Genomic DNA, 56879 nt, shown 5'->3' with positions numbered 1-56879 from the left:
CGTTACCTTCGCGGGCCAGCTCGGTAAAGCTCGGGCAGCCCCACAGATCGGACTCGACACCCCAATCCTTCTTGAGCAGTTCAGCGGCAGCGATCACCTCACGGAAGATCGTGCCCGAGCCCAGCAGTTGCACGCGCGGTGCGTTGCTGTTCTCGACGCCCTTCTTGAACTGGTACATCCCCTTGATGATGTCGCCCTCGACACCCGCCGGCATTTCCGGGTGCTCGTAGTTCTCGTTCATCACCGTCAGATAGTAGTAGACGTCTTCCTGCTCGACATACATGCGGCGCAGGCCGTCTTGCATCACCACCGCCAGTTCGTACTGGAAGGTCGGGTCATACGAGATGCAGTTCGGGATGGCAGCGTGGTACACGTGCGAGTGGCCGTCTTCGTGCTGCAGGCCTTCGCCGTTCAGCGTGGTACGACCAGCGGTGCCGCCCAGCAGGAAGCCACGCGAGCGCATGTCGCCAGCGGCCCAGCAGAGGTCGCCGATACGCTGGATGCCGAACATCGAGTAGTAGATGTAGAACGGGATCATCGCCACGCCATGCGTCGAATACGACGTGGCGGCCGCGATCCAGTCGCACATGGCGCCGGCTTCGTTGATGCCCTCTTGCAGCACCTGACCCGTCTGCGATTCCTTGTAGAACATCAGCTGGTCGTGATCCTGCGGCACGTACTTCTGGCCTTCCTGGTTCCAGATACCGACCTGGCGGAACAGACCTTCCATACCGAACGTGCGCGATTCATCCGGCACGATGGGCACGACGTGCTTACCGACGTTCTTGTCCTTGAGCAGGATGTTCAGGATACGGACGAAGGCCATCGTGGTGGACACTTCGCGGCCTTCACCGGTAGCCTTCAACAGCGCGTCGAACGCTGACAGTGCCGGCACTTGCAGCGGGTCGGCCTTCTGGCGACGGGCCGGCAGGTAGCCGCCCAGGTCCAGGCGCGCCTTGCGCATGTATTCGAGTTCCTTCGAGCCTTCCTCGAACTTGACGTACGGAACCTTCTCGAGCTGGTCGTCAGCCACCGGAATGTTGAAGCGATCGCGCAGCTTGCGGATGGCGTCCACCGGCATCTTCTTCTGCTGGTGGGCGATGTTCATCGCTTCACCGGCTTCGCCCATGCCATAGCCCTTGATGGTCTTGGCGAGGATGACGGTCGGCTGGCCCTTATGGTTGCTCGCCGATTGGAATGCCGCGTAAATCTTGTGCGGATCATGGCCGCCGCGGTTCAGCGCCCAGATGTCGTCGTCGGACCAGTCGGCCACCATGGCCTTGAGTTCCGGCGTGTTGAAGAAGTGCTCGCGCACGTAGGCGCCGCTCTTCGACTTGAAGGTCTGGTACTCGCCGTTGACGCATTCCATCATGCGGCTCATCAGCAGGCCCTTGGTGTCGCGGGCGAGCAGTTGGTCCCAGCGGCTGCCCCAGATGACCTTGATGACGTTCCAGCCGGCACCGCGGAATTCGCTCTCCAGCTCTTGAATGATCTTGCCGTTGCCGCGCACCGGGCCATCCAGGCGCTGCAGGTTGCAGTTGATCACGAAGACGAGGTTGTCCAGCTTTTCACGGCCGGCCATGCCGATCGCACCCAGCGATTCCGGCTCGTCGGTTTCACCGTCGCCCAGGAAGGCCCAGACCTTGCGGTTTTCCCAGTTCTGGATCAGGCCGCGGCTGGCCAGGTACTTGGTGAAGCGCGCCTGGTAGATCGCCATGATCGGCCCCAGGCCCATCGACACGGTCGGGAACTGCCAGAAATCCGGCATCAGCCACGGGTGCGGATACGACGAAATGCCCTTGCCGTCTACTTCCTGGCGGAAGTTGTCGAGTTGGTCTTCGGTCAGGCGGCCCAGCAGGAACGCGCGCGAGTACACGCCCGGCGCCGAGTGGCCTTGCACGAAGACCATGTCGCCGCCGTGCTTGTCCGACGGGGCGTGCCAGAAGTGGTTGTAGCCGACGTCATACAGCGTGGCTGCGGAGGCGAACGACGAGATGTGGCCGCCGACGTTGGTGTCCTTGTTCGCACGCAGCACCATCGCCATGGCGTTCCAGCGCGTGTACGAACGGATGCGGTGCTCGATTTCCTGGTCGCCGGGAATGCGGTCCTGGTTTTCGACCGGAATCGTATTGATATAGGGGGTTTCTGCGTGCAGTGGCGAGGTTACGCCGTTGATACGTGCGTATTCGATCTGCTTGTCGAGGAGGAACGCCGCGCGCTGCGGGCCTTCCGCGCCGATGACGCCTTGCAGCGCCTCCAGCCATTCCTTGGTTTCCTGGGGATCGACGTCGCTGGCGCGCGTGGCGCCCAGGACTTGCTCTGGTACGGCCGACATGGCGGTCTCCTTGGGTAGCAGTAACGTTTGATGCGTCTCTTGAGAGGCGCCCCGCCGGCACGTACGTTCACACGTACAGACAGGCCGCCCCGACTTTTGCGCTGATTCTATGGGCACCCCCAAACACAGCACAAGCGGAATTTTCAAATTGCGATATGGTTTTTTATAATGCGGAATATTGCCGCAATGCAAAACAAATCACTTTTGACGCTGCATTGCAGCAATTCTGGTCTTAACGAAAACCCTTCACCAAGCGGTTTCCCCAAGCGACGCGCAAGTTCATTGCCGTTACACTTGGTTTTGCGCAGTTGCACAGATGTCCACGCCGCTACTTCCACCCGCCCTTCCGCAGAATTCAGGCGTTCGTCCGCCCATCATGCTTTCCCCCTCCCACGCCTCACAGGATTCGGCTGCACCCGAGCCGGCGAAACCTGCCTCGTCCCCTGCGATCTCGGTTTCAGTGCCTGCGCCCGAATTGCCGCCCGAAAACGGTGGGCGCCCCAACATGCCGCGTCGCCTGTGGCTGACGCGGCTGGGCCGACTGTGGACGACCAACTGGTTCATGTTCATCCCGCTGGTGGCAATCGTTTTGTTTGCCGGCGCGATGATCTTCATCCTGTATCAGTTGCACGCCACCGAGGTACAGCAGCAGCGTGATGCGCTGTACCGGGACGCGGCCTGGGCCGAGCAGAAGGTGCGGCTGTCCTTGCAGAGCAATCAGGACCAGGTGGCCGCGCTGGCACGCGACATCGGCGCCGCGCAGCTGGACCCCAGCGCCTATCGAGACGCCGCCCGTCAGCTGCTGCGCGAAAACCCCGAACTGGTCTTCATCAACTGGCTCGATGCCACGCGACGGCCGCGCTGGGCGTTTCCGTCCAACTCCGAGTTCGTCACCCGGCTGCGTGAAACCCGCGACCACCCGCTCGAACCCGAAATCCAGGCCGCCTACGACGCCGCCCGCGAAACCCAGCGCGCCGTCTACTCGCGCCCCATCCAGAACGAGCGCGGCGAGAGCTTCATGCTCATGGAAGTGCCCATCGTGCGCGACAACGAGTTCCTGGGCACGGTGGGCGCCCTGTACTCCGTCACGGGCATCCTCACGCAATTGCTGCCCGGCGAACTGACGGATCGCTACCGCTTCTCGCTGGTCGACAAGAACAACGTGATCCGCGCGAGCACATCGCTGCGGCCCGTGCCCAAGGCGGCCGCGTCGTATGAAGTGCTGCTCGATCCGCCGGGGCATTCGCTGTCGTTGCGGGCGGAGGCCTATCCGGCGCCGACCAACCTGCCCAACAACATGCTGATGTGGCTGGTGGCTGGGCTCTCCTGCTTCGTGATCTGGAGCCTGTGGAGCGTGTGGCGCCACACCAGCCGGCGCTCCGAGGCACAGCGCGCGCTGCTGGCGGAAACCTCGTTCCGCCGCGCCATGGAGAACTCCATGGTGATCGGCATGCGCGCACTGGATCTCAACGGCCGCATCACCTATGTCAACCCCGCCTTCTGCCGCATGATCGGCTGGACGGAAGCCGAACTGGTCGGCCGCATGCCGCCGTTCCCGTACTGGCCTCCCAACGAGATCAGCGAGATGCAGAAGCACATCGAGCTGACCCTGCGCGGCAAGGCCCCGGCCAACGGCATGGAGCTGCGCATGATGCGCCGCGACGGCACGAGCTTCTACGCGCGGATGTACGTCTCTCCGCTGATCGACGCACGCGGCCGCCACACGGGGTGGATGAGCTCGATCACCGACATCACCGAACCCAAGCGCGCACGCGAAGACTTGGCCGCCGCGCACGATCGCTTCACCACCGTGCTGGAAAGCCTGGACGCCGCCGTCTCGGTGCTCTCCACCGACAAGGCCGAACTGCTGTTCGCCAACCGCTACTACCGCCAGCTCTTCGGCTGGGAAGCGTTCGGGCATCTGCAGCTGTCAGGCCAGGACGTCGACACGGAAGATGTGTCCAGCGATGCACTCGACCTGGTGGATGCCTACGCCGGCCTGCCCGCCTCCGAGCTGACGCCGCACGCGGCGGATGCGCGTGAAATCTACGTGCCGTCGATGCAGAAATGGTTTGAAGTGCGCCGCCGCTATATCCAGTGGGTCGACGGCCACCTTGCGCAGATGCAGATCGCCACCGACATCACCGTACGCAAGGCGGCTGAAGAAATGACGCGCCAGCACGAGGAGCGCCTGCAGTTCACCAGCCGCCTGACGACCATGGGCGAGATGGCCTCGTCGCTGGCGCATGAGTTGAATCAGCCGCTGGCCGCCATCAATAACTACTGCATGGGCGCCGTGGGCCGCCTCAAGAGCGGGCGCAGCACGGCGGAAGAACTGATTCCGGTGCTGGAAAAGACGTCCGCCCAGGCCGTGCGGGCCGGCACCATCATCCAGCGCATTCGCGGCTTCGTGAAACGCAGCCAGCCGCAGCGGCGCGAATCCGACCTGCGCGACATCGTGGCCGATGCCGTCGGCCTGGCCGAACTGGAAGCCACGCGGCGCGGCATCACCATCCTCACGCGCCTGCCGGCCGACCTGCCACATCTATATGTGGACCCGGTGCTGATCGAGCAGGTGCTCGTCAACCTGCTCAAGAACGCGGCCGAAGCCATGGCCGCCCACCCGCGCCTGCGCGCCGCCAGCGTCCTGCGCCTGCACGCCAACCTGATCGACGACCCGGAAAATTCCGTGCTGATCGAGGTCATCGACCAGGGCCCCGGCGTAGACGACAGCACCAAGGAACGACTGTTCGAGCCGTTCTTCAGTACCAAATCCGACGGCATGGGCATGGGGCTCAATATCTGCCGCTCCATCATAGAATCCCATCTCGGCCGGCTGTGGGTGGAAAACAATGCCGACGGGATCGGCTGTACGTTTAAAATCATCCTGCCGCTGAACCCGCTGTAATCGGTAACTGACTGGCAGTCAGAGCCGCTAACAAAATTGTCCTGGCTAGGCGTGCCGACGCAGACAGTACAAGTAGTACCGAATGGTCGTCACTGCGGGAGGCGCAACGACGCCAGGGCGGTTTTGTTAGCGGCTCTAAATCGTTTTTAAAACATAGAACGTAAACCGAGGACTCTCCATGAGCACAACGCCCGCAGTTGCGCCGCGTAACGAAACCGTGTTCGTTGTCGACGACGACGAAGCCATGCGTGACTCATTGACGTGGCTGCTCGAAGGCAACGGCTATACCGTGCGCACCTATCGCAGCGCCGAAGAATTCCTGGTGGACGACAAACGTGGCGAAGGCGTTGGCTGCCTGATCCTCGACGTGCGCATGCACGGCATGAGCGGCCCGGAACTGCAAGACCGCCTGCTGGCCGAAAACAGCCGCATGCCCATCGTCTTCGTCACCGGCCACGGTGATGTGCCGATGGCCGTGTCGACCATGAAAAAAGGCGCGGTGGATTTCATCGAGAAGCCGTTCGACGAAGCGGAACTGCGCGAGTTGGTCGAGCGCATGCTCAGCAAGGCGCGTTCGGAAGACTCCGTCGCCCGCGAGCAAAAGGCGGCCAAGGAACTGCTTGGCAAGCTCACCACGCGCGAGCAGCAGGTGCTGGAGCGCATCGTTGCCGGGCGGCTGAACAAGCAGATTGCCGATGATCTGGGCATTTCCATCAAGACGGTGGAAGCACACCGCGCCAACATCATGGAAAAGCTTAGCGTGAACACCGTGGCCGACCTGCTACGCCTGGCGCTGTCGCGCAACAGCTAAACAGCGTCGCAAAACGCCAAGCGGGCGGCTGAAGGGGGAAGCACCGATTTATAATCGCGGTTTGCTTTCCCTCTCCTCCGCCCAACCATGACCGCCCAACTCATCGACGGCAACGCGCTTGCCAAGCAACTCCGCGCCGAAGCCGCACAACGCGCGGCTGCCCTCACCGCCCGCGGCCACCAGCCCGGCCTCGCCGTCATCCTCGTCGGCGAAGACCCCGCCAGCCAGGTCTACGTACGCAACAAGATCAAGGCGTGCGAAGACAACGGCTTCCTCTCCGTTTTCGACCGCTACCCGGCAGACCTGACCGAAGCCGACCTGCTCGGCCGCATCGACGCCCTGAACCGCGATCCGCGCATCCACGGCATCCTGGTCCAATTGCCGCTGCCCAAGCACATCGACAGCCACAAGGTGCTCGAAGCCATCGCGCCCGAAAAGGACGTTGACGGCTTCCACATCGCCAACGCCGGCGCGCTGATGACTGGCGCCCCGCTGTTCCGTCCGTGCACGCCGTACGGCTGCATGAAGATGCTGGAATCGATCAACTACCCGGTGCGCGGCGCCAATGCCGTGGTGGTGGGCGCCTCCAACATCGTCGGCAAGCCGATGGCGATGCTGCTGCTGCAGGCCGGTGCCACCATCACCATCTGCAACAGCAAGACGCGCGACCTGGCCGCCCACACGCGTGAGGCCGACATCATCGTGGCCGCCGTGGGCCGCCGCAACATCATCACCGCCGACATGGTCAAACCCGGCGCCGTCGTCATCGACGTAGGCATGAACCGCGACGACGCCGGCAAGCTGTGCGGCGACGTCAACTTTGCCGGCGTGAAGGAAGTCGCCGGTTACGTCACGCCGGTGCCCGGCGGTGTCGGCCCGATGACGATCACCATGCTGCTGATCAACACCCTGGAAGCCGCTGAGCGCGCCGCTGAAGGAGCCGCACTGGCGGCTTGATATTGGTGAGCTAAGCTTCACCCAACCCAGTTGGAAACAGAAAAAGCGTCCCCACCTCCTGGATCGGACGCTTTTTTTGTCCCCCCGATTTTTCTACCGAGCCCGCCATGACCGACACTTCGCCCAATGTGGCCACCCCGGCAACCAACCCGCTGCTCGATTTCTCCGGTCTGCCCCGCTTCGCGGACATTCTCCCCGAACACGTCACGCCCGCGATTGACGTGCTGCTCGAACGCGCTGCCGCCACCGTCGCCAAGGTCAAGGACCCGGCCACGCCCGTCACTTGGAACACCGTCGTCACGGCGCTCGAAGACGCCACGGAGCCACTGGGCCGCGCCTGGGGCATCGTCGGCCACCTGAGCGCCGTCGCCGACACGCCCGCGCTGCGCGAAGCACACGCCGCCAACCTGCCGCGCGTGACGGAGTTCTGGTCGGGTCTGGGTCAGGATCTGGAGCTGTTCGAAAAGTACAAGGCGATCGCCGAAAGCGCGGAATTCGCCACGCTCTCGCCGGCACGCAAAAAGCTGCTCGATAACGAGCTGCGCGGCTTCCGGCTCGGTGGTGCCGAGTTGCCAGAAGATCAGAAGCCGCGTTTTGCTGCCATCCAGGAACAGCAGGCGCAGCTGACCAAGGCATTCAGCGACCACGTGCTGGACGCCACGAACGCCTACGCGCTCATCATCGACGACGAAGCCCGCCTCGCCGGCCTGCCGGACGACGCCAAGCAAGCCGCGCAGGAAGCGGCCAAACGCGATAACCCGAACGCCACCGGCTGGAAGTTCACGCTGCATTTCCCGTCGTACTTCCCGGTGCTGCAATACGCGGAAGATCGCTCCCTGCGTCGCACGCTGTACGAGGCCAATGTCACGCGTGCATCCGAACTCGGCGCGCAATACGGCGGTGGCAAGGCTGAGTGGGACAACACCGCGAACATGGCCGAGCAGCTCGCGCTGCGCACAGAAGAGGCGCACATGCTGGGCTATCGCAACTTCGGCGAGGTATCGCTGGTGCCGAAGATGGCCGATTCGCCTGAAGACGTATTGCGCTTCCTGAGCGAACTGGCCGACCGCGCCCGCCCCTTTGCCGAAAAGGACTGGGCCGAGTTGCAGGTCTTTGCTAAGACCACACTCGGCATCGACAAGCTGGAACCGTGGGACATGGCCTATGCGTCGGAGAAGCTGCGCGAGGCGCGCTACGCGTTTTCCGAGCAGGAGGTGAAGCAGTACTTCCCCGAGCCCGCCGTGCTGGATGGGCTGTTTGAAGTCGTGCAGACGCTGTTCTCGGTCAAGATCCGCCCGGAACAGGCCGAGGTGTGGCACCCGGACGTGCGCTTCTTCCGCGTGGAATCCGCACAGGGCGAGTTGCTCGCGCAGTTCTACATCGACCTGTACGCCCGCGAAGGCAAGCGCGGCGGCGCATGGATGGACGACGCGCGCGGTCGCAAGCTGCTGGATGACGCGCGCGTGCAAACCCCAGTGGCCTACCTGACCTGCAACTTCTCCGGCCCGGTCGGCAACAAGCCCGCGCTGTTCACGCACGACGAGGTCATCACCCTGTTCCATGAGTTCGGCCACGGCCTGCACCACATGCTCACGCAAGTCGATGAGCTGGGCGTGTCCGGCATCAACGGCGTGGAATGGGACGCGGTGGAGCTGCCCTCCCAGTTCATGGAGAACTTCTGCTGGGAGTGGGAAGTACTCTCCCGCATGACCCGTCACGCAGACACCGGCCAGTCGCTGCCGCGCGCGCTGTACGACCGGATGCTGGCCGCGAAGAACTTCCAGAACGGCATGATGACGCTGCGCCAGATCGTGTTCTCGACGTTCGACATGCACCTGCATACGGACTTCGACCCGAAGGGTGCAACGTCGGTGCTGGAGCTGTCGCGTCAGGTCAACAACCGCTTCCACGTGGTGCCGCAGGCGGAACTGTCGCGCTGGCCGAATACGTTCAGCCATATCTTCGCGGGCGGTTACGCAGCCGGGTACTACAGCTACAAGTGGGCCGAAGTGCTGTCGGCCGATGCGTATGCCGCATTTGAAGAAGCCGGCAAGCTGAGCGGTTCAGTGCTCGACGCGCAAACCGGCGAGCGCTATCGCCGTGAGGTGCTGGCCGTTGGCGGCAGCCGCCCGGCGATTGAGTCGTTCACGGCGTTCCGTGGCCGCGCACCGTCGATCGACGCGCTGCTGCGTCACGGCGGCATGATGGCTGAAGCCGCCTGACGCCGCACGGCATCACACGGCATCACCGCAACGCCGCTTCGCGCACCTGCCGAAGCGGCGTTTTTCATTGGGGCAACCGAAAGTCAACGTATGCCGGCCGGCCCGACAGCGAGAGCGTGGCATGCGGTGCGGGCGTACGCGCCACCACCTTGCCGCGTCGCATGACCAGCGTACGCGCGGCGCGCAGGCGGATCGCCTCGATCGGGTCACGAGCATCCAGCACGACCAGATCAGCATGACACCCGGGCGCAATGCCATAGCCCTCCAAGCCGAGAATGCGCGCGGGGGTTTCCGTCACGGCAGCAAAGCATTGGCGCATGGCATCTTGCCCCGTCATCTGTGCCACATGCAGGCCCATGTGCGCGACCTCCAGCATGTCGCCGGAGCCCAGGCTGTACCACGGGTCCATCACGCAATCGTGGCCGAAGGCGACATCGATGCCCGCAGCCAGCAACTCCGGCACGCGCGTCATGCCACGCCGCTTCGGATACGTGTCTGAGCGGCCCTGCAGCGTGATGTTGATGAGCGGATTGGCGATCGCCGCAACGCCGGCCTCGCGCATCAGCGGCAGCAGCTTGCTCACGTAGTAGTTGTCCATCGAGTGCATCGACGTCAAATGCGAACCCGCCACGCGCCCATGCAAACCCAAGCGATGCGTTTGCGCGGCAAGCATCTCGATATGGCGCGAGAGCGGATCGTCGGATTCATCGCAATGCATGTCGACGCGCAAGCCGCACTCGGCGGCAAACTCGCACAGGAGCCGAACGGACTCCGCGCCATCGGCCATCGTGCGCTCGAAATGCGGGATACCGCCGACCACGTCGACGCCCATGCCGATGGCGCGCTTGAGGTTGTCGAATGCGCCGGGGCTGCGCAGCACGCCGTCCTGTGGGAAAGCGACGAGTTGCAAGTCCAGATACGGCGCCACCTGACGCTTGACGTCGAGCAACGCCTCGACAGCCAGCAAGCGGGCGTCGCACACATCCACGTGCGAGCGGATCGCCAGCAGGCCGCGCGCGACCGCCCAATCGCAGTAACGCAGGGCACGCTCGATCAGCGCCTCCTGCGTCAACACGGGCTTGAGCTCACCCCAGAGCTCAATGCCTTCGAGCAGCGTGCCGGACTGGTTCACGCGCGGCAGGCCATACGAGAGGGTCGCATCCATATGGAAATGCGCATCGACAAACGGCGGCGACACCAGCGCGCCTGCCGCGTCGAACTCCTTCGCACCCCGCGTGGGCAGATTCGGCTGCACCGCGGCAATGCGGCCGGCGTCGATACCGATGTCGATGCCGACGCGCCCATCGGGCAGATTGGCGTTGCGGATCACGAAATCCATACGGGCTCCTCTGGGTGCATGGGACTCAATCTACCTCAAGCCAGTGATGGCGGCAGCATGGGGGCTTGATGGCACAATACCGCACACTCTGAACGGCGCTGCCGGTACGCGCCGTCGCCATTTGCAAGGATTGATGCCCCCATGCGTGTCGCAACTTGGAACGTTAACTCTTTGAAGGTCCGCCTGCCGCAGGTGCTGCAATGGCTGGCCGAACGCGAAGCCGATGCCTCGCCCATCGACCTGCTCTGCCTGCAGGAACTCAAGCTGCCCGATGATCGCTACCCGCTCGCCGAGCTGGATGCCGCGGGCTATGCATCGCTGTTCACCGGCCAGAAGACCTACAACGGTGTCGCCATTCTGGCGCGCAAGGCCGCGGTGCCCGAGGGCCGCGATGTAGTGAAGAACATCCCGGGCTTTGCCGACGAGCAGCAGCGCATCGTGGCCGCGACGTACGACATGCCCGGCGGGCCGGTGCGGGTGATCTCCGCCTACTTCCCGAACGGCCAGGCGCTCGACTCCGACAAGTTCGTCTATAAGCTGCGCTGGCTGGAAGCGCTGCAAGTGTGGTTGAAGGCCGAGATGGCCCAGTACCCGCGCCTGATGCTGCTGGGCGATTTCAACATCGCCCCGGATGATCGCGACGTGCACGATCCGAAAAAATGGGAAGGCCAAAACCTAGTGTCGCCAGAAGAGCGCGCTGCGTTTCGTGCGCTGGAGGGTGCGGGCCTAGTGGATGCTTTCCGTATGTTTGACCAGGAAGACAAGCTGTTCTCCTGGTGGGATTACCGGCTGTTCGCGTTCAAGCGCAATGCGGGGCTGCGCATCGACCACATCATGCTGTCGCCTGAACTGGCCAAGCTGTGCGAGTCGTGCCATATCGACCGCGTGCCGCGCACATGGGAGCAGCCGTCGGACCACACCCCTGTCGTCGCCGCCTTGCGCGACGCGTAAGACCACCGCTCAGGCATGGCCTCTACCTTCAAGCACCGTAACCTACCGCATCTCCTCCTGCGCGCGCGTGAGACGTTCATGGCGGGCTTCCGGCCGCTTCTGCGCGAGCATGGCCTCTCCGAACAGCAATGGCGCGTGCTGCGCACACTCAACGACATGGGCGACATGGAGCCCAACCAGCTCGCCGATGCGTGCCTGATCCTCAGCCCGAGCCTGACGCGCATGCTGGCAGCCATGGCGGAGTCCGAAATGATCGTCCGCACGCGTTCGGCGGTGGATCAGCGCCGCCAAGTCATTTCGCTGACACCCAAGAGCCGCGAATTTATCGCCAAGGTCGAACCGCAAGTCGATGCGGAATACGCGCGCATCGAGGCCCTGCTGGGGCGCGCACGGCTGGATGAGCTTTACGCCATCCTGGACGAATCGATCATGGCCATGGAAACCCATTCGCCAATGGAGCGCCTGGCTGACGACGAAGAATAACGCCGACCCGGCCACGTCCTACCCATCAACCGAAGAACACACGCCTATGAAAAAGCCGGTCACGCAGACCGGCTTTTTCTCAAGGCAGCGGACACTGATGTCCACCTTGTCTGCACCGGTCACGCCGATGCCAATGTCGCCACACGATTCACTCAGGTCACGTTGACATGCGCGCGCTTGACCACGACCGGTTGCGGCAACTCGTTTAATCCGTTGGACCGCTGCACGCCGTCTGCAATCAGCACACGGGCGGCATCCTGGATCCGCTCCTGACCGGCCTCGAAGGCCGCTTGAAGGGACAACACCTGATCACCTTCCAGGCCTTCCCAAAGCGCCTCGCGCGTTGCCACGCAAGTCACCTTTTCACCGTTGACAAGCGCGTCGAACAGCAGGCCTTCGTTGTTGATGTCGTACGCTTCTTTCTTTTCGAACTTGATTTCCATCGTCAAAGCCCTCCGATTGCAATGGACAACAACGCACACGCTGTTGGCGTGGAAACCATGCGGGGGGGCCGGCACGGTTCCGTCAAACTTCGTGTCTGACTGCAAGGATCATTTTAACCACAGGTTGCGAGGCGCGTGCGAATGACATGGGGCGTACCAAGAAGCCGCACCGGGGCGATCGCCAGCCATCCTAGGCGGCATCAGGCCTGGCGCGCCATCCGGCACGGGTATGCTTTTTTGTCAGGGTCGAGCGCCTCGTCCGACTAAGCAAAGCGAGGGCCACACGCAAGGCCCGTGCCGGCACCCAATCGGAGGCGACAATGGCAATACAACCACACCGTTTGCGACACGCCTATGTCAGCGTCGCGTTGATGCTGCTGGCTTCGCGCCCGGCGCACTCGGCCGATTGCGGCGCACTGCATGTCCTAAGCCCACCGCACACGGTTGCGGTCGTTGAACTCTATACATCCGAGGGTTGTAATAGTTGCCCACCGGCGGATCGCTGGCTCAGTCGCGCACCGCTCGACACGCAACGCTGGATACCGCTGGCCCTGCACGTGGATTACTGGGACAGCCTCGGCTGGAAAGACACCTTCGGCCGCGCCGCCTTTGCCGAACGGCAGCGCGCGCTTGGCGATGCGGGGCATGCGCCGACGATTTACACACCGGAAGTGTTCGTCTCCGGCCGTGAACTGCGGCATTGGGCGAATGCAACGGAGTTCTCACGCGCCGTCGCCACGCGCAATGCGCAGCCTGCGATGGTGGACATTTCGCTGGATGCCACCCGCGTCAATGCGCCGCGTGCGGTGTTGCAAACCCGCGCACGCTTTACGCTACGGCCAAGCGCGGCTTCCGCCGCAAGCCCAGCGGTCGCATGGATCGCCTTGACGCAAAACGGCTTGGTCAGCCACCCGAGCGGCGGCGAAAACGGAGGCGTGGAACTGCGCCACGACCATGTCGTAAGGGAATGGATCGGCCCGATCCGGTTGACTGGCGCCAGCACGCAATGGCAGGGCGAGATCCCCTTGCCCGCCAATGCGCGCCCTACCGATGTGAGCCTGGCCGCCTTCGTTGAGCGGCCGCGCGACGCAGAGATCCTGCAGGCGATCTCCGCGCCGCTGTGTCGTTAGACGTCTGCTGATCGGGCGATCAGCGCGCCGTTTCCGACACTTGCACGGCGCCATGCTCCGGCGTGTGCAACAGCGAGCGGCGACGCGCGTAGCCGAAGTAGACCACCAGCCCGATCACCACCCACACCAAAAAGGCGATCCACGTGACCGCCTGCAGGTGGCTCATCAGGAACAGGCACATGGCGATCGCCAGCAGCGGCACCACCGGCACGCCCGGGCAGCGGAAACCACGATGCAGATCCGGGCGCGTACGGCGCAGTACCAGCACGGCCACGGCGATCAACGAGAATGCGGCCAGCGTGCCGATGTTGATCAGCTCAGCCAGCACGTTCAGCGGCACGAACGCGGCAATGACCGCAAACACGATGCCGACCACCCACGTATTGAGGAACGGCGTTGCATAGCGCGGATGGATATGCGACAGGCTCTTGGGCAGCAGACCATCGCGTGACATGGCGAAGATGATGCGGGTCTGGCCATAGGCCATCACCAGGATCACGGTCGTCATGCCGATGATGGCGCCCAGATCGACAAAGCCGGCCACCCAGCCTTCACCCGCCATCTGCAACGCCAGCGATACCGGGTGGTCCACACCCGCAAACTTCGCGAACGGCACGATGCCGGTCATGATCGCCGCCACCATCACGTACAGGATCGTGCAGACCGCCAGCGAGCCGATGATGCCGATCGGCAGGTCACGCTTGGGGTTGCGCACTTCTTCTGCTGCCGAGGTGACCGCGTCGAAGCCGATGAAGGCAAAGAACACAATGGCGGCCGCGCCGAACACGCCGTTCATGCCGAACGGCATGAAGGGTTGCCAGTTGGCCGGCTGCACGTGGCGCACGCCCACGAAGATGAACAGCAGCACCACCGTCACCTTGATCACCACCATGATGTTGTTGGCGCGCGCCGATTCCCGCACGCCAAACGACAGCACCGTGGTAACGAGCAACATGATCACGAGCGCTGGCAGATTGAACAGCGTCTGCACGCCGGGAATGGCGCCCGGCGCAGCCGTCAGCGCTTGCGGCAGATGCATGCCGAAACCCGCCAGCAGCGATTGGAAATAACCCGACCAGCCCACCGATACAGCGGAGGTCGCCAGGCCATACTCGAGCATCAAGTCCCAGCCGATGATCCACGCCACCAATTCGCCCATCGTGGCGTAGGCATAGGTATAGATGGAGCCCGAGACGGGGATGGTCGAGGCAAATTCGGCGTAGCACAGCGCAGCAAACCCACACGCCAATGCGGCCACGATGAAGGACAGCGTAAGCGCCGGCCCGGCGGTCAGCGCACCCGTGCCCGTCAGCACGAAAATGCCGGTGCCGATGATGGCGCCGACGCCAAGGAAAGTCAGGTCCACGGGGCCAAGCACTTTCTTCAGGCCCGTATTGCTATGGCCAGTGCGGATCATGTGATCCACGTTTTTGGTACGGAACAAGCTCATTGACTGCGTCTCCTATCTGCATGCCTGTCCAGATGTAATGGAAGGCACTGTCGCGCACGTTTGGCGCGCGGCGGCGGATTTTTGCAAAAAGCGGGCATTCTACCCGCTGGCGACACTCCGCCCTTCTATCGCCGAGCTACAGACAGGAAAATAGGTCAATTCACGCCCGGTTGACGGCGCATCCGGCTCACGTGCCGGCGCTCAAGTCGTCGGCAAACAGCGGTTGCTGGCGCGCATGTGCGTCGGACTCGTACAACCGCACGCCCACCCCAAGCAAGCGCACGGGAATCTGCCGGCGCTCAAACCCCTGGGCCAACAGCTTGGAAAACACCGGCAGCGACACCTGCGGCGAAATGCACTCCACCGTCGTGCCGCGAAAATCGGCAAACCGCAGCTTCACGTAGGTCTTGTGGATCATGCTGCCGGCGCGGGCGCGCTCAACGCGGGCGGCAAGCTGTTCCACGAGAATGGTCAATTCGCGCTGGCAGTCCGCGAGCGTGCGCAGATCGGTGGCGTAGGTTTCCTCCACGCTGACCGACTTGCGGATCTGCGAGGGTTGCACCTGCCGATGATCAATGCCGCGGCAAAGGTCATGCAGCCGAAAACCGAACACGCCGAAATGCTGCTGCAAGCGGTCCGTGCCCCAGGCGCGCAGGTCACCACAGGTTTCCGCGCCCAGGCGGCGCAGCTTGGCGGCGGTCACCTTACCCACACCAAATAGCCGCTCCACGGGCAACTCGGCGACGAAGGCATCCACCTGCTCCGGCCGCACCACGAACAAACCATCGGGCTTGCGCCAATCGCTGGCGATCTTGGCAATGAACTTGTTGGGCGCAACGCCCGCCGACACGGTAATGCCGATCTCTTCGCGCACGCGGCGGCGGATGTCTTCAGCGATGCGCGTGCCGCTGCCGGCATGCATGGGGCTGTCGCTCACATCGAGGTACGCCTCATCCAGCGAAAGCGGCTCCACCAGCGGCGTATAGCTGTGATAGATGGCGAAAATCTGGCGCGCGACCTGGCGGTACTTGTCCATGGCCGGCGGCACGATCAGCAGGTCAGGACAGCGCTTGACGGCTTGCGCCATGGGCATCGCCGAATGAATGCCGAACTTGCGCGCTTCGTAATTGCAGGTCGCCACGACCCCGCGACGCTCCGGCCGGCCGCCCACGGCCAGCGGCTTGCCGACCAGGCGCGGATCGTCGCGCATCTCGATGGCAGCGTAGAAACAATCGCAGTCGCAGTGGATGATCTTTCGCACGGCAGCCGGCCGCGTGAGACTTGGCGTTCAGAAGAGGAACGCAAGCGTACCAGCTTCCGCCCGGCGCGCACCGAATGCGCGCGTTTGGCCGCGCAACACTGCATTTCGCCGATACCGCAATGCAGCATCGGCGAATACCGGATTGGGAAACCAACGATTAGCGGCCGATGTCGTGCGACACAGCGCCGAGTTCCTCGTTCAGCGCACGTTGTTCGTCACCAGACAGGCCACCGCGATGCTGGCTGGCCATGTCGTTGGCTTCCTGGCGGATGCGGCGCAGGCGGTCACGCAGGCCATCGGCACGGTACGGATCGATATAGCCTTGCGACTGGCGCACGTCGATGCGATGGAATTCTTCTGCGAGGCGGCCCTGCACTTCGTCAAAGCGGGCGCGCGGGTCCACCGGTGCCGGCGCGGGTTCGTGTACGACCACGGTGCGCGTCTGCACCGGAGGCGCCACCACACAACCGGCCATGGAGGCCACCAGCACAGCGCACAAGGTCAGACGCGGAAGAATCGACATGATTTGGCTCGTAGTGTCGTTATAGAAACGCGCAAGTCGCGCGGGACTGGCGCTATCTTACGAACCGATTTACGCAAAGCTGTGACGATTGGTAACCATGCATTACACCGCTGACGCCTCCGGCGGCTCGACCGGTGGAGGTGGTTCATCGGGCGACGGCAAATCCGGTGGGATGCCAGGCGGCGCTGGCTCGTCAGGCGGGGGCACGGTGTGTGCGGGCAGCGCGCAATCGACAGACATGGTTTCCCTCCGGACAAAACGCATTGACAATCTAGTACGCGATTCCCATGCCAACAAGTCACCGCACCGCTAAACCCATGCACGATCTGCCGACCACCCGCTTTCAGGACCAAACGCTCGTCCGCATTGGCGACGCCCATGTCGAGGGCTCCATGCTGCTGCTCGCGCCGCATGCCGGCGGGCGGCTGGTGCGCTGGCGCCATCGCGGTGAAGACATCCTTTTCTGGCCCGAGCCCGCCGACTGGTCCAACCCGGCCAAGGTGCGTGGCGGCAATCCGTTGCTGTTCCCCTTCATCGGCCGGCATTTTGTTGACGGAGACATCGGCCACTGGCGCGACGCGCGCGGCCAGGTTCATACCCTTCCGCAACACGGCTTTGCGCGCGACCGCCCGTTCAGCGTGGAAGAGGCCAGCGACTCGCACATCGTCATGCTGCTGCGCGACAGCCCGCAAACATGTCCGGGCTATCCCTTCGCGTTTGAGTTTCGCGTGACATACCGGCTGATTCACGATGGGCTGGAGGCAACGTTCTCCGCCACGCATCTCGACGAAGGCGCCGGACAAGCGCCGATGCCGTTCTACGCCGGCCACCATTTCTATCTGGCGCTGCCGCATACGTTGCGTGGCGCGACGGAACTCTCGATGCCACCGTCGCGGCTGTCGCGACAACTCCCCGACGGCAGCCTGGATGTTCCGGAACCCGGGCGTAGCACGTACCAAGCCGATGATCCGGCGCTGCAAGACCGCTATCACCTGCTCGATGCCGCCGGCGCAGCCACGCTGGCTATTCCGCCCTATGCGGACGCACCACTGGGCCGCCGCATCCGCATCGAAGTGGACGGCGCGCCGGTGCCCTGGCACGCCATCACCACCTGGACAGAAAACGCGACATCCGACTTCTATTGTGTCGAACCGTGGATGGGGCTGCCCAATGCGATCCACCACGGCGAAGGCTTGCATCTGCTTGCCCCCGGCGAGTCGCGGCAAGCTACCTGCCGCCTACGCATCGGGCGCTAGTGAACGCGCTCTGGTCCGATCAACTCTTCTCGTAGGCGTGCACGGCGTCCATCACGCGTGCCGAGTACACCAGCGCTGCGCCAGCATTGAGCGAAATCGCCACGCTCAATGCATCGGCAATCTCTTCGTGCGTCGCGCCATGCTTGATCGCCTCGGCGGTGTGCACGGTGATGCAGCCATCGCAGCGCGTGGTCACCGCCACGGCCAGGGCAATGAGCTCACGCGTCTTCGGGTCCAGACTGCCGGTCGACGCACCTGATAGCGTCTGATAGCCCTTGACCGTATCCGGCGTGATCTTGCCAATCTCGCCAATGCGTCCCAGCAGTTCCTTCCGATACTCAACCCAGTTCAGCATGATGTGCTCCCGGTGGGATGGCGCTGGCCCAGTACCTGCGCCGTTGAGAAGAGTATTGTCTTTTCGATCGATCCGCTGAATACTCAATTTCTTCAATATTTAGCGAAATCGTCTCAATGGACGCGCTCAGTCAGTTCATCCAGCTCACGCGACCTCGGGCGAGCCTTGATGTGCGATGCCTGTTCCAGGGACCATTTTCTGTTCCGCATGCGGAAGAGCCTGACGGGCAGGTGCTGTTCCATCTCGTGCTGGCTGGTACCTGCCTGGTGGACACTGGGGGCCGCACCCTCACGTTGCATGAGGGCGATTTCATTCTCTTCCCGCGCGGCGCGGCACACACGCTCCACGACCCAGCCAACACGGCCAAGCCTCGCAAACCGCGCCTGACCCACGACGGCATGCTCCCCCTGCGCCAGACCGGCCGCGGTGCCGCTGACGTCGATTTGCTGTGCGGTCGCTTCGTACATGAACCCGGCTCCACCACGTTGCTGGTGCGTACCCTGCCTGATCCGCTACACGTGTCGTTGATCGACAGCGCATCGTTCCCAGCGTTGCGAGCGCTCATCGAGTTGATGCGCAATGAATCCGAAACGCGTGCCCCCGGTGCGCTCGCCATCGTCACCGCACTGAGCCAGGCTCTGTTGACGCTTGCGCTGCGCGTCTTCGGTCAACGTGAGAACGCGGCACCCGGCACATTGACGCTGCTCTCGGACGCGCGCCTCGGCCCCTCCATCCAGGCCATGCTAAGCGCGCCCGAACACCCGTGGACCATCGACGCCCTCGCGGATCTGGCCGCCATGTCGCGTGCCACCTACGCGCGGCACTTCAAGACGTGCGCCGACATGACGGTGTGGGAATTCCTCACACGCGTGCGCATGACACTCGCCTGCGACGCGTTGATCCACACGCGGCTCAGCGCGGGCGAAATCGGTACGCGCGTCGGTTATCAATCCGAAGCGGCATTCGGCAAGGCGTTCAAACAGCAACTGGGGATGACGCCGGCGCGCTATCGGCGGGCCGCCAACACCGTCGAATGATATTGCACCAGACACGCATCGCGTTACCGTGCGAACCACTAGTCATCGGCACCAGGCCTCTGTTATACTTTTGTGCTTCGGGGCGTAGCGCAGCCTGGTAGCGTACCTGCATGGGGTGCAGGTGGTCGGAGGTTCAAATCCTCTCGCCCCGACCAAAATAAAAGCCCGCGTAACGGATCGCGTTACGCGGGCTTTTTCACGTCTGTTTGCAGCGCGAGCGTGGCTTAGGTTTTACGGCTTATCAGTGCGCAGAATGTCCAGCACAGCCGTCAGCGCACGTCGCAGGCTCAGCACATCAACTGAGCCACTAACACCTGCTGCGCTGACCGGCGCAGGCGCGACAACCTCGACCTCTGTCGCCTCCACTTCCGGCTCCATGGACTGTGCGACGGCCGAGCCATGTCGCAGCTCATCCAGTCGATTGCGCGCACCGTTGATCGTAAAGCCCTGCTCATACAGCAGCTCGCGAATCCGCCGGATCAGCAGCACTTCGTGATGCTGGTAGTAGCGACGATTGCCGCGCCGCTTGACCGGCTTGAGTTGCGTGAACTCCTGCTCCCAATAGCGCAGCACGTGCGGCTTGACCGCACACAGGTCACTCACCTCACCGATGGTGAAGTAGCGCTTGGCAGGAATCGGTGGCAGGTTGACCCGCTCCGTGTGTTTATCGGCGGCCATGAAGGGCTGGCGAAAGAAACGGAATGATGGAAACAGCTGGAATTACACAGCGCCCACAGCATCGGCCGGCAAGGGCTCGACACGCTCTTCCACGAGCGCCTTGAGCTTCTGGCTGGCGTGGAATGTGACGACGCGCCGCGCGGTGATCGGGATGATCTCCCCCGTCTTCGGATTGCGGCCCGGGCGCTGCGGCTTGTCGCGCAACTGGAAGTTGCCGAAGCCGGACAGTTTGACGCTATCACCTTGCTCGAGCGCTTCGCGAATCACGTCAAAGAACGCCTCGACCATGTCCTTCGATTCACGCTTGTTCAGGCCGACCTGCTCGAACAGCATCTCGGCGAGTTCGGCCTTGGTGAGCGTCGGCACTTCCTGACCGCGCGCATCACGCACGTCGGCCAGTGCTGACGAAGAAGAACCGAGCGAGTCGCCCAAGGAGGATGCCGCCAACGCGGGCGCGTGTTGATCGTTCATAGGATTCGCTTAGGCGTTGATCGATCCGAATGCGGAGGTTCGTTCGAGCTGTCTCTCGCGAGGCGCGGACGTCAGGCGCGCAGGCGCGCGCCGAATGCATCGCCGGCCGCTCGAATCAGTTGCTGTGTGGCGGCCTCGACAATGTCGTCCTGGAGGGTGCTGTCAGTATCTTGCAACGTAATTCTGAAGGCAAGGCTTTTCTCCTGCGCTCCAATGGCAGCCGTGGCGGCCTTCGGACGGAACTCGTCGAACAACACCACGCCTTGCAGATAACGCTGCCAAGGGGTGCCAACGGCCGTTTTCTCGAACGTATCAACGAGGTCCTGCACCGCCACATCCTGGCGCACGACCAATGCAATGTCGCGCGTCACAGCCGGCACGCGCGGTACTTCGCGATATTTCGGCAGGCCAACTGCAGTGATGGCGTCGAGCTCTAGCTCCCACACCACCGGCGCGGTCGGCAGATCGTACTTCTGCAGCCAGCGCGGATGCAGCTCACCGATCCAGCCGATGGCGCGGCCATTCAGCACCACACGTGCGGAGCGCCCCGGATGCAGCGCGGGATGCTCGGCGCGCTCGAAGCGAGCTTGCAGCGGCCACAGCAGCGATTCCACATCGCCCTTCACGTCGAAGAAATCGACCGGGCGCGTCTGCACGCCCCACTGCTCTTCCTTGGACGGGCCATACGCAATACCGCCCGCCATCATCGGCTGCGCGTAACCCGCGACCGACAAGCCACCATCCGCAACGCTCGCATCACGGTGGAACACACGGCCCACCTCGAACATGCGTACGCGCGAGGCCTTGCGGTTCAGGTTGTAGCGCACCTTGTCGAGCAGGCCGCCGATAAGCGTGCTGCGCATCACCGAGTACTGGCTGGCGATCGGGTTCAGCAGCGGGATCGGGTTGGTGTTGCCGGCAAAATCGGCTTCCCATTCGGTCTCGACGAAAGCGAAATTGACGACTTCGTGATAGTCGCGCGCAGCCACGGCGTGACGCACGTCGTGCATCGTGCGGCGTGCTTCGTTGGTCGGGCGCATCGCGTTTTCGGCAACCGGTGGCTTGGCCGGAATCTGCTCGAAACCGTAGATGCGAGCGACCTCTTCGATCAGGTCTTCTTCGATTTCAATGTCAAAGCGGTATGACGGCGGCTCGACGATGAACACATCGCCATCCACGCTGAACGTAAGGCCGAGGCGCTTGAACACATCCGCCACAACTTCGTGCGACAGCGGAATGCCGAGCACACGCGCCGCACGTGCCACACGCATGCGCACCGGCTCGCGCTTGGGCAGATTGACGATCTGATCGTCGATCGGGCCGGCCTGACCGCCGCAGATCTCGAGGATCAGCGCACTGATGCGCTCAATGTGTTCAACGGTGGTCGCGTAATCGACACCGCGCTCGAAGCGGTGACCAGCATCGGTCGAGAAGTTATAGCGGCGCCCGCGGCCCTGAATGGCCTCCGGCCACCAGAATGCGGCTTCGACATAGATGTTCTGCGTATCGAGCGTGACGGCGGTCTTGTCGCCACCCATGATGCCGGCCAGGCTTTCGATAGCCTGCTCGTCCGAGATCACGCCGACCTTTTCATCGACGGTAATTGTGTCGCCGTTGAGGAGCTTGAGTTCTTCGCCGGCCTTGCCCCAGCGCACCGTCAAGCCACCGTGGATCTTGTCCAGATCGAACACGTGCGACGGACGGCCCAGCTCCAGCATCACGTAGTTGGAGATATCGACCAATGCCGACACGCTGCGCATGCCCGCGCGCTCGATGCGCGAGACCATCCAGCCCGGGGTCTTCGCATGTGCGTTCACGCCGCGGATGATGCGGCCCGAGAAACGGCCGCACAGGTCCGGCGCTTCGACCTTGACCGGCAACTTGTCAGCCAGCGTCACCGCCACCGGCGCCATCGACGGCACGGTGATCGGTGCGCCCGTCAGTGCGGACACTTCGCGCGCCACACCGTGAATCGACAGGCAGTCCGCCTTGTTGGGCGTGAGTTTGATGACGAAGATCTGGTCGTCCAGATCGAGCACCTTGCGGATGTCTTCACCCACCGGCGTGTCTTCCGGCAGGATCAGCAGGCCGCCGTGGTCTTCCGACAGCTTCAGCTCGCGCGCCGAGCACAGCATGCCGTAGCTCTCTACGCCACGCAGCTTGCCGATCTTGATCTTGAACGGCTTGCCGTCTTCCCCCGGCGGCAGCTCAGCACCCACCATCGCGCACGGCACCTTGATGCCCACCGACACGTTCGGCGCGCCGCAGACGATCTGCAGCAGTTCGCCCGTACCGGCGTTGACCTTGCAGACGTTCAGGCGATCGGCGTCCGGGTGCTTGTTCACCTCGACCACATGGCCGACGACGATATTCGTGAACGGCGGCGCAACAGGGTCGACCTCTTCCACTTCGAGGCCCGCCATCGTCAGACGGTGGGAAAGCTCGTCGGTGGTGATCGGCGGATTGACGAAACTGCGAAGCCAGGATTCCGGAAATTGCATGGCGCGACAGGAAAAAGAATTCGATTAACGGGGCGACGGGTTGGTCAGTGCGAGCGCGGCGCTTAAGCGAACTGGCGCAGGAAACGCACATCGCCCTCGAAGAACAGGCGCAGATCGTTGATGCCATAGCGCAGCATCGTCAGGCGCTCAAGGCCGGAGCCGAACGCAAAGCCGATGTAACGCTCAGGGTCCAGGCCCATGTTGCGCACCACGGTCGGGTGCACCTGGCCGGAACCGGAAATCTCCAACCACTTGCCGTTGCCGAACGCCATGTCGATCTCGGCCGACGGCTCGGTGAACGGGAAGTACGACGGGCGGAAGCGCACGTTGATGTCGTCGCGCTCGAAGAAGTTGCGCAGGAAGTCGGTGTAGACGCCCTTCAGGTCGGCAAAGCTGATGTTGTCAGCAATCCAGAGGCCTTCGACCTGGTGGAACATCGGCGAGTGCGTGGCGTCGCTGTCGACGCGGTACGTGCGGCCCGGGGCGATGACCTTGATCGGGGGGATGCGGTCGAGGTGCTTGTACTTCTCGACGTGCATGCGGGCGTAGCGCACCTGCATCGGGCTGGTGTGCGTGCGCAGCAGCAGGAGCTTGTCGTCGCTGTCGCGGCCGTCGATGTAGAAGGTGTCCTGCATCGAGCGCGCCGGATGGTTGTCCGGGTTGTTCAACGCCGTGAAGTTCATCCAGTCGGATTCGATTTCGGGGCCGTCGGCCACATCGAAACCGATCGAACCGAAGATCTTGGCGACGCGCTCCCAGGTGTTCATCACCGGGTGCAGGCTGCCTTCGGCCACGTCGCGGCCGGGCAGCGTCACGTCGATCGCTTCGGCGGCCAGGCGCGCGTTCATGAGCGCATCGGCCAGCGCCTGGCGGCGGGCGTTCAACGCCTCTTCAACGCGGCTCTTGGCCTGGTTGATGCGCGCGCCTTCGGTCTTGCGTGTCTCCGGATCGAGCTTACCGAGGCCCTTGAGCAAGTCGGTCAGCACGCCGGACTTACCGAGAAAGCGCGCCTTCTCGTTTTCCAGCGAGGCGTTGTCCTCCACAGAGGCAAACGCGTTTTGGGCATCGACGACGACTTGGTCCAGATCCAGTGACATGGGAAGGCGAGCGAAAAAATTCGGGAGATTCGAAATAAAAAACGGGGCTCGGTGAGAGCCCCGTCAGGGTGATCAGCCGGCAAACTTACTGGGCAATTCCAGCAGCCTGCCCGGCCAATCCATCAGGCGACGTTGGCTTTCACCTGGTTCACGATGGCGGCAAAAGCCACCTTGTCGTGAATGGCCATGTCCGACAGCACCTTGCGGTCCAGTTCGATGGACGCCTTCTTCAGGCCGTTCATGAACTTGCTGTAGGTCAGGCCATGCTCGCGTGCGCCAGCGTTGATACGTGCAATCCAGAGTGCGCGGAACACGCGCTTCTTGTTGCGACGATCGCGGTAAGCGTACTGACCAGCACGCATGACCGCCTGCTTGGCGATGCGATAGACGTTATTGCGGCGGCCGCGGTAACCCTTGGCTGCGCTGATAACCTTCTTATGACGGGCCCGCGCTGTGACCCCACGTTTTACTCGAGGCATGAAATGCTCCTTTCGTAGTTAGTTAGGGTTAGGCGTACGGCATCATTGCGCGAACGGACTTCAGGTTCGTCTCATGGACGCCCTCGGTACCGCGCAGGTGACGCTTGTTCTTGGTGGTCTTCTTGGTCAGGATGTGACGCTTGAAGGCTTGGCCACGTTTGATCGTGCCACCAGGACGGGCAGTAAAGCGCTTGGAGGCGCTTTTCTTCGTCTTCATCTTCGGCATGGAACAACTCCGCTTTTGACATGAAGCCAGGTGGACGGCTGGCGCCGACACTTTTAAGACCCGGACCCACTTGTTGTATCGCGATGGGTGATGAAGCCCATCGCGTTTTCCGACGTTTCCGTCTGAAACCTGCTCAGCGCAGCCGGAATCGTCCGGCCGCCACTGCATTACTTTTTCTTCTTGGGTGCCAACATCATCACTGCCTGGCGACCTTCCATCTTCGGCATCTGCTCAACCTGCCCGAATTCCTCCAGGTCAGACTTGATACGCTCCAGCACGCGCATGCCGAGCTCCTGGTGAGCCATTTCGCGGCCCCGGAAACGCAAGGTAACCTTTACCCGGTCACCATCTTCCAGGAAGCGCGTCGCGTTGCGCAGCTTGACGCCGTAGTCGTTGTCGTCAGTACCAGGGCGGAACTTGACTTCCTTCACCTGGATGACCTTCTGCTTCAGCTTGGCTTCGTGAGCCTTCTTCTGCTCCGAATACTTGAACTTGCCATAGTCCATCAGGCGGCAAACGGGCGGCTGCGCAGTCGGCGCGATCTCGACTAGGTCGACGTCTTTCTCTTCTGCCAGACGCAGTGCGTCGAACAGCTTGACGATGCCGAGCGCTTCTCCCTCAACCCCGGTCAGGCGGACTTCCGGTGCGCTGATCTCGCGGTTGATGCGGTGAGATTTCTCAGTAGCGATGTTGATGTCCTCGAAGAATCAAAAAAACAGGCCGTGTCCAGCTCATGACTTGTTGGCGAGATCGTTCTGCAGTCGCTCAACGAACGCCGACAGCGGCATGGAGCCTAGATCGACGTTGCCACGGGCACGCACGGCCACCTGATTTTCATCCCGCTCTTTGTCGCCCACCACAACCTGATAGGGAACCTTCTGAACGGAATGCTCGCGGATTTTATACCCAATCTTCTCATTCCGCAAATCGACAACCGCCCTAAATCCTTGTTTTTGCAGGGATTGCGCAACGGATTGTGCGTATTCAGCGTGCGAATCGGTGATGCTGAGCACCGCGACCTGTACCGGCGAAAGCCACGTCGGCAGCGCTCCGGCGTATTGCTCGATCAAGATACCGATAAAGCGCTCCAGGCTGCCGACGATGGCCCGGTGCAGCATGATGGGGCGGTGGCGCGCCCCATCTTCGCCGACAAACTCCGCATCCAAGCGCTCCGGCAGGTTCGGGTCGACCTGGATCGTGCCGCACTGCCACTGGCGACCAAGTGCATCTTTCAGCACGTATTCGATCTTCGGGCCGTAGAACGCGCCTTCGCCTGGCAGGTATTCGAACTCGCAGCCGGAGGCACGCAAGCCGTCTGCCAAGGCAGCCTCGGCGCGATCCCAGCTCTCCTCGGAGCCAATGCGTTTTTCTGGACGCGTTCGACAGCTTGTACAGAATTTCGGAAAAGCCGAAATCCTTGTAGACCTTCTGCAGCAGCGTCGTAAACGCCGTCACTTCGGCCTGGATCATGTCTTCGGTACAGAAGATATGACCGTCATCCTGCGTGAAGCCCCGCACGCGCATGATGCCGTGCAGACCGCCCGAGGGCTCGTTGCGATGGCAAGCGCCGAATTCACCGAAGCGCAGCGGCAGGTCACGGTAGCTCTTGATGCCCTGCTTGTAGATGAGGATATGGCCGGGGCAGTTCATCGGCTTGAGCGCGTACTCGCGCTTTTCCGATTCCGTGATGAACATGTTCTCGCGGTACTTGTCCCAGTGGCCGGTCTTTTCCCACAGCGACTTGTCTAGAATCTGCGGCCCCTTGACTTCCTGGTAGCCGTTTTCACGGTACACGCGGCGCATGTACTGCTCGACCTCTTGCCACAGCGTCCAGCCCTTGGGGTGCCAGAACACCATGCCCGGAGCGGTTTCGTCGATATGGAACAGGTCGAGTTCGCGGCCGAGCTTGCGATGGTCGCGCTTCTCAGCCTCTTCCAGCATGCGCAGGTAGGCTTCCTGGTCTTCCTTCTTGGCCCACGCCGTGCCGTAAATGCGCTGGAGCATCTCGTTGTTGTGATCGCCGCGCCAGTAGGCGCCTGCGACCTTCATCAGTTTGAAGACCTTGAGCTTGCCCGTGGATGGCACATGCGGGCCACGACACAGATCGACAAAATTGCCTTCGCGGTACAGGCCGATCTCCTGGTCCTCCGGAATGGAGGCGATGATCTCAGCCTTGTACTTCTCACCCATACCCTCGAACAGCTTGACGGCCTCGTCACGGTTCCAGACCTCGCGCGTGACCTTCTCGTCTTTCTTGGCGAGCTCAGTCATTTTCTTTTCGATGGCGACGAGGTCTTCCGGCGTGAAGGGGCGCTTGTAGGCGAAGTCGTAGTAGAAGCCGTTGTCGATGACCGGGCCGATCGTGACCTGCGCCTCCGGATACAGCTCTTTGACGGCATAGGCGAGCAAGTGGGCCGTCGAGTGGCGGATCACGTCAACGCCGTCGGCGTCCTTGTCGGTGATGATGGCGAGCTTGGCATCGCGGTCGATCGAGTAGCTCGTATCGACCATCTGGCCGTCCACGCGACCAGCCAGTGCAGCTTTGGCCAAACCAGCACCGATGCTTTGCGCCACTTCAGCCACCGTCACCGGGCCGGGAAACTCGCGCCGGGAACCGTCCGGCAACGTGATTGCGATCATGCTTGCTCCTGTGGAGTCACCGTCGCGCTTGTGGTCCGCGCGAAGGCTGTCATTCTGTCGTGCGCCACACCAAGCTGGTGCGGCAGGTTGTCGAATCGATGCTTCGAAGCGCTTTCAGCCTGATCGCCACGTATGACATGAAAACGCGGACGAAAAAAAACGCGGCCAAGGCCGCGTTTTCTTTTGCGCTGACTACCGCTTGGGCAGAGCACAAAGGGCGAAAACCGCACCTTGACTACTGTCGCTCCGAAGCGGTTGTAGTTCGCGGTGCTTGAATCATGTTTTGCCCTTCACTTCAGTTGTACGGGACAAACCCGAGGGATGACGGCTTGGACATCCTACCCGACGCGTCCTGCTAAATGCGTTGGTAGGCTCGATTGGACTCGAACCAACGACCCCCACCATGTCAAGGTGGTGCTCTAACCAGCTGAGCTACGAGCCTGCCGAAGAACAAGACTATACCGTCACTTGCGCCTGGCTGTCAACACCCCTTGCACTTCTTCGATCAAAGTCAGCGCGCGCTGCAGTTGTGTCGCCTCCGCCACCTCGGCCGTGAACTGCATTTTGGCGACGCCCTTGCTCGATAGCGTGCGCACGCCGGTCACGTTGATCTTCTCGCGCGAGAGGATTTCCGAGATGTCGCGCAACAAACCCTGGCGGTCCAGCGCCTCGACCTGGATATCGATCGGATACACCGAATCGCTACGCTGGCCCCACTCCGTCTGAATCACGCGGCCCGGCGCGCGGGCAGCCAGCTGCTGGAACGTCGCGCAGCTTTGCCGATGGATCGACACACCGCGCCCGCGCGTAACGAATCCGACGATCGGGTCCGGCGGCGCCGGCTTGCAGCAGCGCGACATCTGCGTCAGCAGCGAATCGACGCCCACCACCAGCACGCCACTCTTGGCGCCCCGGGCAACGCTGGTGGCCTTGCTCTTCTTGGTGATCGACGCCTCATCGTCCACAGGCGCAGGTGGCGGCGCACCGTCAGAGCGCAAGACAGCCTCGACCCGGCGCAGGCTGAGTTCGTCCTTGGCGACAACGGCGTACAAATCATCCGGCGACTTAAAGCCGAGCTTGGCGGCCAAGTCCTCCAGGTTGACGGCGGTTTTGCCTTCGCGCTGCAGGGTCTTGTCGATCAGGGCGCGCCCCTGGGCCAGCATTTCTTCCAGCTCAAGCGCATTGAACCAAGCACGCACCTTCGTCTTGGCGCGGCTGCTCGCCAGATAGTGCAACTCAGGATTGAGCCAATCGCGCGACGGCCCGCCCTGCTTCACGGTGACGATCTCGACGGTCTGGCCGTTCTTGAGCGGCGTGTTGAGCGGCACCATCGTCCCGTCGACGCGCGCACCACGGCAACGATGGCCGAGATCGCTGTGCAGGTAATAGGCGAAGTCGACCGGCGTCGCGCCTTGCGGCAAGGCGATGACGCGCGCCTGCGGCGTGAGTACGTAGATGTGGTCGTCCAGCTCGGTGTGCTTGAGCTGTTCCCAGGGCGAATCTTCGTGCGCGACGGTGTGTTCGGCGTCGTCCTTCCAAGCCAGCAGCTGACGCAGCCAGGCGATTTTTTCGTCGTAGCGCTCGCTGGCGGAGAACTGGCCGGCGTAGCCCTTGCTGCCGGCTTCCTTGTAACGCCAGTGCGCGGCCACGCCGTACTCGGCAAAGTGGTGCATCTCGCGCGTTCGGATCTGCACCTCCAGCGCGCGACCGTCGTCACCGATCACCACCGTGTGCAGCGACATATAGCCGTTGGCCTTGGGGCGCGAGATGTAGTCGTCGAACTCCTTGGGAATCGGCTGCCACATGTGGTGCACGAAACCGAGCACGGTGTAGCAATCCTTGATGTCGTCGACGATCACGCGGAAAGCGCGCACGTCGTACAGATCGGCAAAGTCGAGCTCCTTGCCGCGCATCTTTTTCCAGATGCTGTAGATATGCTTGGGGCGGCCCGACACCTCGGCCTGGATGCCCGCGTCATGCAGCGTCTTCTGCAGCTTGGCGATGGCCTCGCCGATGAACTTTTCGCGTTCGATGCGCTTTTCATCGAGCAGGCGGGCGATGCGCTTGTAGGTGTCGGGGTCTTCAAAGCGGAAACCAAGGTCTTCGAGCTCCCACTTGAGTTGCCAGATACCTAGGCGATTGGCCAGCGGCGCGTAGATGTCGAGCGTCTCGCGCGCCATACCGTCGGGAGCCGAGCGCTTGGTCTGCGCCAGCCAGCGCAGCGATTGCAACCGCGACGCCAGGCGGATCAGCACCACGCGAATGTCTTGCGCGAACGCAAGCAGCATCTTGCGCAGCGCCTCGACCTGGGCGCGGCGCGCTTCGGCTTCGTTCTTGCGCGTGATGCTGGCGTCCGTCGGGCTGACCAGGCCTGCAATGGCACCGATGCGCAGCAGTTGCCGCACGTCGTGCACGAGCTTGACAACCTCGGCGCCAAACACGGGCTCAAGCGCGCGCTCGTTGTCCATTGCCAGCGTGGGCAGCAGGAACAGCGCGGCCGCCTGCAGCGACGGCGTATCAACGCGCAGCCCCTCAAGAATGGCGATCGTGCCGCGGGCGTGCGACTCCAGCGTCTCGCCGGTCAGCGTGACTTTGTCTGCGGCGTTGGCGGCCAGATATTCGATCGCCTGTGCGACCTGCTCTGCCGGTGAGGTGGCCACCTGCCCAGCCCCTTCGGCCGGCCGGTCGGTCTTGTGCTCCATGATGCGTCCTGCTTGCGTCTCGCCTGTTGCGCGCCGGGCTCAGCTCTTCAGTGCGGCCGTCACGACGATTTCGATGCGGTACTTCGGGTTGGCCAGCGCGGCCTCCACCGTGGCGCGCGGCGGCGAGTTCTTGGACTCGGCGGCGACCCACTGGTCCCACACGGTGTTCATCTCGCCAATCTCGGTGATGTCCTTCAGGAAGATCTGACACATCAGGATGCGCGTCTTGTCGCTGCCGTTGGCGGCCAGCACGCGGTCGATGATGGCGAGCACTTCCGCCGTCTGCTCGGCAATGCCGGCGTCCAGCGTGGTCTCGGGCACCTGGCCAGCGACATAGACGACGCCGTTGTAAACAGCGGCATCGGAATAGCGATGTTCGACGTTGTAACGCTTCAGTTCAGTGCTCATGTTGCAAATCAAAATGGGGGCAAACAAAGGGTCATTGACCGAGGAAGAACTTACGGGCGATCGCCACCTGATCCGGCTGGATAAAGGTCGGCGCGTGGCCCACATCGGGAATCTCTACCGTATTCACATGTTGGCCGCGTTGCATCATGGCCTCGACGGTCTCGCGCGTGAGCAGGTCCGATTGCGCGCCGCGCACGATCAGCACCTCACCGGGAATCGCTTCGAACAGCTTCCACAGCATGGCTTCTCCGGCGGCGATCACTTCAGGCGTGGTGTTCTTGAAAGGCTCGGCCAGACGCGGATCATAGTGCAGGATCCACTCGCCACCCTGCGGCTTGAGGATCGCGGTATTCAACTCACGCCATTGTTCCGGCGTGTGCGGCCCGAACGAAGTGCTGATCGTCTTGAGGTACGCCAGCCCTTCGTCGAAGGTCTTGAAGCGGACGCCCAGGCCAAGATACGCACCAATGCGCGTCAACGACGACTCTGTCACGCGCGGCCCCACGTCGTTGAGCAGCAGCTTGCGGATCGGCGACTTCGGCAGGCCCGCCAGGCTCATGCCGATCAACCCGCCCATCGAGGTACCGAACCAATCGACCGATTCCACATTCAGCCGCGCCAACAACGTCACCATGTCGGACACGTACTGCGGAATGACATAGCCCTTCGGATCCACCAACCAGTCAGAGCGCCCACGGCCAACTACATCCGGGCAAATGACGCGGTAGTCATTGCACAGCGCTTGCGCCAGCACGTCGAAGTCGCGCCCGGTGCGCGAGAGACCATGCACGCAGACCAGCACACGCGGATTCTGCGAATCGCCCCACTCGTGATACGCCATCCGATGCAAGCCGGACGGGCTCAGGCACTGCACAAAGGCGAGGCGCGGCGAAACAGGCATGAACATCTCCTACACGTGAACAACGGCGAGAGAACAAAGCCTGATTGTACGCGGGCCTGCGAGCATGCGGCGGCGCAGCAGACCGGCACGCTCGCCGTAAACGAAAAAGCCCCGCTGCACTGAACTGCAGCGGGGCTTTTTCTGTGCAGGATGCGCTTACTGCGCGACCCAGCCGCCATCCATGTTCCAGGCCACGCCGCGCACCTGCTCGGCGGCGTGGCTGCACAGGAACACCGCCAGCGCGCCGAGCTGATCGGGCGTAACGAACTCGCCGGAAGGCTGCTTCTCCATCAGCAGTTCCTTCTTGGCCTGCAGCGCGGGAATGCCTTCCTTCTCGGCGCGCGCGTCGATCTGCTTCTGCACCAGCGGCGTCAGCACCCAGCCCGGACAGATCGCATTGGACGTGATGCCCGTCTGCGCCGTTTCCAGCGCCACCGACTTGGTCAAGCCGACGATGCCATGCTTGGCCGCCACATACGCCGACTTCTGCGCCGACGCCACCAGCCCATGCGCCGAAGCAATGTTGATGATTCGGCCCCAGTTTTTCTTCTTCATGCCGGGCACCGCGAGCCGAGTCGTGTGGAACGCCGAAGTCAGGTTGATGGCGATGATGGCGTCCCAACGCTCGGTCGGGAAATCTTCCACATTGGCCACGTACTGGATGCCGGCATTGTTGACGAGGATGTCCACGCCCCCGAATTCGGCATCGGCATAGGCGAACATCGCTTCGATCTCGGCGGGCTTGCTCATGTCGGCGCCGTGATAGCCGATGCGGACGGCGTTCTTGCCTGCCTCGGCAATCTGCGCCTTGGGCGCTTCCACATCGCCGAAGCCATTCATGATGATGTTGGCACCCTGCGCGGCCAGCGAACAGGCGATGCCCAGACCGATCCCGCTGGTCGAGCCCGTGACGAGGGCGGTTTTTCCTTGCAGCATCGTGGTCTCCGAATTACAGCAAATTCACGCCAGTCTTGGCCTGGATCTCTTCGCGCGACACGCCCGGCGCAGTTTCCACCAAGCGCAGACCCTGCTCCGTCACGTCGATCACGCCCAGGTCCGTAATGATGCGGTCGACCACACCCACACCCGTCAGCGGCAGCGTGCACTTGGGCAGAATCTTCAGGTCTTCGGTGCCATCCTTCTTCTTGGCAACGTGCTCCATCAACACAATCACGCGCTTGACGCCCGCCACGAGGTCCATCGCGCCGCCCATGCCCTTGACCATCTTCCCGGGGATCATCCAGTTGGCCAGATCGCCCGTCTCGCTCACCTGCATGGCGCCGAGAATCGACAGGTTGATCTTGCCGCCGCGGATCATCGCAAAGCTCTGGTCGCTGCCGAAGATGGCGCTGCCCGGCAGCGTGGTCACGGTTTGCTTGCCGGCGTTGATGAGATCGGCATCCACTTCATCTTCGGTCGGGAACGGGCCGATGCCGAGCATGCCGTTTTCGCTCTGCAGCCAGACTTCCTTGTCGCCCGTGTGGTTGGCGACCAGCGTCGGGATGCCGATACCGAGATTCACGTAGAAACCGTCTTGCAATTCTTGCGCGGCGCGCGCCGCCATTTGGTCTTGTGTCCAGGCCATGTCGGTCTCCTTAGTTGGCTGCGCGAATGGTGCGTTTTTCGATGCGCTTCTCGGGCGTGGCGTTCAGCACGATGCGATTCACGTAGATGCCCGGCAGATGGATGTCGTCCGGCGCCAGCTCGCCCACTTCAACGATCTTTTCCACTTCGACGATGCAGATCTTGCCGGCGGTCGCTGCAGCCGGGTTGAAGTTGCGTGCGGTCAGGTTGAAACGCAGGTTGCCGGATTTGTCCGCCACCGCCGCCTTGACCAGCGACACATCGGGCACCAGCGAGCGCTCCATGACGTACGTTTCGCCGTCGAACTCGCGTAGCTCCTTGCCCTCGGCCACGATCGTGCCGACACCGGTCTTGGTGAAGAACGCGGGGATGCCTGCGCCGCCCGCACGCAGCTTTTCGGCCAAGGTGCCTTGCGGCGTGAATTCCAGCTCGAGTTCACCGGCTAGGTACTGGCGCTCGAACTCCTTGTTCTCGCCCACGTAGGACGAAATCATTTTCTTGATCTGGCGGGTTTCCAGCAGCAGGCCCAGGCCAAAACCATCGACGCCCGCGTTGTTGGAGATACAGGTGAGATTCTTGACACCCGAATCGCGCAGTGCGCCGATCAGCGCCTCGGGAATACCGCACAGACCGAAACCGCCCACGGCGATCGTCTGGCCGTCTTTAACGACGCCCGCGAGCGCCTCGCTGGCGCTGGCGAAGATTTTGTTCATGCGTGCTCCTTCCTTGGTGGTCCAACGGATCCGGCTGAGTTTTGACCGTGCGCACAGTTGGGGTTTGTGCGGTGCGGCGCCGGAAAATTGTAACGGTACAATTTGGCGAGAATACGCAAGCGTTACGCAACGCAGCAATACGTACGACTACATAAGGCCCACTCCTAGCCTTCCCTAGCCCTAGACACCCATGACAGCACTTGACTACCAGACCGCGTTCCAGCTTGCCCCGGTCGGCATGGTGATGTCACGTGAGCGCGTGATGGTCGACGTCAATGACGAGGCCGCGCGCATCTTCGGCCACGCCCGCACGACCATGATTGGCCAGTCGTTCGAACTGCTCTACCCCACGCATGACGAATACGAACGCACGGGCGCACGCATCGTGCCCATCATGGGCGCGCGCGGTAGCTATTCGGATGAGCGCATCATGAAGCGCGCCAACGGCGAGCTGTTCTGGTGCCACGTGACGGGTCGCGCGCTCGATCGCACCAAGCCGCTGGGTGAAGGCATCTGGACGTTCGAGGACCTTTCCGCGCACCGGCCGGTCACGGCGGCGCTCACACCGCGCGAGCGCGACATTGCGGCGCAACTGGTGGAGGGCAAGACGAGCAAGCAGATCGGCAAGCAACTGGAGATCAGCCCGCGCACGGTGGAAATCTATCGCGCGCGGCTGATGAAGAAGTATGCTGCCAACACCTCGCTTGAGCTTGTGCAGCGGCTGATGGGGCATTGAGCCCCAAAAGGCACGGGCGTTACACCATCCCGTCGTCGGCGTTGATGATGGCGCCGTTGATGAAATCCGATTGGTCCGACGCCAGCAGCAGGATCAACCCATCCAGATCTTCCGGCTTGCCGACGCGCTTGCGGGGCAGCATCTGTACGAGCTTCTGGCCGGCTTCCGTTTCCCAGTGATGGTGATTGATCTCGGTATCGATATAGCCCGGGCAGATGGCGTTCGTGTTGATGCCCAGACGCCCCCACTCCAGCGCCATGGCCTTGGTCATGTGCACCACAGCGGCCTTGCTCATGCAGTACACGCCGATTTGCGACAGCACCTTCAACCCCGCCACCGAAGCGATATTGATGATGCGCGATTGCGGCAGCGGCGAGCCGTTCTTTTCCGCACCCTTGGCCCGCGCAATCATGCGCTTGGCGGTTTCCTGCGCAACGAAAAAGGCGCCACGCGTGTTGGTATCGAAGATGAAATCGAAGTCGTCGGGCGTCACGTCCACCATGCGCTGCGTGGTCGAAACACCGGAGTTGTTGACGAGGATGTCGATCGTGCCGGCTTCCGTTTCCGCGTGGGCGATGGCGGAGCGGATGCTGTCCGGATCGGTCACATCCAGGCGGACAACGTGAGCGCTGCCGCCCTTCGATTCGATGTCGGCGCGCAATTCTTTCAGCCGCTCCACTCGACGCGAGGCCAGCACGACCTTGGCGCCAGCCGCCGCAAGGGTATGCGCGAACCGCGCGCCCAGGCCGCTGGAAGCGCCCGTGATCAGCGCGACCTTGCCTTCCAGATTGATCGACAAGCCCATGATGCGTGTTCCCCGTGTGTTGGTTTGACAGGCACCGGATCGCTGACGAGCGGTCCCGGCACGTGATTTCGGCGCAGCTTAGCAAAAAATCGAACGATCGTTCAGAAAATTCTCTTGCCGCATCCGGGCGCCTCCCGGACAATGCGGAAAATTCTAATGCAGCAATCCGCCATACCAATAAGCAAACGCCCCTAACTGTCCCCAAAGCAGCGACGAGACATCTATGAACCAGCAGCAACTCCTCGAACAGTACGGTCCCCGAGAGTCCATGGAGTACGACGTCGTGATCGTCGGCGGCGGCCCCGCTGGCCTGGCGGCCGCGATCCGGATCAAGCAACGCGCCGCCGAGACCGGCAAGGATGTCTCGGTGGTGGTTTTGGAAAAAGGCTCCGAACCCGGCGCGCACATTCTCTCGGGCGCGGTAATGGACCCGCGTGCCATCACTGAGTTGCTGCCCAACTGGAAGGCCGACGGCGCCCCGCTCAACCAGGCGGTGACTGGCGACGACGTGCTCTTCTTGAGCGAAACCGGCTCGAAGCGTACACCCGACTGGCTGGTGCCGCGCAACTTCCATAACCACGGCTGCTACGTCATCTCGCTGTCGAACGTGGTCAAGTGGATGGCCACGCAGGCCGAAGCGCTGGGCGTGGAAATCTTCCCGGGTTTTGCCGCCGCTGAAGTGCTCTATGACGACAAGGGTGCCGTGCGTGGCGTTGCCACCGGCAACATGGGCATTGGCAAGGACGGCGAGCCGACCGAAAACTTCCAGCTCGGCATGGAGCTGCTCGGCAAGTACACGATCTTCGCCGAAGGCGCGCGTGGCCACCTGGGCCGCCAGCTGCTGGAAAAATTCAAGCTCAACGCCGGCAAAGACCCGCAGACCTTCGCCATCGGTATCAAGGAACTCTGGGAAATCGATCCGGCCAAGGCCAAGCCCGGCCTGGTGGTGCACACCGCCGGCTGGCCGATGGAAGACGACACCTTCGGCGGCGGCTTCCTGTATCACCTGGAAGACAACAAGGTCACGCTCGGCTTTGTGATCGGGCTGGACTACAAGAACCCGTGGATGAGCCCGTTCGAAGAAATGCAGCGCTGGAAGGCCCACCCGGCCATCCGCGCGCACATCGAAGGCGGCAAGCGCATCGGCTACGGCGCCCGCGCGATCAACAACGGCACGCCGCAAGCGCTGCCCAAGACGGTGTTCCCGGGCGGCGCGCTGGTGGGCTGCGACGCCGGCTACCTGAACGCGGCGCGTATCAAGGGTAGCCACGCGGCGATCAAGAGCGGCATGATGTGCGGCGAAGCGGTGTTCGACGCGGTGACGGCTGGCCGCTCGGCTGATGAGCTCTCCGCCTACCCGGCCGCCTTCGAAGAGAGCTGGCTGAAGGAAGAGCTGGACCAGTCGCGCAACTTCAAGCTGTGGTTCAAGAAGAGCCCGACGCTCGGCAAGATCATGACTGGCATCGAGCAGTGGCTGCTGCCCAAGATCGGCATCAGCAACCCGCCTTGGACGTTGCATGGCACGAAGTCGGATAACCAGTCGCTCAAGCCGGCAGCAGAGTGCCCGAAGATCGCGTATCCGAAGCCGGACGGCAAGATCACGTTTGACCGGCTCTCGTCGGTGTTCATCTCGAACACCAACCACGAAGAGAATCAGCCGGCCCATCTGACGCTGAAAGACCCGACCGTTCCGACGCGCATCAACCTGACCCAGTTTGCAGGCCCCGAGCAGCGCTATTGCCCGGCCGGCGTGTATGAGTTCGTCAAGAACGACGAAGGCACGGAGCGCCTGCAGATCAACGCGCAGAACTGCGTGCACTGCAAGACCTGCGACATCAAGGACCCGACGCAGAACATCGTGTGGGTGACGCCGGAAGGCGGCGGTGGTCCGAACTACGTGGGTATGTAACTCGGGCTGACGCCCAACAAAAAAGCGCGTTCAACGACGCGCTTTTTTGTTGCCTGAGCGAATCGACTCAGGAAGCCTTCGCTGCAATCGCCGGCGTCTCCACCGACACATCGCCGCATTGCGCGCGATGGCGCAGTGCGTGGTCGATCAGCACCAGCGCCAGCAGCGCCTCGGCAATCGGCGTGGCCCGAATGCCCACGCACGGGTCATGGCGACCGAACGTTTCCACCACTGCCGGATCGCCCGCCTTGTCGATCGAGCGACGCGGCGTGCGGATGCTCGACGTCGGCTTGATCGCCAGCGATACCGAAATGTCCTGCCCCGTCGAAATCCCGCCCAGGATGCCGCCCGCGTTATTGCCGACAAAGCCATCCGGCGTCAGCTCATCACCATGCTCGGAACCGCGCTGGGACACGGCGTGGAAGCCGGCGCCAATCTCGACGCCCTTCACCGCGTTCAGGCCCATCATGGCGTGGGCGATGTCAGCATCCAGGCGGTCGAACAGCGGCTCACCCCAGCCGACCGGCACGCCGGTGGCGACCACTTCAATGCGCGCGCCGACGGAATCGCCATCCTTGCGCAGTGCATCCATGTAGGTTTCCAGCTCGGGGATGATCTCGGCATTCGGCGCGAAGAACGGGTTGTTCGGCACTTCGCTCCAGTCGATGAACGGGATCTGGATATCGCCGAGTTGCGACATGAAGCCGTGGATTTCCACGCCAAACTTTTCGCGCAACCACTTCTTGGCGACGGCGCCGGCAGCCACCGTCGGTGCCGTCAACCGTGCCGACGAACGGCCACCCCCGCGCGGGTCGCGGATGCCGTACTTGTGCCAGTAGGTGTAATCAGCGTGCCCCGGGCGGAAGGTCTCGACGATGTTGCTGTAGTCCTTGCTGCGCTGGTCGGTGTTGCGGATCAGCAGGCAGATGGGGGTGCCGGTGGTCTTGCCCTCGTACACGCCGGACAGAATCTCGACGACGTCGTCTTCCTTGCGCTGCGTGACGTGGCGCGAGGTGCCGGGCTTGCGGCGGTCCAGATCGGGCTGGATGTCTTCTGCGGAAAGTGCCATGCCTGGCGGGCAACCGTCGATGACGGCGCCGATGGCCGGGCCATGCGACTCGCCGAAGGTGGTAACGGAAAACAGCAGGCCCAGGGTATTGCCAGACATGATCGTGCTCGCGAAAGCGCCGCCATGGCGGAGGCGGCGCGAAACATCAGGAAAGCGCTATTGTAAATCCGTTCAATCAGCCGCCAATGCCAAGCAACTCAACTTCGAAGTTCAGCGTGGAATTGGGCGGAATCGTGCCGGGCACGCCACGCTCGCCGTAAGCGGTGGCCGCCGGGCAGGTCAGCTTGGCCTTGCCACCGACTTGCATCTTCTGTACGCCTTCAGTCCAGCACGGAATCACGCGGTTCAGCGGGAACGAGATCGGCTGGCCGCGCTTGTAGGAGCTGTCGAACTCTTTGCCGTCCGTCAGCGTGCCGCGGTAGTGCACCTTGACCGTATCGCTGGCCTTGGGCGACGGGCCGGTGCCCTTGGTCAGCGTCTGGACGATGACGCCCGAGGGCAAGGTTTCGCTCGACGGGGTTGCAGCTTGCGCAGCAACGGCAGCCAGGGCAAACGACGAAGCACACAGCAGCAGGGAAAGGCGTTTCATAAGCGGATGCCAAAAGAGTTGAGGAGCCGGCAGTGTATCGAATTGCGCGGCGGTTAATGGTGATTAGAGACGCTCGCCGCGCAATGCCAGCACCGCGGCCTGCAAGCCTTCGGGCGATACGGCATGTGCGGGCACTGGCGTACCAATGCACAGCTCAAGCTTATTGAGGAAGCCGCGACGGAACGGCCGCGTCATCGCTGCGCCGCCATGGCGCGAGAAGAAACTGCCCCACAGGCCACGCAACGCCATCGGCACCACCGGCACCGGCGTGCGTTCAACGATGCGGCGCACACCCTCCTTGAACGGGTTCATTTCGCCCGTGGCCGTGATCTTGCCCTCGGGGAAGATGCAGACGACCTCGCCCTCCGCCAGCGCGGCGGCAATGCTGTCGTAAGCGCGCTTGAGCATCTCCGGGTCTTCGTGCGCCGGCGCAATCGGGATCGCCTTGACTGTGCGGAAGAACCACGACAGCACCGGCACCTTGAAGATGCGGTGATCCATCACAAAGCGCACCGGCCGGCGCACAAAGGCACCGACAACGACGGCGTCGACAAAGCTCACGTGGTTGCACACCAGCAGGCACGGGCCCTCATCCGGGATCTGCTCGGCGCCCTCCACTTTCACGCGGTAGACGGTATGGATCAGCAGCCACATTACAAAGCGGATCAGGAACTCCGGCACCAGCGTGTAGATGTAGATCGCCACCACAGCATTGAGGATGCCCGTGACGAGGAACAGCTGCGGAATCGTGAACCCGGCGCGCGTGAGCACCATCGCCAGCACCGCCGAGGCAATCATGAACAGCGCATTCAGGATGTTGTTGGCGGCAATGATGCGCGCGCGATGTGTCGGCTCGCAGCGGCTCTGGATCAGCGCGTACAGCGGCACGCTATAGAACCCACCAAACATCGCCAGCAGGAACAGATCGGCCAGCACGCGCCAGTGGCGATGGTTCTGCAGGAAGCCCGAAATGCCCGTCAGCACATCGTGCGCGACCAGTGCCTCGGCATGCGAGGCGAAATACAGATCTACCGCAAACACCGTCATGCCGATCGAGCCAAACGGCACGAGGCCAATTTCCACCGTGCGGCCCGAAAGCTTTTCACACAGCATCGACCCGAGCCCGATGCCGATGGAAAAGACCGCCAGCAGCAGCGTCACCACGTTTTGGTCGCCGGCGAGCACGTTGCGCGCAAAGGCAAAGAACGACGTGAGGAACGTCGCGCCAACGAACCACAGCCACGAGATGCCCATCAGGCTCAGGAACACCGCGCGCTGGTTACTGGCCAGCTTCAGGTTGCGCCAGGTCTCGGAGATCGGGTTCCAGTTGATGCGCAAATCCGGTTGCGAGGCCGGCGACACCGGCACGCCACGCGCCGTCAGCCAGCCACTCACCGCGATGATGATGCAGGCGATGCCAGTGAGCGTTGGCCCGATCAGATCGCCATTGCGCGTGAAGTTGGCCAACTCGCCGCCACCGATGGTACCGACCAGGATGGCGACAAACGTGCCCATCTCCACCAACCCGTTGCCGCCCACCAGTTCGGACGATTGCAGATGCTGCGGCAGATAGGCGTACTTGACGGGCCCAAACAGCGTCGAATGCACGCCCATCAGGAACGTGCAGAGGTACAGCAACTCAACGTGGCGCAGCGCAAAGCCCGCGCAGCCGATGACCATGATGGCGATTTCCAGCGTCTTGACCAGGCGGATCAGCCGGGCCTTGTCCATGCGGTCGGCAATCTGCCCGCTCGTGGCCGACAGCAGCACGAACGGCGCAATGAAAATGGCCGAGATGAGGAACGCCGCCGAGGCCGGATCCACATTACCGAACAGCGTGGCGTGGTACGTCACCAGCGAGGAAAACGCTACCTTGAAAACGTTGTCGTTCATCGCCCCGAGGAACTGGGTCCAGAAGAACGGGGCAAAACGACGTTGCTTCAGCAGGGAAAACTGGCTCGATTGGCTCATCGACAGAGGATTGAGGGTTCAACAAAAAACCCGCTCGCTGCGGCGGGCGGGTTTCAGGAATGCGGCAAGCAACCGGGCGGATCAGTCAGTCTTCGCTGGCTGCTCTTCTTCCGCCGGCCAATCGCGGATATAGGCTTTGAGCATCTTGTTCTCGAAGCCCTGCGCCTCCACCACAGCCTTGGCCACGTCGTAGAAAGAAATCACGCCCATCAGCGTGCGGTTGTCGAGCACGGGCAGGTAGCGGACGTGGTGCTCCAGCATCATGCGACGGACTTCGTCAACGTCGGTTGCCGGCGTGCAGGTCACGGGATGGTCGTCCATCACCTTGCGAATGGTCGTTCCATCGCCAACGGAACCATGATTCTTGGCAAGAACCACGATGATTTCCCGGAAGGTCAGCATGCCGACCAGTTGGCCATGCTCCATGACCACGAGCGAGCCGATATCTTTGTCGGCCATCGTCAGCACAGCTGCCTGGAGCTTAGTCTCCGGGGACACGGTGTAGAGCGTGTTGCCCTTCACTTGAAGAATATCGCTGACTTTCATAGTGCGTCTCCCAGGGTATCGGGGTGCCGGTCTGCCGGGGGGCGACCGCGCGCGGGTTGTGGTTATGGTTGTGTCTCGATCCTAGCCCAAACCGGATCGCTTCGACAAGCATGCGGCGCAGAAAAAGCCTGTCAAAAACCGCGCCCGCTCGGCGTTTGCCCGAGATGCACTGCAACAGGGAGCAGTGCTAGCATGCCCCGTCCAAACCTGCTCCCGCGCCCTGTCTGGGTGCTTGAATCCATGTCCAACGCCCGCTTTGATACGCTGGCCCTGCATGCCGGTGCCGCGCCTGACCCTGCCACAGGGGCGCGCGCCACGCCCATCCACCTGACCACGTCGTTCGTGTTCCGCGACAGCGAACATGCCGCGTCATTGTTCAACATGGAGCGCGCGGGCCACGTGTACTCGCGTATTTCCAACCCGACCGTCGCCGTGTTCGAAGAACGCATGGCCGCGCTGGAAAACGGCGTAGGCGCCATTGCCACGGCGTCCGGCCAGGCGGCGCTGCACCTGGCCATCGTCACGCTGATGGGCGCCGGCTCGCATATCGTGGCCTCGTCGGCGCTGTATGGTGGCTCGCACAATCTGCTGCATTACACGCTGCGCCGCTTCGGCATCGAGACGACCTTCGTCAAGCCCGGCGACATTGATGGCTGGCGCGCCGCCATCCGCCCGAACACGCGGCTGCTCTTTGGCGAGACGCTCGGCAACCCGGGGCTGGATGTGCTCGACATCCCGACCGTGGCATCGATTGCGCATGATGCGGGCGTGCCGCTGCTGGTCGATTCCACCTTCACCACGCCGTGGCTGCTGCAGCCGTTTGCGCATGGTGCGGACCTCGTCTACCACTCCGCCACCAAGTTCCTCGGTGGCCACGGTACGACCATCGGCGGCGTGCTGGTCGATGGTGGCACGTTCGACTACGTGGCCGCCGGCAAGCATCCGGAGCTGACCGAACCGTACGCGGGCTTCCACGACATGGTGTTCGCCGAGGAAAGCACCGTCGCGCCCTTCCTGCTGCGCGCGCGCCGTGAAGGCCTGCGCGACTTTGGCGCGTGCATGAACCCGATGGCAGCATGGCAACTGCTACAAGGCATCGAAACGCTGCCGCTACGCATGGCACGACACGTGGACAACGCCCGCCGCGTCGTCGCCTTCCTGGCGAGCCACCCGATGGTGGCCTCTGTCGCCTACCCCGAACTGGAGTCGCACGCCGACCACGCGCTGGCCAAGCGCCTGCTGCCGCGCGGCAGTGGTGCCGTCTTCAGCTTTGATATCAAGGGCGATCGGCGTGCCGGCCAGCAATTCATCGAATCGCTTGGCCTGTTCTCGCACTTGGCCAATGTGGGTGATGCACGGTCGCTGGTCATTCACCCCGCTTCGACCACGCACTTCCGCATGGATGCCGATGCGCTGGCCGCTGCCGGCATCAGCGAAGGCACGATCCGCCTGTCGATCGGCCTGGAAGACGCCGACGACCTGATCGATGATCTCAAACGCGGCCTGAAAGCCGCCGAGCGCGCAATGTCAGCTGCGCCCGGCAAAGCCACCGCCAACGCAACGGGAGCCCGCTGATGGAATGGACCGTACAAGGCGAACGCGCCTACGCCTACACCGGCGGCAAGCCATTCGACGCGGAACTCCCGTGCGTCGTGTTCGTGCATGGCGCGCAGAACGATCATTCGGTGTGGGGGCTGCAGACCCGCTGGTTTGCGCACCACGGTTTCAGCGTGCTGGCAGTGGATCTGCCCGGGCACGGCCGTAGCGCAGGTGCCCCGCTGCAGACGGTGGAAGCCATGGCCGACTGGGTGATGACGCTCGTGCAAGCGACCGGCGTGACGCAACCCGTGATGGTGGTCGGCCACAGCATGGGCTCGCTGATTGCGCTGGAGTGCGCCGCGCGTTACGCCGATCGCGTACGCCGCATCGCGCTGGTGGCCACGGCCTGGCCAATGAAGGTGTCGGATGCGCTGCTTGATGCCGCGCTCAACGACACGGCCAGCGCTATCAACATGGTGAACGTATGGTCGCATTCCAGCCTCGCCAACAAGCCCTCTTCCCCTGGGCCGGGCTTCTGGATGCACGGCGGTAGCCAGCGGCTGATGGAGCGCGTGGCACGTGGCACCGAAGCGCCCGTGTTCCACACGGATTTTGCTGCGTGCAATGCCTATGCGCGCGGCGCCGAAGCCATGGCCGCCGTGAAGTGCCCATCACTCGTGATCGTGGGAGAGAAAGACCAGATGACGCCCGCAAAAGCCGGCCGGCAGGTCGCGGCAGGGTTGGCCGGCAGCCGCGTGGTCGGCCTGCCCGGCGGACACGCCATCATGGGAGAATGCCCGGATGGCACGCTCGATGCGCTGATTGCCTTTGCACGCGAACGAGAGGCCGCCGCCGCGTAGCCGCCCCACTCCGCGCGCCGCAACAGGAGACGCACCATGGCCACCACTGACACCCGCCAGTTCGGCAGCTTCGCCGAGTTCTATCCGTACTACCTAAGCGAGCATCAGGACCGCACCTGCCGGCGCCTGCATTTCGTCGGCTCGACAGTGGCGCTGGTGTGCCTGACCACGCTGGTCTTGACGGGCAACCTGTGGTGGCTGCTGGGCGCGGCCGTCAGCGGATACGCCTTTGCATGGGTCGGCCACTTCGGCTTTGAGAAGAACCGGCCCGCCACCTTCCGCCACCCGTTCTATAGCCTGATGGGCGACTGGGTGATGTACCGCGACATCTGGGTGGGGAAGATTCCGTTCTGAGCCGTTAGGCGGTAGCTTCGGCAGAGGCCGGTGCGGTAGCGGCTTGCGCCGCTGAGGCCACACCGCGTTCACCGGAAGCGAAGACCGCTTCCAGCGTGGCGTCGAGCGCTGGGTTGTGCAATCGATCCACCAGCCCACGCGTGTCGCCCAAATGGCGCGCCAGGGCGGTGCGCGGCAAGCGCGGCAGATTCAGCACCAGCTTTTCGTAGAGTGGCCGCAGCGTAGTCACGTGGGCATCGCACAGCAGCGCCCAGTGCGTTTCACCGCGATCCTGCTGCAGTTTGCCCACCAGGTGCAGCGCCTTCAGCTTGGTCAGCAGATCGGTGAGGTAGTCCGCTTCCAGTTGCAGACGCCGGCCGATTTCCTGCTCGGCCACCGTGCGTGGGGCCTGTTCGCGTGCGCGGTACAACAGCAGCAGAATGCCCAGCGCATCAAAAAACTCACTGCCCGGAAACGTGCGCCGCTGCCAGTAGCCCTGGCGGATGATCGGCAGCGTCGAAGCAATCGTGGCGCCCAGCAGGGTGACCAGCCAGCTCACATAGATCCACGTCAGAAAGATCGGCAGCGTGGCAAAGGCCCCGTAGACGGCCGTGTATGTGGGAATGTGCGCAACGTACGAACCAAAGACCCGCTTGGCGATTTCAAATGCGCCAGCAGCAATGAGCCCCGCCACAAACGCATCACGCCGATCCACATTGGTGTTTGGCACAAACACGTAGAGCATCGCAAACGCAATCGCCGACAGCAGAATCGGCACCAGGCCGACAATCACGCCGAGCCCGAACGGCAGCTTGTGCACATAGCCTGCCGAAATCGACACCAGATATGAGCTGACGGACAGGCTCGCGCCAATCAGCACCGGACCAAAACTCACCAGCGCCCAGAACACCAGCACACGCTGCGCCAGCGGCCGGCGATGGCGCACGCGCCAGATGGCGTTGAGCGCGTTCTCCACCGTCAGCATCGTCATGACGGAGGTGACCACCAAGCCGATCAAGCCCGCCGCCGTCAGCCCCTTGGCGTTGGTAGAAAACTGGTTGAGATACGTCAGGATCGGCCGGCTGATATTGCCCGGCACGAGGTTGCTGAACATGTAGCCTTCGATGTCCGCACGTAAGCTCTTGAACATCGGGAACGCCGTGAACAGCGCAAACGCCACCGTCAAGATCGGCACCAGCGAGAGCACTGTCGTAAACGTCAGGCTGCTGGCCACCTGCGGCAGGCGATCCTCCCCCGCACGGCGCAGCGCATAACGCGCCAGCGCACGCACCTTGGCGGCATTCCATTGACGAAGCACTCGGGGGGGAAAAAGCATGAAGAATGAGGCGGCGCAAGGCCAACGAGGGGATCGGGGGGCGCAACTATAATACCGCGACGCTCTCAACGCTTTGTTATGAAAGATATTCTGGTCCTGTACTACAGCCGCCACGGCAGCACACGCGCGCTGGCCGAAGCCATTGCGCATGGCATTGAAACCGTGGAGGGCGCCCAGGCGCGCGTGCGCACGGTGCCAGCGGTCTCCACGGTGTGCGAAGCCACGCAGCCCGACGTGCCCGATAGCGGCCCGCCCTATGTGGAAGTGCGCGACCTGGAAGAATGTGCGGGCCTGGCTTTGGGCTCGCCCACGCGCTTCGGCAACATGGCCGCCCCGCTCAAATATTTTCTGGACGGCACCACGCCGCAATGGCTGGCTGGCGCACTGGCCGGCAAACCGGCGTGCGTGTTCACCTCCACCGGCAGCATGCATGGCGGGCAGGAGACTACCCTGCTCTCGATGATGCTGCCGCTGCTGCACCATGGGATGGTGATCCTCGGCCTGCCGTATCAGCAGAGTGAGCTCCTTTCCACCGAGGCCGGCGGCACGCCCTACGGGCCCTCGCACGTCGCGCACCGTGGCGATACAGCGCCGCTCACCGCGCACGAACGTACGCTTGCCACCGCCATGGGCCGACGGCTCGCACAGACCGCTCTCAAGCTCGCCGCATGACCACAGCCGACCACGCCGTCACCGAATCCCGGGCACTGTTTCTGCTGAGCGCAGCGAGCCTTGTCGCGCTGATCCTCCTGTGTGCGGCGTGGGAGCTGTGGCTCGCGCCCGTGCGCCTAGGCGGCTCGTGGCTGGCGCTCAAGGCGCTGCTGCTGGCGTGGCCGTTGCCCGGCGTGCTGCGCAAGAACCGTTACACCATGCAGTGGGCGTCGATGTTCATTCTGCTGTTCTTTACCGAAGGCATCGTGCGGGCGACCTCCGACGCTGGGCTGTCGCGCTCGCTCGCGTGGGGCGAGGTGATGCTCAGCGTGGTCTTCTTCTTCGCGACCATCTTCTATCTGCGCCCGTTCAAGCGTGCCGCCAAGGTGCGTGCCAGCCAGCACACCTGATCCGCCATGACCGACGATGCCTTCCTGCAAGCCTGCGTTGATGCCATCGGCGCCGCGCACGTTCTGACAGCCCCCGAAGATCAAGCGCCCTATCTGACCGACTGGCGCAAGCGTTATTCGGGCCGTGCACGCGCGGTGCTGCGCCCCGCCAACGCAGGGGAAGTGAGTGCGCTGGTGCAGCTGTGCAACGCGCACGGCGTACCGATCGTTCCACAAGGCGGCAACACAGGACTGTGTGGCGGCGCCACACCCGATATGGAGGGCAGCGCGGTCGTCATCTCTCTGCAGCGCATGCAGCGCGTACGCGCGGTCGACGCGATCAACAACACCATCACCGTTGACGCAGGCTGCATCCTGGCCAACGTGCAGCAGGCTGCAGCGGATGCTGATCGGCTCTTCCCGCTCAGCCTCGCGGCGGAAGGCAGTTGCACCATCGGCGGCAACCTGGCGACCAACGCCGGTGGCACTGCCGTCCTGCGTTACGGCAACGCGCGCGAGTTGTGCCTGGGTATCGAAGCCGTGCTGCCCAACGGCGAGCTGTGGAACGGCCTGCGCGGCCTGCGCAAAGACAACACCGGATACGACCTGCGTGACTTGTTGATTGGCGCGGAAGGCACGCTGGGCATCATCACCGGGGCCATGCTGAAGCTGTTTCCGCAACCGCGCGCCCAAGTGACGGCGCTGGCGGCGCTGCAATCTCCGCGTCAAGCGTTGGAGTTTCTTTCGCTGGCGCAAGGTCATGCCGGAACGCTGCTGACAGGCTTTGAGCTGATGTCGGCGTTTTGCCTCGACCTCGTGCGCAAGCACTACCCGCAGTTGCGCGTGCCGTTCACCCAGGCTTATCCGCAATACGTGCTGCTGGAATTGTCTGACCTCGAAAGCGAAGAGCACGCGCGCACGCTGTTCGAATCGCTCATGGAAGACGCGCTCGCACGCGGCGTAATCGATGACGCAGCCGTAGCGGAATCGGTGGCGCAGTCACGCGACTTCTGGAACCTGCGCGAGCACATCCCCCTGGCCCAGGCCGACGAAGGCAAGAACATCAAGCACGACATTGCCGTGCCGATCTCGCGCATTGCCGACTTCATCGACGTGACGGACCGCGCGCTGGCCGCGGCCTACCCGAACATCCGCATGGTCACGTTCGGGCACCTGGGCGACGGCAATCTGCACTACAACGTGTCGCCGCCGGAAGGGCATGCGCACGACGATTTTCTCGCCAACCAGGACGGCATCAATCGCATCGTGTACGACAGCGTGCATGCGCACGGCGGCTCGATCTCTGCCGAGCACGGCATCGGCCAGCTCAAGCGAGAAGACAACGCGCGCTACAAGAGCGCCGTGGAACTGGCCGCCATGCGCGCGATCAAGCAGGCACTGGACCCGCGCGGGCTGATGAATCCGGGGAAGGTGTTGTAGTAACGCTGGGCTTCAGCCGAAGAGCTTCAGCGTGTAGTTGGCCACCGCAAAGAGAATCGTCGCCCCTAGCAACCACAGCAGCATGCGCGGCACGCCGGTGGGCGGCAAGCGATGATCGGCTGCATTGGAACGATCGCCGATGCGCCCACTCTGGGCGTTACGGACGTAGGTGCCTCGAGACGCCCCCGTTGGGCGTCGTGCGTGACGCGTGCTCATTGATGTTTCCTCCCTGCCCCATGGCTGTCGCCTCGCCTGGCCCCCTGTTGCCGGCGAAACACAGCAGCACGGGCCGCCCAAAAAGGCTGCCCAAACAAGACTCCCCTGATTTCCCGTCTGGTCGGAACCCAAAAGGCATCCGTCACGCGCATTGGCGTGCGTAGGCACGGTGTTCCACGTCGTTGCGTGGAATTTCGAATGAAACTGTTGTTGTGTGTGGCACTACCCGACGCCACGAAATGTATCAAAAATCCCCCCATTTGGGGGGTACGTATTTTAGGTATCACCATTTGGATGATGCGCAGGAACGACGCTTGCGGGGTGAATCAGGGCAAACCCGAAGTCTTCGCACTGATACATACCCACGGAGTTGCCATGTATCCCGTTCTGCCTGACCTGCCCTGGTCCGCGCATATCACGCCGCCGATGCCGTCAGAGGCGCCCCCTCACCCGCCGCCAGAAATGCCACCGCCGGATGAGCCGGCGCATGATCCCGTCCACGACCCTGAACCGCAGACGCCCCCCATCGAACTGCCGCCCGGCGAGGTGCCGCCCGAAATCCCGCCCCAGCACTAGCAAACGGCGCCATGCCCATCTGTTAGAATCGCGGCCTCCCAGGTATCCGGAGGCCGCGCGCCAGTGGTTTGCCTGGGCAGCCTCACATCTGCCCATAGCTCAGTTGGATAGAGCATCGGCCTTCTAAGCCGACGGTCGGGGGTTCGAATCCCTCTGGGCAGGCCAATAAAAACAATGGGTTGCAGCGATTTTGGCTGCGACCCTTTTTTCAACACTCAATTCATGTAGGCATCATGTAGGCATTTACTGTCGTGATCGATCTATCTCGATCCATGCGACCCGCGCACAACGCAAAGAAAAGCCTACAGCGCGCGCCTTACCGCCACCAAGCGCTCCATCAGCCAAGTCCAATTGCTTGCACACGATTTCGCCTAGGAGCATGTACCCCCCTGGGCGGCCTCCTACCTTGTGACTACGCTGATCGAGCCAAGGCGGCCTGTACGCCCATCAGTCGCCGCAGAAGTTCATCACGAGGCCGGCACTGCTTGTATCCATCTGCCAACACCTTTTGAATGGTGCGGACAGCTGCAAGCTGTTGCGCAGGCGATTCGAACGGCACCGCACTTGCTCCGTAGTAAGCCGCATGGAACTGCTCCGCACTCATCTCGCTGCCCGGGTACTCCATTTGCAGCCAGTCATCAAGCAACGACTGCATCTTCGCGAGCGGCATAGTCACGCGATGATCAAGGCCAGAGACTGCAAGCGCTCGAAACAGAGGCCCAATTGCGAGGTGCGATTCCAGCGGCATCCGTGCAGCTGGCCGCCACATTGAACTACTGCCACCAAGGGGCCTGCCGTAGGGCAGCGCCCCGTTCCGCTCAATGTCATGGGGTGCCGGCATGGGACGCGCCCGCTGCGGCTTTCCCGAGGCAATCCGTGCAGGGCTTGAGAATTGCGAAGAATAGCGGTCCGAGATCCATTTCCAGCCGCTCTCGTCGCCCGCCCGCGGCAAAGTCGACAGCTTGGTCGACAACAACGCAGCAAAATTCCCGTCGACGCAGAACAGGAATGGAAGTGTCCCACCCGGGGAGTAGAGCCCTTCCCAAGAAGGCCGGATCATGTGCATACCGCGTTGCTGTGCCCAAGGCAGTCGTTCGCCCAGTTCAGCCTTCTCGTATGGCTCGTCCATATAGACCCAGAAGCGCCCACGCGCCGAAAGCCAGAGCGAGTAATGGTCGCCGCCCGGAAGCCTCTCGAATTTGCCCAGAGTCGGCCATCGTTCGCGCCGCGTAGTTGCTGGCCGTAAGCCGGTCGCCGCCATGAACTGCAGTGTTCGTGCAGCACGACGAAGCTCTGAACGAGCACTATCTTGGCTATCGACGTCCGTCTTCCGCTCGACATGGTCGATCGATTCCAGTCGGAATCCAGCCAAGTGCCGGGCGTGATCAAGTTGATGTCGGGAGACAACCTGCCCCAAAGGCAGCGCAAGCGGCACCGACAGCGTCTCCCGCCCGCGATCGGCAAAAGTTCCGCCGCGCTTGACCCAGTAGCACGTCAGATAGACCGTATGTTGATCATTGGCACCGGCCAGCGCTGATTGCGCATGCCTGATGTTCTCGTACCCAGCTTCGCGGGCCGATGCGTCAAGTGCCTGATGATGGGGAATGTTCCGCTCGCGCTTGATGGATTTGGCGCGCCGCTTGATACCGTCCAGCGTGGACGGAGGGATAGAAGGAATATGCATGACACTCTCCTGCCCCATTTGGAAGCGTTACCCGTCAACCGCCACGTGGGACAAAAGAAGCCACGTAAGTAGAAAGTTCTGAAAGCAGTGCCGTTTCCAGCTTCGCAATGACGGGTAGCGAGCGCCTGCCGAGCGCAAGCCAAGTATAGCTGAAACTTGCTCTAGAGCGTCGATAGTGCCAACGTTCGACGTGTCGCAGGAAAAGCCAGTGATCGACACAAAACGCGGCCTACACAATCCGATATAATGGTTCAGTGCGTTCGTCGACGCCAGCTGCTCACCATGGCCTACTCGGTTCGCCGGGACGACGTTAACACCTTTGTCTGAGCTTCCCATGTTTCGCGGAGCGCGGCAGTGAGCACCGAGTATGTCCGCGGCAGCATGAAGGAGCGCACCATGGAGTTCATCTCCACCACGGCGACCGCCGTTCAAAAACTCAAGCGTCTTGCCAAAGCACGCAGCAAAGCCAGCAACATCTCACTTACAGCGGCACGCGAGGCTGTTGCGAAAGAGCACGGCTACGCGCACTGGAAGCATGTCACCGTATGCCTCGAGCAAACGGCTCACCTCAACAGCAACAACCGCCTGCCCGAGCTGCTGAAAAACATCCTGAATCAAGCCGCTAAAGACAATCCTTCTTCACCCGCCTCACGGCGTGCTTTCGGTCAGGGATTTGTCTTTGCACTGGATGTCAAGGACGCGGAGCAGCTTTCCGCGACATCTGAGTATGTGGAATGTGAGGATGGGTGGTACCTCGCCGCGAAAGACATTTGCCAGGAACTGATTCATTGTCGTAACGACGAGACGGGCACCACCCTCTTCGAGACGCAATCGCCAGAAGATCTAGCCACCACAGTGCTGGACGATCTTGAGAACTACAAATTCTTCCGTTACCTCGGAGAGCAAGTACCCGCATCCCTCGAGGAAGCCTACAAGCAAATCCGTCAAGTATCGTTTTTCCCGCCCACCCATATTTGGCTCGGCGGCCGATTCATCGATTTGGCGATGATTCCTGAGATCAAGGTCGATGGCGAGGTAGTCCTCTCAACGACGATGGGCTCCGCCGTACGGCCATCTGACAGCGTGCTCAGCCGCCTTGAGAAAATCAGCCAGTTGCTGACTGCGGAAGAACGGGTGCTGTTCGAAAAAATGACGACGCAAGAGCAAGACTTCTGGCTGTTCCAGTTGGACAAGGCGACGCCTCTGGGCCAATCGAAGTACACACCTGTACACAGCTCGGTGGGGTCCTCTTGGCAGGACGCTAAGAAAACTTAGCCCTTCGGCCCACGCTTGATGACGTATTCGCCTGGGCTTTCGGAACGCCATTGGTAGATCGCGATTTTCCGATCGCCCAGGTACCATTCCAAACGCACCGTTTCCCTCGATGCAATCAACTGGGTAGCGACAGGCAACCTGCCCTGCGAGTGCTGCATCACGTTGCCGTAGGCACCTTCCTATTGGTAGGCGAACGCGCGGATCTTGTCCAGTTCCTCAAACAGAGCAAGACCGCGACGGTAAGGAATGATCCAGTTACCATGCTTCGTATCTTCTGTGCCGCCGTGACGCTGTGCCACCTGCGCCGCAAGCTTCCGCGCCGATTCGGTACCAACGCCCTTCAAGGTGAAATCGCCTTCCCACAACTGGCCGAGCAGCAGGTGGCCATTATCAGCTACCAAAGCAATGTCCATGTTTTTGGCTTCTTCCAATACTTAGCTCATGACGAGATGCTACCGCACCTCTTCTTGTTCAAAGCTTTGAGAAATAGTTGCCCCCAAAGCCCTACCCGATCTGGTCGCACATACGCAGACGGCTGCTCGGGCGGCGCCTTGTGCATCTTTGAATTGATAAGGTCCGGACGCCGCGAAGCTCTCCAGCGTCGGCAGTTCGCCTCCGGAGTCGCTGGCGGTCGCCCTGGGGGGAGGTAGCGGCCAGAGCTTTGTAGTGTCACGATGTGAGCGTCACGGCATTGGTGCCGACGGTATCCGTCGGCGCACTCATCCAACGGACACCCCTAGCCTGCTGCCCCTAGCTACTTTCGCCCAACAACAACAAAGACGGCGTTATCAGAGGAATCTGTATAAGTCACGAGTGGCAGCGCCTCGGGATTGGACGCATCGGTCACCCATGCGATAGTGCACGCATCAGGACCAGTCACCGTGTAACCCAGGCCTCTAAGCACGTCCGCTTGAGTGGAAGCTGTCCCCTGGTCCCGCGCAAGTTCGATCCGAATCTTCTGCATTGCCATTGCCATCTCCTATTACAACTGGTCGAGAGTGCTATAGAGCCTATTAGCAATCGACTCAGGCGCGTCGTGCAGGTACTCATCGAGGGCCGCACGTGTCTTCATCGATCTGATGGCTGTTTGGTCTGCTGCACCGATGTCCTTTGCGGGACTCAGGCTCAACAACTTCGTGACAGCCTGCTCATCAACTTGCCCATTGGTCTTTGTGACTTTCGTGACCACCGTGGCAACGCGCGAACTCTTCACATCGAGAGTCTGTTGAGCGGTCGCGCCAATAGCCGCGGATTTCGTTTCACTAGCGCCAGTGTTGACGACTGCAGCGCCACCATATTGCGCCAGTAGGCGTGCCGCGATACCAGTGGCGAAATACTGCGCAAGACTACCTTTCGCCTCCGGGTTCTGGGCCGTCGCCGACATGTTGCCCGAGAACGTCGCTAGCACCGAATAGGTATCCTGCGCACCAGCGCCAGCGGCGCCGCCGCTGGTACCCGCCAAACCTTGAAACTTGCGACAATCATCATTCCCACACTCCTCGGGAACAAGCTTGTCTCCATTTGCCTTGTTTGCAATCAACGGCATCCACACCGCCTCGTTGCGCTTGTAGCCAATAGTTACGCCCAGCGCACCGGTAGGTTCCTGCGAAGCGTCGATTGCAACCTTTGTCGACGTGCCGAAGATCAACGTGTTTGAGTGCCGCGGTGTCTCACAGCCGGTGAGCACAAGCGCCGCGCCCCAGCCGAGACACATCGCTAGATTCATTCCACAAGTGGGGCTACGCATAGTTCCTCCTTTGTAGCAGCGCGTAACATTTGCTCCGCATGGGCTAGTTCGGACTCTGACCGGACAAAGACGACTAGACGGCAATCCATCGGTAGGCTGAGCATTCGATCTCTCAAGTAGCCCAGGCTAAGCCCACGGTCTACACGTAGGCCTATCGTGGTGATGTTGACCTGTCGTACACGCGACTGCGTATTCTCGCTACTTGGGCCAGCCGGGGCGTTGACGGTTACCATGCCAAAGTAAGTGCGCTTGCCCTCTGTGCTTGACGATGTTTCGACGCTGAGCGTCGTGCAGCCGGCCATGACTGTGAAAAGCGCAACGCCCAGAGCTGTCTTGGCTTTCCATAACCGCCTCCGGGCACGGGTACGATCAGCTACTGGCACAGTGAGTTGACCTCAAGCTGTCACGCCGCCGTCACAGAGGCCAAGCAAGCCTAACTAGACCACGACTGGTTTATGGCATTCAACGCGAGCAGCCCAAGATGCGACCTAACACAAAAACGGTCACACCGAAAAATATCGGCATTGCATGTTCCAACCCAGTCGGCGTCCCTTCGCCATCGCCTGACACATCGATCGCGAACCACCAACTCAGTTGGTCTACCGTTGAAGCGCGGGTTAACCTGGGCTCCGGGCCATAGTCCTTATGCTAAATGAGGGCTGCACCCCAGCATTGGTAGTACTAATTGCCATCACCCTGGTTCCCTGAACCGAGGCGCTCATTTTCTGAAATAAGGATTAAGCCAATCGACCAATTTTTATCGTTTTTCCCAGGCACGAGCACTTCCGTTCATAACCGCCCGAATACCCCTGCCCTCAGGCTCAAGTCTGTGATCTCATATTTCTTGGCACCCAGCCTAAACATGAAAAACGGTTTTTTGTAGCCCTACTTACGTGGGGGAACTCATAACGCTCGCGCCATGAGAAATATAGATACGAAATCCCAATTCCGCCGTGGGGTCGCTCAAGCACACTCACATCGTTAATGCCCCTGGTTAACGCGCGAGACAAGCCACTCGTAGCGTACAGCTCCATGAGCCGGAGACACTAACAACAGCGGCATAGAGTGGACGCCTGTCGGTGATCAACAGTACCTTGCTAACGAGGAAAATAACGTGTCCCTGCTGCAAGAAATTCAGAACGAATCCAACGGGGCACAGTTCCGTCGCGCGGACTTGCACATTCACTCGTTCGGCGAAGACGGCTCTTACGATGTGAAAGACGCGACGATGACTCCCGAGGGGATTGTCGATACGGCGATAGCGGAGCGGCTCGACCTCATTGCGATTACCGATCACAACCAAATTGCCAACATCCGTTCGGCGCTAAAATACGCCGAAGGCAAGCCGCTGCTTGTCATCCCAGGTGTGGAGTTGTCAACGCCTCAGGGGCATCTGCTCGTTTATTTTGAGACGGCCGACCATCTGCAACGCTTCTTTGGAAAGCTGACTATCTCGGACGACCGGAAAGCCTGCCACAACACTATTCCCCAGTGCCTCCGCTTCGCCGAAGAATTCAACGGCTTTGGCATTTGCGCCCACATCGATCTGGACAGTGGCCTTGAGAGGGCACACCCAAAATTTGACGCCTTCAAACAGGAGGTTTTCAACTGTCCAAACCTTCTGGGCTTGGAGATCTCCAACGCCTCGAACAGTGCGTGGTTTTCTCACGACGACACCGACGCAAATCGACGGAACTGCGTTGTAGCCCGATGCAAGGCGCTCGGACTCGAGGACGGAATTGATCTAGCAAAGGTGATGTCCTCTGACGCTCACACCCTCAACGCGCTGGGTCGTAATGCCAACGGCAACAGAAAGCTGACCAGACTCAAGATGGAGGCCTTGACGTTCGCATCGCTGCGGATTGCACTCATGGATGCGGCCGCGCGTGTGCGCCTAGAAGATCTAATTCCTGCGTCCATACCGAAGTTCATAGGGATGAAGCTGGAAGGTGGCTTCCTAAAGGACCAGATTGTGCGCTTCAGTCCGAACCTGACATGCATCATCGGTGGGCGCGGTGCCGGAAAATCAACCCTCCTAGAGTCACTTCGCGCTGCATCCGGCAACGCCGCAGAAAGCACTATTGTTGATTCCGAAGTCTGGCCAGATGCAATTTCTCTCGTCTATGAAGATGAGGTCGGGCAACTGCATACACTGAGCCGCAGCAAGCTGTGCGAGGTCGTGAACGGCGATCCCGAAGGACCCATCGCTGTCGCCATTGAAAGCTACGGGCAAGGGGAAACAGCCAACACAATTCAGCATTGCGACGACGACCCGTCGATCCTTCTCCGGTTCTTGGATGGTTTCATCGATTTTGGCGAATTGCGCGAGCAAGACGAAGCCCTGCGCGATGAGATCCTCGCCAACCAGGAAGTGATCGAGGCACTGCAGCTCAACATCAACCAGATCGCGTCCACCGAGAAGGCAAAGGGCATCGCCGATACCCAGGTCACGGCCCTGAAGAAACAAAATGCCAGTCAGGTCGTCGAACTGGCGGAGAAACTGGCCAAGGAGCGTCGATTCCGCGACGGCCTGAAGCGCAACCTGGACGAGCTTCTCACCTCAATAACCAACAGCTTGACTGGCGGCGAACTGCGCAAGTTGACGGCCGACGTTGATGGCGACAGCCTCGCCGTTGGCAAGGCGGAATTTGAGGTTGTCAAAGCGCTAGTCGATGGCCTCGCAACCGAGATCGAAACGCTCTCCAGTCAGCTCAGACAGAAGGTCGTCGGAGCAAATGGCAAGATTGCGGCACAGCTTCAGGTCTGGATCGCGCGCGAGAAGGAGACTCAGGAAAAGATCGAGGAGATTCGACGGGATCTGGAAAAGCAGAACATCAAGCTGGATATGGCGTTCATCCGCAAGGTGACGAAGGATGCCTCCGACCTGCAGGCGCGACTGACCGAGTTAAAGAAGAGCCTGCCAAAACACCAGGTAGCCCTCAAGGAGCGCAAGCGCCTGCTCCAAGAGCGGGTTGATCTACGCGCAAAGATATTCAACGCCCGCCAAGCGTTTGCGACGACGATGAACAGCAATCTCGCTGCAGCCGTAGTTGACTACAAGGTGAAGATCCAGTTCTATGAAGGCCTGCTCTCCCCGGACATGGAAGATTTGATCAAGACCACCATGAACTGGCGAACCTCACAGGTTCCGCGTGCTGCGCTCATTGCCGCCGCGCTTTCGCCAGCGCGACTCCTGGCCGCAGTGGCTGCGAAGGATGCCTCGGCGCTAGAACAGTTGAGCGACGCAGAGGGCAACCGCGTATTCTCAAAAACCGATGCGGCAGACATCATCGGAAAGCTCAGTGAGTGGCAGGCGCGGTGTGCGCTAGAACGTATCGCGCTTGAGG

50 protein-coding genes, 3 tRNA genes and 1 pseudogene (2 of these 54 only partly in view) are annotated in these 56879 nt (G+C 62.1%); 22 read left to right on the top strand and 32 right to left on the bottom strand.

Annotated features, from left to right (window positions below; translation table 11 throughout):
• On the bottom strand, positions 1-2335 hold the 5' portion of the coding sequence (gene aceE / locus ACS7SF_RS17740; protein ID WP_439890960.1) for a pyruvate dehydrogenase (acetyl-transferring), homodimeric type. 356 nt of this gene lie to the left of the window's left edge; only the first 2335 of its 2691 coding nucleotides appear in the window; it begins with the start codon at positions 2333-2335; its stop codon lies off the left edge, out of view.
• Positions 2336-2711: 376 nt separating this feature from the next.
• Here aceE and ACS7SF_RS17735 point away from each other — a divergent pair, with 376 nt between their 5' ends.
• The 4 genes from ACS7SF_RS17735 to ACS7SF_RS17720 all read left to right on the top strand — a co-directional run bounded on the left by ACS7SF_RS17735 (position 2712) and on the right by ACS7SF_RS17720 (position 9233).
• Positions 2712-5243, top strand: coding sequence for a PAS domain S-box protein (locus tag ACS7SF_RS17735; RefSeq protein WP_439890959.1), 2532 nt, complete (start codon positions 2712-2714; stop codon positions 5241-5243).
• Positions 5244-5421: 178 nt separating this feature from the next.
• Positions 5422-6054 (top strand): response regulator transcription factor, encoded by a 633-nt coding sequence (locus tag ACS7SF_RS17730; RefSeq protein WP_426398439.1) that lies wholly within the window; start codon positions 5422-5424, stop codon positions 6052-6054.
• An 87-nt stretch (positions 6055-6141) separates the two neighbouring features.
• Positions 6142-7011 carry a bifunctional methylenetetrahydrofolate dehydrogenase/methenyltetrahydrofolate cyclohydrolase FolD gene (gene folD, locus ACS7SF_RS17725; protein WP_439890958.1) on the top strand — a complete coding sequence of 290 codons (870 nt, stop codon included), beginning with the start codon at positions 6142-6144 and terminating at the stop codon, positions 7009-7011.
• A gap of 107 nt (positions 7012-7118) precedes the next feature.
• Positions 7119-9233 carry a M3 family metallopeptidase gene (locus ACS7SF_RS17720; RefSeq protein WP_439890957.1) on the top strand — a complete coding sequence of 705 codons (2115 nt, stop codon included), beginning with the start codon at positions 7119-7121 and terminating at the stop codon, positions 9231-9233.
• Between the two features lie 64 nt (positions 9234-9297).
• Here ACS7SF_RS17720 and ACS7SF_RS17715 read toward each other — a convergent pair whose 3' ends face one another.
• The gene (locus ACS7SF_RS17715) at positions 9298-10572 is read right to left on the bottom strand and encodes an amidohydrolase family protein (RefSeq protein WP_439890956.1); all 1275 of its coding nucleotides are present in this window, start codon (positions 10570-10572) and stop codon (positions 9298-9300) included.
• Positions 10573-10713: 141 nt separating this feature from the next.
• On the opposite strand from ACS7SF_RS17715, the gene xth reads away from it, so the two are divergent.
• Both xth and hpaR read left to right on the top strand, forming a co-directional pair.
• Positions 10714-11523 carry an exodeoxyribonuclease III gene (gene xth / locus ACS7SF_RS17710; protein ID WP_439890955.1) on the top strand — a complete coding sequence of 270 codons (810 nt, stop codon included), beginning with the start codon at positions 10714-10716 and terminating at the stop codon, positions 11521-11523.
• Positions 11524-11538: 15 nt separating this feature from the next.
• A complete protein-coding gene (hpaR, locus tag ACS7SF_RS17705; RefSeq protein ID WP_439890954.1) occupies positions 11539-12006 on the top strand; it encodes a homoprotocatechuate degradation operon regulator HpaR in 468 nt (155 codons plus the stop codon).
• A 152-nt stretch (positions 12007-12158) separates the two neighbouring features.
• Here hpaR and ACS7SF_RS17700 read toward each other — a convergent pair whose 3' ends face one another.
• The gene (locus ACS7SF_RS17700) at positions 12159-12449 is read right to left on the bottom strand and encodes a DUF1488 domain-containing protein (RefSeq protein WP_439890953.1); all 291 of its coding nucleotides are present in this window, start codon (positions 12447-12449) and stop codon (positions 12159-12161) included.
• A gap of 371 nt (positions 12450-12820) precedes the next feature.
• Here ACS7SF_RS17700 and ACS7SF_RS17695 point away from each other — a divergent pair, with 371 nt between their 5' ends.
• Positions 12821-13579 carry a DUF1223 domain-containing protein gene (locus ACS7SF_RS17695; RefSeq protein WP_439892796.1) on the top strand — a complete coding sequence of 253 codons (759 nt, stop codon included), beginning with the start codon at positions 12821-12823 and terminating at the stop codon, positions 13577-13579.
• Between the two features lie 19 nt (positions 13580-13598).
• On the opposite strand, the gene ACS7SF_RS17690 is transcribed toward ACS7SF_RS17695, so the two are convergent.
• The 3 genes from ACS7SF_RS17690 to ACS7SF_RS17680 all read right to left on the bottom strand — a co-directional run bounded on the left by ACS7SF_RS17690 (position 13599) and on the right by ACS7SF_RS17680 (position 16813).
• Entirely contained in the window at positions 13599-15029 is a 1431-nt protein-coding gene (locus tag ACS7SF_RS17690) for an amino acid permease (protein ID WP_439890952.1), read from the bottom strand.
• A gap of 187 nt (positions 15030-15216) precedes the next feature.
• Entirely contained in the window at positions 15217-16290 is a 1074-nt protein-coding gene (gene dinB, locus ACS7SF_RS17685) for a DNA polymerase IV (RefSeq protein ID WP_439890951.1), read from the bottom strand.
• Positions 16291-16447: 157 nt separating this feature from the next.
• A complete protein-coding gene (locus tag ACS7SF_RS17680) occupies positions 16448-16813 on the bottom strand; it encodes a hypothetical protein (RefSeq protein WP_439890950.1) in 366 nt (121 codons plus the stop codon).
• A 317-nt stretch (positions 16814-17130) separates the two neighbouring features.
• Between ACS7SF_RS17680 and ACS7SF_RS17675 the strand changes: the two genes are divergently transcribed.
• Entirely contained in the window at positions 17131-18069 is a 939-nt protein-coding gene (locus tag ACS7SF_RS17675) for an aldose epimerase (RefSeq protein ID WP_439892795.1), read from the top strand.
• Between the two features lie 19 nt (positions 18070-18088).
• Here ACS7SF_RS17675 and ACS7SF_RS17670 read toward each other — a convergent pair whose 3' ends face one another.
• Positions 18089-18424, bottom strand: coding sequence for a carboxymuconolactone decarboxylase family protein (locus tag ACS7SF_RS17670; protein WP_439890949.1), 336 nt, complete (start codon positions 18422-18424; stop codon positions 18089-18091).
• 116 nt (positions 18425-18540) lie between these two features.
• On the opposite strand from ACS7SF_RS17670, the gene ACS7SF_RS17665 reads away from it, so the two are divergent.
• Both ACS7SF_RS17665 and ACS7SF_RS17660 read left to right on the top strand, forming a co-directional pair.
• Positions 18541-19461: a cupin domain-containing protein gene (locus ACS7SF_RS17665; RefSeq protein ID WP_439890948.1), complete on the top strand. Its 921-nt coding sequence runs from the start codon at positions 18541-18543 to the stop codon at positions 19459-19461.
• Positions 19462-19539: 78 nt separating this feature from the next.
• Positions 19540-19616 (top strand) — tRNA-Pro (locus ACS7SF_RS17660).
• A gap of 76 nt (positions 19617-19692) precedes the next feature.
• Here the strand turns inward: ACS7SF_RS17660 and ACS7SF_RS17655 are convergent.
• The 15 genes and pseudogenes from ACS7SF_RS17655 to ACS7SF_RS17585 all read right to left on the bottom strand — a co-directional run bounded on the left by ACS7SF_RS17655 (position 19693) and on the right by ACS7SF_RS17585 (position 33861).
• Positions 19693-20139 (bottom strand): MerR family transcriptional regulator, encoded by a 447-nt coding sequence (locus tag ACS7SF_RS17655; RefSeq protein WP_439890947.1) that lies wholly within the window; start codon positions 20137-20139, stop codon positions 19693-19695.
• A gap of 42 nt (positions 20140-20181) precedes the next feature.
• On the bottom strand, positions 20182-20610 hold the full coding sequence (locus ACS7SF_RS17650; RefSeq protein ID WP_439890946.1) for an integration host factor subunit alpha: 429 nt from the start codon (positions 20608-20610) through the stop codon (positions 20182-20184).
• Positions 20611-20681: 71 nt separating this feature from the next.
• A complete protein-coding gene (pheT, locus tag ACS7SF_RS17645; protein WP_439890945.1) occupies positions 20682-23111 on the bottom strand; it encodes a phenylalanine--tRNA ligase subunit beta in 2430 nt (809 codons plus the stop codon).
• Between the two features lie 62 nt (positions 23112-23173).
• Positions 23174-24208: a phenylalanine--tRNA ligase subunit alpha gene (gene pheS / locus ACS7SF_RS17640; RefSeq protein WP_439890944.1), complete on the bottom strand. Its 1035-nt coding sequence runs from the start codon at positions 24206-24208 to the stop codon at positions 23174-23176.
• A gap of 122 nt (positions 24209-24330) precedes the next feature.
• Positions 24331-24687 carry a 50S ribosomal protein L20 gene (gene rplT, locus ACS7SF_RS17635; RefSeq protein ID WP_012762124.1) on the bottom strand — a complete coding sequence of 119 codons (357 nt, stop codon included), beginning with the start codon at positions 24685-24687 and terminating at the stop codon, positions 24331-24333.
• Positions 24688-24715: 28 nt separating this feature from the next.
• Positions 24716-24913, bottom strand: coding sequence for a 50S ribosomal protein L35 (rpmI, locus tag ACS7SF_RS17630; RefSeq protein ID WP_004636003.1), 198 nt, complete (start codon positions 24911-24913; stop codon positions 24716-24718).
• 167 nt (positions 24914-25080) lie between these two features.
• The gene (gene infC / locus ACS7SF_RS17625) at positions 25081-25602 is read right to left on the bottom strand and encodes a translation initiation factor IF-3 (protein ID WP_426398815.1); all 522 of its coding nucleotides are present in this window, start codon (positions 25600-25602) and stop codon (positions 25081-25083) included.
• 42 nt (positions 25603-25644) lie between these two features.
• A pseudogene (gene thrS, locus ACS7SF_RS17620) lies at positions 25645-27553 on the bottom strand (threonine--tRNA ligase).
• Between the two features lie 365 nt (positions 27554-27918).
• Positions 27919-27995: transfer RNA gene (locus tag ACS7SF_RS17615), tRNA-Val, on the bottom strand.
• A 22-nt stretch (positions 27996-28017) separates the two neighbouring features.
• Positions 28018-30255, bottom strand: coding sequence for a RelA/SpoT family protein (locus ACS7SF_RS17610; RefSeq protein ID WP_439890943.1), 2238 nt, complete (start codon positions 30253-30255; stop codon positions 28018-28020).
• Between the two features lie 39 nt (positions 30256-30294).
• On the bottom strand, positions 30295-30663 hold the full coding sequence (locus ACS7SF_RS17605; RefSeq protein ID WP_439890942.1) for a RidA family protein: 369 nt from the start codon (positions 30661-30663) through the stop codon (positions 30295-30297).
• 31 nt (positions 30664-30694) lie between these two features.
• Positions 30695-31564: an alpha/beta fold hydrolase gene (locus ACS7SF_RS17600; RefSeq protein ID WP_439890941.1), complete on the bottom strand. Its 870-nt coding sequence runs from the start codon at positions 31562-31564 to the stop codon at positions 30695-30697.
• A gap of 156 nt (positions 31565-31720) precedes the next feature.
• Entirely contained in the window at positions 31721-32500 is a 780-nt protein-coding gene (locus ACS7SF_RS17595) for a 3-hydroxybutyrate dehydrogenase (protein ID WP_439890940.1), read from the bottom strand.
• A 13-nt stretch (positions 32501-32513) separates the two neighbouring features.
• Entirely contained in the window at positions 32514-33149 is a 636-nt protein-coding gene (locus ACS7SF_RS17590) for a 3-oxoacid CoA-transferase subunit B (RefSeq protein WP_426398402.1), read from the bottom strand.
• Between the two features lie 10 nt (positions 33150-33159).
• Positions 33160-33861: a CoA transferase subunit A gene (locus ACS7SF_RS17585; RefSeq protein WP_426398400.1), complete on the bottom strand. Its 702-nt coding sequence runs from the start codon at positions 33859-33861 to the stop codon at positions 33160-33162.
• Positions 33862-34051: 190 nt separating this feature from the next.
• Here ACS7SF_RS17585 and ACS7SF_RS17580 point away from each other — a divergent pair, with 190 nt between their 5' ends.
• Positions 34052-34597: a LuxR C-terminal-related transcriptional regulator gene (locus ACS7SF_RS17580; RefSeq protein WP_426398399.1), complete on the top strand. Its 546-nt coding sequence runs from the start codon at positions 34052-34054 to the stop codon at positions 34595-34597.
• A 19-nt stretch (positions 34598-34616) separates the two neighbouring features.
• Here the strand turns inward: ACS7SF_RS17580 and ACS7SF_RS17575 are convergent, their stop codons facing one another.
• A complete protein-coding gene (locus tag ACS7SF_RS17575; RefSeq protein ID WP_426398397.1) occupies positions 34617-35402 on the bottom strand; it encodes an SDR family oxidoreductase in 786 nt (261 codons plus the stop codon).
• Between the two features lie 223 nt (positions 35403-35625).
• On the opposite strand from ACS7SF_RS17575, the gene ACS7SF_RS17570 reads away from it, so the two are divergent.
• The gene (locus tag ACS7SF_RS17570; protein ID WP_439890939.1) at positions 35626-37311 is read left to right on the top strand and encodes an electron transfer flavoprotein-ubiquinone oxidoreductase; all 1686 of its coding nucleotides are present in this window, start codon (positions 35626-35628) and stop codon (positions 37309-37311) included.
• A 67-nt stretch (positions 37312-37378) separates the two neighbouring features.
• On the opposite strand, the gene aroC is transcribed toward ACS7SF_RS17570, so the two are convergent.
• The 4 genes from aroC to ACS7SF_RS17550 all read right to left on the bottom strand — a co-directional run bounded on the left by aroC (position 37379) and on the right by ACS7SF_RS17550 (position 41486).
• Positions 37379-38479 (bottom strand): chorismate synthase, encoded by a 1101-nt coding sequence (gene aroC, locus ACS7SF_RS17565; protein ID WP_439890938.1) that lies wholly within the window; start codon positions 38477-38479, stop codon positions 37379-37381.
• A gap of 76 nt (positions 38480-38555) precedes the next feature.
• Positions 38556-38969 carry an FKBP-type peptidyl-prolyl cis-trans isomerase gene (locus tag ACS7SF_RS17560; RefSeq protein WP_439890937.1) on the bottom strand — a complete coding sequence of 138 codons (414 nt, stop codon included), beginning with the start codon at positions 38967-38969 and terminating at the stop codon, positions 38556-38558.
• 63 nt (positions 38970-39032) lie between these two features.
• Entirely contained in the window at positions 39033-40940 is a 1908-nt protein-coding gene (locus tag ACS7SF_RS17555) for an MFS transporter (RefSeq protein ID WP_439890936.1), read from the bottom strand.
• Positions 40941-41021: 81 nt separating this feature from the next.
• Entirely contained in the window at positions 41022-41486 is a 465-nt protein-coding gene (locus ACS7SF_RS17550; RefSeq protein ID WP_426398390.1) for a CBS domain-containing protein, read from the bottom strand.
• A 240-nt stretch (positions 41487-41726) separates the two neighbouring features.
• Here ACS7SF_RS17550 and ACS7SF_RS17545 point away from each other — a divergent pair, with 240 nt between their 5' ends.
• Genes ACS7SF_RS17545 through ACS7SF_RS17535 form a run of 3 tightly spaced genes read left to right on the top strand, consistent with a single transcriptional unit; the run spans position 41727 to position 44239 of the window.
• Positions 41727-43061: an O-acetylhomoserine aminocarboxypropyltransferase gene (locus ACS7SF_RS17545; RefSeq protein WP_439892794.1), complete on the top strand. Its 1335-nt coding sequence runs from the start codon at positions 41727-41729 to the stop codon at positions 43059-43061.
• Positions 43061-43885: an alpha/beta fold hydrolase gene (locus tag ACS7SF_RS17540; protein WP_439890935.1), complete on the top strand. Its 825-nt coding sequence runs from the start codon at positions 43061-43063 to the stop codon at positions 43883-43885. The genes ACS7SF_RS17545 and ACS7SF_RS17540 overlap by 1 nt, the downstream gene beginning before the upstream one ends.
• A gap of 36 nt (positions 43886-43921) precedes the next feature.
• Entirely contained in the window at positions 43922-44239 is a 318-nt protein-coding gene (locus ACS7SF_RS17535; protein WP_439890934.1) for an Mpo1-like protein, read from the top strand.
• A gap of 4 nt (positions 44240-44243) precedes the next feature.
• Here the strand turns inward: ACS7SF_RS17535 and ACS7SF_RS17530 are convergent, their stop codons facing one another.
• Positions 44244-45554, bottom strand: a complete 1311-nt coding sequence (locus ACS7SF_RS17530; protein ID WP_439890933.1) for a YihY family inner membrane protein — start codon at positions 45552-45554, stop codon at positions 44244-44246.
• Between the two features lie 78 nt (positions 45555-45632).
• Between ACS7SF_RS17530 and wrbA the strand changes: the two genes are divergently transcribed.
• From wrbA to ACS7SF_RS17515, 3 genes are read left to right on the top strand one after another with little or no spacing between them, the layout of a single operon-like run.
• Complete coding sequence (wrbA, locus tag ACS7SF_RS17525) at positions 45633-46226, top strand: NAD(P)H:quinone oxidoreductase (RefSeq protein ID WP_439890932.1); 594 nt, start codon at positions 45633-45635, stop codon at positions 46224-46226.
• Positions 46223-46615 carry a DUF2069 domain-containing protein gene (locus ACS7SF_RS17520; RefSeq protein ID WP_439890931.1) on the top strand — a complete coding sequence of 131 codons (393 nt, stop codon included), beginning with the start codon at positions 46223-46225 and terminating at the stop codon, positions 46613-46615. Before wrbA ends, ACS7SF_RS17520 begins: the two co-directional genes overlap by 4 nt.
• 6 nt (positions 46616-46621) lie before the next feature.
• Positions 46622-48034 carry an FAD-binding oxidoreductase gene (locus ACS7SF_RS17515; protein WP_439890930.1) on the top strand — a complete coding sequence of 471 codons (1413 nt, stop codon included), beginning with the start codon at positions 46622-46624 and terminating at the stop codon, positions 48032-48034.
• A 12-nt stretch (positions 48035-48046) separates the two neighbouring features.
• Here the strand turns inward: ACS7SF_RS17515 and ACS7SF_RS17510 are convergent, their stop codons facing one another.
• Positions 48047-48250, bottom strand: coding sequence for a hypothetical protein (locus tag ACS7SF_RS17510; protein ID WP_426398375.1), 204 nt, complete (start codon positions 48248-48250; stop codon positions 48047-48049).
• 198 nt (positions 48251-48448) lie between these two features.
• Between ACS7SF_RS17510 and ACS7SF_RS17505 the strand changes: the two genes are divergently transcribed.
• Both ACS7SF_RS17505 and ACS7SF_RS17500 read left to right on the top strand, forming a co-directional pair.
• Positions 48449-48826, top strand: a complete 378-nt coding sequence (locus ACS7SF_RS17505; protein WP_439890929.1) for a hypothetical protein — start codon at positions 48449-48451, stop codon at positions 48824-48826.
• Positions 48827-48914: 88 nt separating this feature from the next.
• A tRNA-Arg gene (locus ACS7SF_RS17500) sits at positions 48915-48991 on the top strand.
• A gap of 247 nt (positions 48992-49238) precedes the next feature.
• On the opposite strand, the gene ACS7SF_RS17495 is transcribed toward ACS7SF_RS17500, so the two are convergent.
• Positions 49239-50510: a DUF5623 domain-containing protein gene (locus tag ACS7SF_RS17495; RefSeq protein ID WP_439890928.1), complete on the bottom strand. Its 1272-nt coding sequence runs from the start codon at positions 50508-50510 to the stop codon at positions 49239-49241.
• Between the two features lie 396 nt (positions 50511-50906).
• Between ACS7SF_RS17495 and ACS7SF_RS17490 the strand changes: the two genes are divergently transcribed.
• On the top strand, positions 50907-51785 hold the full coding sequence (locus tag ACS7SF_RS17490) for a hypothetical protein (RefSeq protein WP_439890927.1): 879 nt from the start codon (positions 50907-50909) through the stop codon (positions 51783-51785).
• A gap of 179 nt (positions 51786-51964) precedes the next feature.
• Here ACS7SF_RS17490 and ACS7SF_RS17485 read toward each other — a convergent pair whose 3' ends face one another.
• Together ACS7SF_RS17485 and ACS7SF_RS17480 are read right to left on the bottom strand one after the other, a co-directional pair.
• Positions 51965-52216: a hypothetical protein gene (locus ACS7SF_RS17485; protein WP_439890926.1), complete on the bottom strand. Its 252-nt coding sequence runs from the start codon at positions 52214-52216 to the stop codon at positions 51965-51967.
• A 551-nt stretch (positions 52217-52767) separates the two neighbouring features.
• Positions 52768-53532, bottom strand: a complete 765-nt coding sequence (locus ACS7SF_RS17480) for a hypothetical protein (RefSeq protein WP_439890925.1) — start codon at positions 53530-53532, stop codon at positions 52768-52770.
• 1114 nt (positions 53533-54646) lie between these two features.
• Between ACS7SF_RS17480 and ACS7SF_RS17475 the strand changes: the two genes are divergently transcribed.
• Positions 54647-56879 carry the 5' portion of a TrlF family AAA-like ATPase gene (locus ACS7SF_RS17475; protein ID WP_439890924.1) on the top strand. The gene runs 440 nt beyond the window's last position, so the window shows 2233 of its 2673 coding nt (coding positions 1-2233); the start codon lies at positions 54647-54649; its stop codon lies off the right edge, out of view.

Origin of the sequence: Ralstonia sp. 25C (assembly GCF_051904805.1) — a bacterium.
Lineage (GTDB): Bacteria > Pseudomonadota > Gammaproteobacteria > Burkholderiales > Burkholderiaceae > Ralstonia.
This window is presented reverse-complemented; position numbering and strand designations above follow the sequence as displayed.

Excerpts from the sequence above, each read along its gene's own strand:
- aroC (WP_439890938.1), bottom strand. The coding sequence starts at position 38,479 with ATGTCTGGCAATACCCTGGGCCTGCTGTTTTCCGTTACCACCTTCGGC.
- ACS7SF_RS17655 (WP_439890947.1), bottom strand. The coding sequence starts at position 20,139 with ATGGCCGCCGATAAACACACGGAGCGGGTCAACCTGCCACCGATTCCT.
- ACS7SF_RS17610 (WP_439890943.1), bottom strand. The coding sequence starts at position 30,255 with ATGGAGCACAAGACCGACCGGCCGGCCGAAGGGGCTGGGCAGGTGGCC.
- ACS7SF_RS17680 (WP_439890950.1), bottom strand. The coding sequence starts at position 16,813 with ATGTCGATTCTTCCGCGTCTGACCTTGTGCGCTGTGCTGGTGGCCTCC.
- ACS7SF_RS17520 (WP_439890931.1), top strand. The coding sequence starts at position 46,223 with ATGACCACAGCCGACCACGCCGTCACCGAATCCCGGGCACTGTTTCTG.
- ACS7SF_RS17535 (WP_439890934.1), top strand. The coding sequence starts at position 43,922 with ATGGCCACCACTGACACCCGCCAGTTCGGCAGCTTCGCCGAGTTCTAT.
- ACS7SF_RS17580 (WP_426398399.1), top strand. The coding sequence starts at position 34,052 with ATGACAGCACTTGACTACCAGACCGCGTTCCAGCTTGCCCCGGTCGGC.
- ACS7SF_RS17690 (WP_439890952.1), bottom strand. The coding sequence starts at position 15,029 with ATGAGCTTGTTCCGTACCAAAAACGTGGATCACATGATCCGCACTGGC.
- ACS7SF_RS17735 (WP_439890959.1), top strand. The coding sequence starts at position 2,712 with ATGCTTTCCCCCTCCCACGCCTCACAGGATTCGGCTGCACCCGAGCCG.
- ACS7SF_RS17505 (WP_439890929.1), top strand. The coding sequence starts at position 48,449 with ATGAAACTGTTGTTGTGTGTGGCACTACCCGACGCCACGAAATGTATC.
- ACS7SF_RS17585 (WP_426398400.1), bottom strand. The coding sequence starts at position 33,861 with ATGAACAAAATCTTCGCCAGCGCCAGCGAGGCGCTCGCGGGCGTCGTT.
- ACS7SF_RS17560 (WP_439890937.1), bottom strand. The coding sequence starts at position 38,969 with ATGAAACGCCTTTCCCTGCTGCTGTGTGCTTCGTCGTTTGCCCTGGCT.
- ACS7SF_RS17700 (WP_439890953.1), bottom strand. The coding sequence starts at position 12,449 with ATGGAAATCAAGTTCGAAAAGAAAGAAGCGTACGACATCAACAACGAA.
- ACS7SF_RS17490 (WP_439890927.1), top strand. The coding sequence starts at position 50,907 with ATGGAGTTCATCTCCACCACGGCGACCGCCGTTCAAAAACTCAAGCGT.
- ACS7SF_RS17530 (WP_439890933.1), bottom strand. The coding sequence starts at position 45,554 with ATGCTTTTTCCCCCCCGAGTGCTTCGTCAATGGAATGCCGCCAAGGTG.
- pheS (WP_439890944.1), bottom strand. The coding sequence starts at position 24,208 with ATGTCACTGGATCTGGACCAAGTCGTCGTCGATGCCCAAAACGCGTTT.
- ACS7SF_RS17695 (WP_439892796.1), top strand. The coding sequence starts at position 12,821 with ATGCTGCTGGCTTCGCGCCCGGCGCACTCGGCCGATTGCGGCGCACTG.
- ACS7SF_RS17515 (WP_439890930.1), top strand. The coding sequence starts at position 46,622 with ATGACCGACGATGCCTTCCTGCAAGCCTGCGTTGATGCCATCGGCGCC.
- folD (WP_439890958.1), top strand. The coding sequence starts at position 6,142 with ATGACCGCCCAACTCATCGACGGCAACGCGCTTGCCAAGCAACTCCGC.
- ACS7SF_RS17540 (WP_439890935.1), top strand. The coding sequence starts at position 43,061 with ATGGAATGGACCGTACAAGGCGAACGCGCCTACGCCTACACCGGCGGC.
- ACS7SF_RS17555 (WP_439890936.1), bottom strand. The coding sequence starts at position 40,940 with ATGAGCCAATCGAGCCAGTTTTCCCTGCTGAAGCAACGTCGTTTTGCC.
- ACS7SF_RS17480 (WP_439890925.1), bottom strand. The coding sequence starts at position 53,532 with ATGCGTAGCCCCACTTGTGGAATGAATCTAGCGATGTGTCTCGGCTGG.
- ACS7SF_RS17730 (WP_426398439.1), top strand. The coding sequence starts at position 5,422 with ATGAGCACAACGCCCGCAGTTGCGCCGCGTAACGAAACCGTGTTCGTT.
- ACS7SF_RS17675 (WP_439892795.1), top strand. The coding sequence starts at position 17,131 with ATGCACGATCTGCCGACCACCCGCTTTCAGGACCAAACGCTCGTCCGC.
- wrbA (WP_439890932.1), top strand. The coding sequence starts at position 45,633 with ATGAAAGATATTCTGGTCCTGTACTACAGCCGCCACGGCAGCACACGC.
- ACS7SF_RS17495 (WP_439890928.1), bottom strand. The coding sequence starts at position 50,510 with ATGCATATTCCTTCTATCCCTCCGTCCACGCTGGACGGTATCAAGCGG.
- pheT (WP_439890945.1), bottom strand. The coding sequence starts at position 23,111 with ATGCAATTTCCGGAATCCTGGCTTCGCAGTTTCGTCAATCCGCCGATC.
- ACS7SF_RS17575 (WP_426398397.1), bottom strand. The coding sequence starts at position 35,402 with ATGGGCTTGTCGATCAATCTGGAAGGCAAGGTCGCGCTGATCACGGGC.
- ACS7SF_RS17550 (WP_426398390.1), bottom strand. The coding sequence starts at position 41,486 with ATGAAAGTCAGCGATATTCTTCAAGTGAAGGGCAACACGCTCTACACC.
- ACS7SF_RS17665 (WP_439890948.1), top strand. The coding sequence starts at position 18,541 with ATGGACGCGCTCAGTCAGTTCATCCAGCTCACGCGACCTCGGGCGAGC.
- rpmI (WP_004636003.1), bottom strand. The coding sequence starts at position 24,913 with ATGCCGAAGATGAAGACGAAGAAAAGCGCCTCCAAGCGCTTTACTGCC.
- ACS7SF_RS17720 (WP_439890957.1), top strand. The coding sequence starts at position 7,119 with ATGACCGACACTTCGCCCAATGTGGCCACCCCGGCAACCAACCCGCTG.
- rplT (WP_012762124.1), bottom strand. The coding sequence starts at position 24,687 with ATGCCTCGAGTAAAACGTGGGGTCACAGCGCGGGCCCGTCATAAGAAG.
- ACS7SF_RS17570 (WP_439890939.1), top strand. The coding sequence starts at position 35,626 with ATGAACCAGCAGCAACTCCTCGAACAGTACGGTCCCCGAGAGTCCATG.
- ACS7SF_RS17595 (WP_439890940.1), bottom strand. The coding sequence starts at position 32,500 with ATGCTGCAAGGAAAAACCGCCCTCGTCACGGGCTCGACCAGCGGGATC.
- ACS7SF_RS17715 (WP_439890956.1), bottom strand. The coding sequence starts at position 10,572 with ATGGATTTCGTGATCCGCAACGCCAATCTGCCCGATGGGCGCGTCGGC.
- ACS7SF_RS17510 (WP_426398375.1), bottom strand. The coding sequence starts at position 48,250 with ATGAGCACGCGTCACGCACGACGCCCAACGGGGGCGTCTCGAGGCACC.
- ACS7SF_RS17605 (WP_439890942.1), bottom strand. The coding sequence starts at position 30,663 with ATGAGCACTGAACTGAAGCGTTACAACGTCGAACATCGCTATTCCGAT.
- ACS7SF_RS17650 (WP_439890946.1), bottom strand. The coding sequence starts at position 20,610 with ATGAACGATCAACACGCGCCCGCGTTGGCGGCATCCTCCTTGGGCGAC.
- ACS7SF_RS17600 (WP_439890941.1), bottom strand. The coding sequence starts at position 31,564 with ATGCCTGTTTCGCCGCGCCTCGCCTTTGTGCAGTGCCTGAGCCCGTCC.
- ACS7SF_RS17545 (WP_439892794.1), top strand. The coding sequence starts at position 41,727 with ATGTCCAACGCCCGCTTTGATACGCTGGCCCTGCATGCCGGTGCCGCG.
- hpaR (WP_439890954.1), top strand. The coding sequence starts at position 11,539 with ATGGCCTCTACCTTCAAGCACCGTAACCTACCGCATCTCCTCCTGCGC.
- ACS7SF_RS17590 (WP_426398402.1), bottom strand. The coding sequence starts at position 33,149 with ATGGCCTGGACACAAGACCAAATGGCGGCGCGCGCCGCGCAAGAATTG.
- xth (WP_439890955.1), top strand. The coding sequence starts at position 10,714 with ATGCGTGTCGCAACTTGGAACGTTAACTCTTTGAAGGTCCGCCTGCCG.
- ACS7SF_RS17670 (WP_439890949.1), bottom strand. The coding sequence starts at position 18,424 with ATGCTGAACTGGGTTGAGTATCGGAAGGAACTGCTGGGACGCATTGGC.